Below are 50,529 nucleotides of genomic sequence, written 5' to 3'. Positions count from 1 at the left end.
CGGGGTGGAGCAGCCCGGTAGCTCGTCAGGCTCATAACCTGAAGGTCGTAGGTTCAAATCCTGCCCCCGCAACCAAATCAAAAGCCCCGATGGTCAAAACCACGGGGCTTTTCTCCGTTCAGGGCGACGCCGAGAGCGGAAGGCGGCGCCTAACCAGCGAGCCTCACCCGATCATTGCGAGTGTAAGCGAAGCAACCCAGGGGTTTCGCGCGATGCCCCGGGGTTGCCTTGCAGCTCACCCTCCTCGCATTCACGGGCGCTGAAGCGATCTGCTCGATCGGAAGGCCGCCAGTCCAGCGCTCGGAGCAGGCGCCGCAAGAGCCGCCCCGCGAGGATACGCGCACGGGCGTGCCTCCTGCGATGACCGCATAGCATCGCACTTGACCTGTCTAAGACGACCGGTCATATTCGACGCATGCCAAGACTGAGCCTCAAAGAGAAGATCGTCGTCTCCGCCGTAGAAACCCTGCATCGCAAGGGGTTCAACGGCTGCAGCGTGCAGGACATCACCGAGGCGGCGGGGGTGCCGAAGGGCTCCTTCTACAACCATTTCCAGAGCAAGGAGGATCTCGCCGTCGCGGCGCTGGAGCGCTACTGGCACAAGGTGCAAGCTTCGCTGCTCATGCTTGGCGATCAGGACGGGCCTGGCATGGAGCGCCTTGCGCGGTATTTTCGTCATCTCAACGACCTCACGCGTCAGAACGCCTATGAGACCGGCTGCCTGGTGGGCAACATGGCGGCGGAGATGTCCGATCAGAGTGCTTCGATTCGCGAGCGCCTTGCAGGTCTCCTGGCCGATTGGAGCGGCGCCATCGAAGCCTGCGTTCAGGCAGCGCAGGCTGACGGCTCGATGCGGCGCGACATCGATTCGAGGTCGATCGCCGCGTGCCTCCTCAATGCGTGGGAGGGAGCGATCATGCGGGCGAAGGTCGACAGAAGCCATAGGCCGTTGGAGGATTTCGACAGGGTCGTGCTCGCCAGCCTCAGGGCGTGAGGCAACGGCCAGCGGCTCCAATCTCGATTAAAGTGTAAGATGACCAGTCATTTTAACCACAGGCGGGACGAAGAGTCCAGCTGTCCGCGCGGGCTCGCGGCCAACCATCCGTTACAGCCCGATCTGCGCATCCACGAGATGCGGAAGCCTTGAAATCGACGTCCACTGAAGGAACACAGCCATGCGCGCAATGAGAGCAGATGCTTTTCGCGGCTATCACGACCTGAAGCTCGCGGAGATTCCCGGGCCGAGCCTGTCGGCGGGCCGGCTTCTGGTGCGGGTGACCGCGGCCGGCGTCACGCCGCTCGACCATACCATCCTCAGCGGGCATTTCCCGCCGGCGAAGGCGCCTCTCGTGCTCGGAAATGAGGGGGCAGGCATCGTCGAAGGCGGCGACGCCGATTTCCCCGATGGAACGCGCGTCGCGTTCTGCGGCGCCTTCGGCGTCTCCGAGAATGGCAGCTATTCCGAATACGTCGCGGCGCCCAAGGACGTGCTTTACCGCGTGCCTGATATGATCGACGACGTTGCCGCCGCCGGTCTCCCGGTTGCCTACCTGACCGCCTATCTCGCGCTCAAGAATGCCGGTTTCACAGCGGGGAAGAGCGTCCTTGCGCCGGCCATTGGCGGCTCGGTCGGCAATGCCGCGACGCAGCTTGCTCGGGCGCTCGGCGCCAGGCACGCCATCTCCTCGACCACCAGCCATGTGAAAGCCGAAGCAGCGACAGCGCTCGGCTTCTCCGAGGTCATCGACCTGTCGGCAGAGGGCCTGGCTGACGGCGTCAATCGGATCACGGCCGGCTATGGCGCCGACATCGTGATCGACGGTATCGGCGGCAGGATATTGAGCGAGGCGCTGAGGATTCTGGCGCGGGGCGGCTCGCTCACGACGCTCGGCTATTCCGGCGGCCGTGAGACGACGATCAATGTGACCGACCTGATCTGGAAGGCCGCGAGCATCAAGAGCTTCATCCTCTCGACCGAAAGCACCGCTGCGCGGAGCGCAGCCTGGTCGGTGATCGCCGAGTTGCTTGCCGCCGGCAAGATCAAGCCGATCGTCGCCAGGACGTTCGCGCTCGAGGAGGCAGCCGAGGCGATGCGGCATCTCATCGAGGACCGCCCATTCGGGCGGGTCGTCCTGACGATCTGACGGACTTCTCCGCGGACTCAGATGCGAGCCGCGGCGAGCTCCAGCTTGGAACCAGCTTCCTCCTGGACGAGATCGCTCGGCGTCGTCGAGCGCAGGATCAGGTCGGGCTCGATCACGATGCCCTGCTGGGCGTTGCGCCCGGCGATCCGGTCGAGCAGCATCCGCATCGCCATCTCGCCGAGATCCTGCTTGGCGATCCGCAAGGTCGTCAGCGGCGGAGTGACGAGGGAGGCGGCCGGAATGTCGTCGCAGCCGACGATCGCGACCTGGTCGGGTACGGAAATGCCGGCCGTTTCGAACGGCTTCATCAGCCCGAGCGCGATCAGGTCATTATAGCAGATCACCGCGTCGATCTCGCCTGCGCGCGGCACCAGCTTGCCGGCGAGCTCGATTCCGCCCTGAAGGTCGGGCGTGCAGGACAGGTCGTGGACGAGCGCGAGTCCGTGGCGCGACAGGACCGCCTCGACGCCCTCGCGCCGTTTGCGGCCGCCATGCGAATAGGCCGGGCCGGCGGCGAAGACGAAGCGTCGGCGGCCCTGCGCGATCAGGCTGGAGACGGCGGCCTCGACGCCGGCGCGGTAATCGACCTCGATCGTTCCGGCATAGCGCTTGGCGACGCTGCGGTTGATCAGCACGACGGCGCGATGCGGTGCGATCGCGCGCAGCAGGCGCTCCTCGTCGAGGCGGGCGCTGCAGATGATGACGCCGTCGACGCGCCGGTCGAGCAAGGTGCCGAGCACCTCCTCCTCGCGCTCGGGATCCTCGACCACGTTGCAGGAGAGCAAGGTGTAGCCGGCCGGCCGGGCGACGAGCTCGGCGCCGCGGATAATCTCGGGGAAGAACGGGTTGACGATATCGGGAACGACGATGCCGACCGTGTTCGAGCGATCGCTCTTCAAGCTTTGGGCGAACGCGTTCGGGCGATAGTTCAGCGCCTGCGCGGCCTCGAGCACGCGCTGGCGCGTCTCCTCTCCCGCGCCTCCGCGGCCGTTGAGCACGCGCGAGACCGTCATCGGCGAGACGCCGGCGGCGGCGGCGACGTCGGTGACGGTGGGGGAGCGCAGAGGCGGCTTTGCATCCATGAAGCCACTATTTCACGATAACGATATCCTTTGCCAGAGGAATTATATCGACCGAAAGGAGAGGCTCCGCTCCCACATGAGCGAAATAGTTGCTGCTTCCGCACATACTATGCCGCCTAGCGGAGATCGAGATATATGTCGCGCACCCGCTTGACGATGAAAGAACGATAACGATAACGTAGCTTCATAGCGCCCGGTCCGACCAGAAGGCGCAGTGGAGGAAGCGATGGGATTTTTTCACGGGCGCGCTCTGCGTGGCGCTGCGGTCTCTCTGATCTTTGCCTGGGCGGGTGCGGCTGGTGCTGCTAGCTACAAGGAGGCGCCGGCGCTGGCCGAGCTGGTCAAGGCCGGCAAGCTGCCGCCGGTCGAACAGCGCCTGCCGGAAAAGCCGATGGTGCTGCAGCCGGTCGAGAAGGCCGGCAAATATGGCGGCACCTGGCGCCAGGCCCTGATGGGCGGCAGCGATTCCCTGATCGAACGCTCGGTCGGCTATACCCGTCTGGTGCGCTGGAACGCGGCCTGGACCGAGGTCGTGCCGGATGTGGCCGAGACTGTCGACATCAAGCCTGACGGCACCGAATACGTCTTCCACCTGCGCAAGGGCACGCGCTGGTCCGACGGCGCCCCGTTCAACGCCGACGACATCATGTTCTGGTACCAGGACGTGCTGATGAACAAGGAGCTGACGCCGTCGGTGCCGCGCTGGCTGCGCAGCGGCAACGACCCCGTCATCGTCGAGAAGATCGACGACGTCACCGTGAAATTCCGCTTCACCGGCCCGAACGGCATGTTGCTCGAGAACATGGCGACGACCTTCGGCTCCGACATGCTGGCGGCCGCGCCGGCGCATTACCTCAAGCAGTTCCACAAGAAGTACAATGCCGAGGGCATCGACAAGCTCGTCGCGGATGCCAAGGCGGCGAACTGGTCGGCGCTTTTCCTGAACAAGACCAGCTTCCCCGGCCGCTGGCGCGATACCGGCCGGCCCGTGCTCGATCCGTGGCGGCTGACCGTGCCCTATGGCGGCACCACGCAGGTCGTGCTGGAGCGCAACCCCTACCATTTCAAGGTCGATCCGAACGGGCAGCAGCTGCCCTACATGGACCGCGTCACCTTCGACATCATGGGCGATACGCAGGCGATCGTGCTCAAGGCGATCAATGGCGAGCTCGACATGCAGAACCAGCGCCTCAACGGGCTGGAGACCCGCATCGTGCTGGCGCAGAACCGCGAGCGCAGCGGCTATCGCCTGTTCAAGGCGCAGCCGGCCTGGTCGAACGCCATGTGCATCGCGCTGAACCAGACCAGCAAGAACCCGGTGCTGCGCGAGGTCTTCCGCAAGAAGGAGTTCCGCGTCGGCCTGTCGCTCGCGATCAACCGCGAGGAGCTCAACGACCTGATCTATGCCGGCCAGTCGCAGCCCTATCAGGCGGCGCCGCGGCCCGGCACCGCGCTCTACGACGAGCAGATGGCGACGCAGTACACCAAGTACGATCCCAAGGCCGCCAACGAGATGCTCGACAAGACGGGCTACACCAAGCGCGACGGGCAGAACTTCCGGCTCGGGCCGGACGGCAAGCGCATCTCCTTTGCGATCGATGCCGCGACGTCACGGCGCTATCAGATCGACGCGCTCGAGCTGGTCCGCAAGTACTGGGCGGCTGTCGGCATCGAGATGCAGGTGCGCGCGGTCGAGGAATCCTTCGCCTTCGCCCGGATGCTCGCCAACGAGCAGGACGGCCTGGTCTGGATCGGCGGCGGCGGCTACGACTTCCTCGGCCTGCTCGATCCGAAATGGTACTTCCCCTACGAGAACCAGGCGGCCTTTGCCTCGGCCTGGGGCATCTACTTCCAGAACCCGAACGACCCGAATGCCGAGGAGCCGTCAGAGGCCGCCAAGCAGCAGCAGGCGCTCTACGTCCAGATGCAGAAGACGCCGGGTACGGCCGGCCAGTTCGAGGTGATGAAGAAGATCCTCGCGATCACCCGCGACCAGTTCTACGTGATCGGCACCAACATGGAAGCCGATAATTACGGGGTCGTGAAGAACAACATGCGCAACGTGCCCGAGATCATGCCGGATACGTTCTTCTACATGACGCCCGGGCCGACCAATCCGGAGCAGTATTTCTACGAGTGAGTTCGGCCAACGCCGATTGATCCCGGAGCGGCTGTCAGCGGCTCCGGGACCGCCCTCCCGATCTGGTTGCACTGGAGGCTGCCATGCTTCGCTACGTGCTGAGGCGACTCGTCTATACGCTCGCGACGCTGGCGGCGGTGTCGGTCGTCGCCTTCCTGGTCATCCAGTTGCCGCCGGGCGACTTCTTGACCTCGTTCAGCGCAAAATTCGCCGAGCAGGGCGGCTCGCTCGACAATGATGCGCTGAGCGCGCTGAAGCTGCGCTACGGGCTCGACCAGCCCTGGTACGTGCAATACTGGCTCTGGATCTCCGGCATCCTGTTCCGCGGCGATTTCGGCGAGTCCTTCGAGTGGAACAAGCCGGTCTCCGAGCTGATGTGGGACCGGTTCGGGCTGACCGTGCTGCTCTCCGGCATCACGCTAATCGTGACCTGGATCGTCGCCCTGCCGATCGGCATCTACAGCGCGGTCCGGCGCTATTCCTGGCTCGACTATGTCGTGACCTTCCTCGGCTTTTTGGGCCTGGCCGTGCCGAGCTTCCTGCTGGCGCTGGCCCTGATGTACGTGTTCTCGCGCTATTTCGGCATGAGCGTCAGCGGGCTGTTCTCGCCGGCCTATGTCAACGCCGCGTGGAGCTGGGCCAAGGTCGGCGACCTCGCCATGCATCTCTGGCTGCCGGTCTTCGTGCTGGCGACGCATGGCACGGCAGCGCTGATCCGGGTGATGCGCGCCAACCTGATCGACGAGCTCTACAAGCCCTATGTCCAGACGGCCCGCGCCAACGGGCTCGGCGAGATGGAGCTGCTGTTCAAGTACCCGGTTCGCGTCGCGCTGAACCCGTTCATCTCGACCATCGGCTGGGTGCTGCCCAACCTCGTCTCGGGCGCGATCGTCACCTCCGTCGTGATGAGCCTGCCGACCGCCGGGCCGCTGCTGCTCTCCGCCCTGCTGGCGCAGGACATGTACCTCGCCGGCAGCTTCATCCTGATGCTGAGCGCGCTCACCGTGATCGGCACCCTGATCTCCGACATCCTGCTCGCGTGGCTCGATCCGCGCGTGCGCTACGCGTGAGGAGGTGGCCATGACCGATATCGCCGCTCCAATCGCTCCGCCGGCCACGGCTCCTGCCGGCCGCAAGCTCGCCGAGACCGGGCAATGGGCGCTGATCTTCCGGCGCTTTCGCCGGCATCGCCTCGCCTATTTCAGCGCCTTCGTCGTCGTCGGCATTTATGTCGTCGCGCTGTTCGCCGAGTTCGTCGCGCCGTTCTCGGCCGACACCTACAATGCCCGCTACACCTACGGGCCGCCGCAGGCGCTGCACTTCTTCGGCCGCGATGCCGGCGGCGAGCTGCGCTTCATGTATGTCAACGGCTACAAGATGAGCTTCGACCCGGTCGCGTTGAAGCGGACCTTCGTGGTCGACGAGAAATCGGTCAATCCGGTCGTCTTCTTCGCCAAGGGCGAGCCTTATAACCTGTTTGGCCTGATCCCCTGGGACCGGCACCTGATCGGCCCGGCCGACCCTTCGCAGCCCATGTACCTTTGGGGTGCCGACCGGCTCGGCCGGGACGTGCTGTCGCGGACGATCCATGGCGCGCGCATCTCGATGTCGATCGGCCTCGTCGGCGTCGCCATCAGCCTGTTCCTCGGCCTGCTGCTCGGCGGCATGTCGGGCTATTACGGCGGCTGGATCGACGAGGTCGTGCAGCGCAGCATCGACTTCCTCAAGTCGATCCCGACGATTCCACTCTGGATGGGGCTGGCCGCGGCTGTTCCGGCCAGCATGGACCCGCTGCTGGTCTATCTCTGGATCACCGTAATCCTCTCGCTGGTCGGCTGGACCGACCTGGCGCGGGTGGTGCGCGGGCGCTTCCTCTCGCTCAGGACCGAGGATTTCGTCCTGGCGGCGCGGCTCGACGGCTGCAGCAAGCAGCGCGTGATCTGGCGGCACATGGTGCCCTCCTTCACCAGCCACATCATCGCCTCGGTGACGCTGGCGATCCCCAGCATGATCCTGGCCGAGACGGCGCTCTCCTTCCTCGGCATCGGGCTGAAGGATCCGGTGGTGAGCTGGGGCGTGCTGCTCAAGGACGCGCAGAGCATCCTGGCGCTGACGACCGCGCCCTGGCTGCTGGCGCCCGGCGCCGCCGTCGTCGTCGCCGTGCTCGCCCTCAACTTCCTCGGCGATGGAATTCGCGATGCGGCCGATCCCTATGCTTGAGCGTGCGCCAGACTTTTCGATGAACGTGGCAGCGCCGCCAGAAGCGCTGGTCACGGTGCAGGACCTCAAGGTCCAGATCGGCACCGATGACGGCGTCGTGCGCGCCGTCGACGGCGTCACCTTCGACGTGCCGCGTGGGCGCACGCTCTGCCTCGTCGGCGAATCCGGCTCGGGCAAGAGCATCACCGGCCGGGCCCTGATGAACCTGCTGCCGCCGAGCGGGCGGATCGCCGGCGGCCGCATCACCTATTCCGGCCGCAGCGGTGAGGCGATCGACATCGGCGCACTCGACCCGCGCGGCAAGCAGATCCGCAGCCTGCGCGGCAAGGAGATCTCGCTGATCTCGCAGGAGCCGATGGCGGCGCTCTCGCCGGTCCATACGATCGGCCAGCAGATCGTGCCGGTGGTCCGCCGGCATCTTGGGCTCTCCAAGCGCGAGGCCGAGGCGCGGGCGGTCGAGATGCTCGGCCGCGTCGGCATCCCCAGGCCGGCGGAGCGGCTGGGCAATTATCCGTTCGAGTTCTCCGGCGGCATGCGCCAGCGCGTCTGCATCGCGCTTGCGCTCTCCTGCCAGCCGCGCCTGCTGATCGCCGACGAGCCGACGACGGCGCTCGACGTCACCACGCAAGCGAACATCATCGACCTGCTGCAGGAATTGCAGCGCGAGGACGGGCTCTCCATCCTGTTCATCACCCATGATCTCGGCGTCGTCGCCGAGATCGCCGACGATGTCGCGGTGATGTATCTCGGCAAGATCGTCGAGCGCGGCACAGTGGACGAGATCTTCGCCGATCCGCGCCATCCCTATACGCAGGCACTGCTGAAATCGGTGCCGCGGCTGGGTGCCGGGCGGAATACGCGGCTTGCCGCCATTCGCGGCATGGTGCCCTCGCCCTTCGACCGGCCGACGGGCTGTGATTTCCACCCGCGCTGCGACCTCGCGATCAAGGGCCTCTGCGAGAGCGAGGACCCGGGCACGACCATGCTCGGGCCGCGGCGCGACGTGCGCTGCGTGCTCCAACGCAACGGAGGTGCCGGCCATGCATGAGCGCGCGCAACTCTCCCCCGATGTCCTCATGGACGTGCGCGGGCTGACCAAGGTCTTCCAGCCGCGCAAGACGCTGTTCCAGCGCAGGGCCTCGAACCCGATCCGCGCCGTCGACGATGTCTCCTTCGAGATCAGGACTGGCGAGACGCTCGGCCTCGTCGGCGAATCCGGCTGCGGCAAGTCGACCGTGACGCGGCTGCTGCTCGGCATCCACCAGCCGAGCGCCGGCACGATGCGCTACCGCAAGAAAGATGGCGGCAGCGTCGACCTCGATCAACTCTCCGAGAATGAGCGGCTGGCCTATTGCACCGATCTGCGCATCGTCTTCCAGGACCCGCAATCCTCGCTGAACCCGCGCCTGCAAGTCCGCGACATCGTCGGCGAGGTGCTGAAGGTCAACAAGCTGGTGCCGCCGAAGGAGATCGACGGCGTGGTGCGCGACCTGCTCGCCAAGGTCGGCCTGCGGCCGGAATATGCCCGGCGCTATCCACATGCCTTCTCCGGCGGCGAACGCCAGCGCGTCGGCATCGCCCGCGCGCTCGCGACGCATCCGCGCCTCGTCGTGCTCGACGAGGCCGTTTCGGCGCTCGACGTCAGTGTCAGGGCGCAGACGCTCAACCTGTTGCGCGACCTGCAGGAGGAGTTCGGCCTCACCTATCTCTTCGTCAGCCACGACCTCAGCGTGATCGAGTACATCTGCGACCGCGTCGTGGTGATGTATGTCGGCCAGGTCGTCGAGGTCGCGAGCTCGGACGAGCTCTTCGCCAGGCCATTGCACCCCTATACCGAGGCGCTGCTCTCGGCCTTGCCGATCCCCGATCCGGCGCAGCGCCGGCAGGGGCGGCGCATCCGCCTGCCCGGCGAGGTCGCCGACCCCGCCAACCGCCCGGCCGGCTGCGCCTTCCATCCGCGCTGCCGCTTCGCCACCGATGCCTGCCGCACCACGCCGCCGCCTTTGCGCGACCTCGGCGGCCGCAGCATCGCCTGTCACCACGCCGAGGCGCTCGACCTCAAGGGCGTCGAATCCATCCAGACCGGACAGCCAACTCATGCCTAAGCACGTTCGCGCCAGCGATAACGCCAACAGGGCGATCGTCACCGACGATCCCGCCCTGCCGCATGTCTATTTCAACCTGCTGAAGCTCGGGCCGGGCGAGGCGCTGGAGCAGACCCTGCCGACGTATGAGAGCGTCTATGTCGTGCTCTCCGGCACGGCCGACATCATCGTCGATGGCGAGCGCTTCGGCGAGGTCGGCAAGCGGCGCGACATCTGGTCGGGTGAGGCGGATTCGGTCTATGCGCCTGTGGGCAGCAAGGTTCGGCTGGAGAATGCGACCGGGCCGGTGGAGATCGCGGTCGCCGGCGGGCTGTGTGAGGATGACGGGCTGAAGGCCTTCCGGATCCTGCCGGGCGAAGTTTCGATGGTCGATGTCGGCTCGCCGGAGACGCATAGCCGGCGTCGTATCTTCCATATCCTCGGTCAGAACGGCGAAGGCCGGGCCGGCAACCTGCTGGTCAGCGAGCTCTATGCCGATCCCGGCTGCTGGTCGGGCTATCCGCCGCACAAGCACGATGCCGACCGCGACGGCGAGACGGCGCATGACGAGCTCTACCACTACCGCTACGACCCAGGCACGGGCTTCGGCGCCCAGATCATCTATGCCGACGGCAAGGCCGAGTGCTTCATGGTGCAGGATCGCGACACGATCCTGGTGGACAGGGGCTACCACCCGACCGTCACCTCGCCCGGCCACCGCTGCTACATCTTCACGATCCTGGTCGGGAAGACCCAGCGCGGCCTGGTCCAGCATTTCGACGACCGCCACGCCCATCTGATGGCCGCCATCCCCGGAATCCAGTCGATGCGCGACAAGTTCAAATGAGTGCGCGTCCCGCGAGCCTCATCCTGCGAAGCCGTACGGCAGAGCCTCACCGTCATTGCGAGGAGGCGCAGCCGACGAAGCAATCCAGGGGGGCTCGCGCAATCCCCCTGGATTGCTTCGCTGCGCTCGCAATGACGGAGCAGGGTATCCCGTCAGTCTCATAAATTAGCCGGCAATACGAATTCGTCCGCCTCTCTGCGAAGGACCTGTCATGCCCGATACGACCCGCATCCGCGTCGACCTCACCGCGCCCACGCAAGCCTTCCGGCGCTTCTGGCGCAGCACCGGCTTCTCTCCCGGCGAATTGCTGCTGGAGCCGGAAATGGCGCAGACGTTGGCCTATGTCGGCGGCGTGCCCAATCGCGGCATCGAGTACATGCGCGTGCACTACATGCTCGACCTCGTCACGGCGACCGAGTTCGGCAAATACGACTTCTCGCGGCTCGATGCGGCGCTCGACATCATGCTGGAGCACCGCATCCGCCCCTTCCTCGAGCTGATGGGCAACCCGTCCTACATCTACACCGACTTCAACGACGTGAAGCAGGCGCATCACTGGCGCGACTTCATCACCGAGCTGGCGCAGCGCTACCAGGCCCGCTATGGCGCTGAGGAACTCCGGCAATGGTATTTCGAGACCTGGAACGAGCCGGACATCTGGTGGAGGCTCGGCGGCGAGACCGGCTTCAACAACTACTATGACGCCTGCTCGGAAGCGCTGAAGGCGGTCGATCCCCAGCTCAAGCTCGGTGGCCCCGGCGTCGCCCGGCGCATCCCGCCGATCTTCAAATCCTTCCTCGCCCATTGCGACACCGGCACGAACCTGTTCACCGGCGAAAAGGGCGTCAGGCTCGACTTCATCTCGGTCCACGAGAAGGGCGCCAAGAAGCACGCCGAGGACCTGACGCCGAACAGCCTCTCGATCATCCGGCACGAGATGATGGCGGTCGACTATGTCCGCGAGCATCACCCGCGCTTCGCCGGCCTGCCCTTCATCAACAACGAGTGCGACCCGCAGATCGGCTGGCACCTCTACCATACCTGGCACGCCATGCCATATTTCGCCGGACTGGCCGCCAAGATCATCGACCAGCACCAGCGCCTGATGGTCGATGCGGAGGACGTCGACTACGACATCCTCAGCAACGACAACGGCTTCGTCGGCCACTGGGGCCACCGCACCCACCTGACCTATTTCGGCAAGCGCCCGGTGAAGGCGGCGCAGGCGGAGCACAAGACCGATATCGGTGCGCTCGATGCCCGCCGGGCCGCCCCGGAGCCCTTCGAGCTGGTCAAGAAGCCGGCGCTCAGCGTGATGGAGCTGTTCGGCTTGCTGAGCGAGCAGCGGATCAGGCTCGACGACCAGGGGCTCGATCCCGATCGCGTTGGGCTCGGCGCCATCGCCACGGTGCTCGGCGGCAGCGATGAGAGGTCCGGCGCGAGCGTGCTGCTCTATAACAGCGTCGACCGCATCTGGCAGTCGGGCGAGGGCAAGGTCGAGCTCGACTTCGCCGGATTGCAGCCGGGTGCCTATGCGCTGGCAACCTTCAAGATCGCGCATGGCAAGGGCGACCCCTTCACCATCTGGGAGGATCTCGGCGCGCCCGACCTGCCAGACGCGGCCGAGCTGGAGGCGATGCGGCTGGCGCAGGAGCCGGCGCTTTCAGTCGAGCACCTCCAGATCGGCGGGGCGCAGGCGAGCCATACGGCCTCAATCGACATGCCGCTGCCTTCGGTCGCGCTCGTCGCGCTGATCAGGCGTGAGGGCGAGGCGCCGGAGGCGCCGTCCAAGCTGAAGGCGCGGCGTTTCGGCGGGCTCAATGGTCGCGGCAACATCGTGCTGTTCTGGGAGCCGGCGGCGCATGGCGGCGTGCAGCTCTTCGATGTGCTGTGGAGCGCGAACGGGTCGGGCGCGTGGGAGGTCATCAACCCCGTCGGGCTCTTGTCGAGCGTCTACCTGCATCCGGCCGGCGGCCATTTCAAGGTCAGGGCGCGCGATCTGTTCGGGCGGGTTAGCGCGGAGAGCGCCGCGATCGAGGCCTGATTTCGAGCATCGTATCCGAGGCTTTCAAAGGCCTGAATCCGACATTGCGATCTTCCGCTGCCGCTTGGGAAGCGGGAACCACGACGCGTTCTTCCCTTCTCCCGTGTGGGAGAAGGTGCCCCGGCAGGGGCGGATGAGGGCCGGACAGAACTCCAGCTTGCACCGTCGGGCCCTCACCTGCCCTCTCCCACGCGGGAGAGGGGTTCCCCGCGCTTTACCTCATCTCGCTAGGCCGCAACGCACGCTCGCCTCCTTGTCGAAGGGCGCGGGCGCGACGCCGCTCGCCCATGTCCCATCGGTGTCCCTTTTGGATATGGACAAGGCAACCATATTGTGAAACTCTCATTCACGAGCTGGATACGGCGCGGCCTCACCGCCGCGCCTGTCCGCACCGAGCCGCAAAAGCGGCCGGACAAGAACGACAATGGGAGGAACGAGATGCGATTGAAGGCTTTGGCGACCGCGTTGTTCGGCCTCTTCGTCACCAGCGCCCAGGCGCAGACGAAGATCGAGCTGGATTTCCCAACCTGGCAGGCCGAAGAGCCCGGCCCGGCCGAATTCTGGACCGAGGCCGTGAAGGCCTTCGAGGCGGCCCATCCGGGCGTCACCATCAAGAAGTACCAGGTGCCGTTCCGCGAATATGTCGACAAGCTCACGGTGCGCTTCTCCGGCGGCACGCCGCCGGACATCGTGCATCTGCCGCTGCGCAACTTCCCATCCTTCGCGGCGCAGGGCTGGCTCAGGCCGATCGACGACCTGCTCGCCAAGACCGACATCAAGCAGACCTACAGCCCGATGTCGGCGGAGCTCGACTGGGACGGCAAGACCCAGGGCGTGATGCTGATGGGCTACGGCATGCTGCTCTTCTATAACGAGGCGCTGCTGAAGGAAGCCGGCGCCGCGGTGCCGAAGACCCCGGACGAGCTGCTCGCCGCGATCAAGGCGACGACCAAGCCGGACAAGGGCATCTTCGGCTGGGGCGCGGTCACGGCCGAGCATCCGAACATCTTCGTCGACTGGTCGAGCTGGGTCACCGGCATGGGCGCCTCGCTGTTCAACAAGGACGGCTACAACTTCACGGCGCCCGAGGTGCTGAAGGCGATGGAAGGGTTCCGCACCGCGGTGAAGCAGGCGCCGAAGGGCACCTCGTCGGAGGCGATGCGCCAGCTCTTCCTCGACGGCAAGATCGCGATGTTCCGCGAGGGCTCGTTCTTCGCCAGCCAGCTCAAGACGGCGCCGGCGGAGATCCGCCCGAGCCTGAAGGCGGCGATGATGCCCTTCCCGGTGGTGCCCGGCGGCACCAGCAACTCGATCCACATCCCGGCCAAGCTTGATCCGCAGCGCACGCAGCTGGTCTGGGACTTCATCCAGATGATCTCGCAGCCGGAGTGGCAGGCGAAGTACACCCAGGACCTCAAGGTGCCGGCGCCGCGCAAGGGCTCGTTCACGCCGGAGATGGCTGCCGCCGACCCGTTACTGGCGATCTCGGCCAAGGCCTCGGAAGTCGCGGTCAACATCTTCCCGGCAACGCCGGCGGTGCGGCTGAACTATAACCAGATCGCCAAGATCGTCGGCGAGAGCGGCATCCGCCTGGTCAATTCCGACCGCTCGACCGAGTCGGTCCTGAAGGACCTGCAGGATCAGCTAAATCGGCGCGTGCCGCTGAAATAGCGCCGGTTCTCCCGCGCCCAGACCGTTCCCCGCACCGGGCGCGGGACCCCTCCTGTCCCTTGCAGCCACAGCTTCTGGTAGCCCGCCATGGATAATGATCGCGGCTTCGCTCTCGCTTTGCTCGCGCCCGCGCTGATCTGCGTGCTCGGCCTCGTCGGCTGGCCGATGGTGCAGATCGTCACGTTCAGCCTCGTCGAGGGCAAGGGCCTCAACGTGCTCGAGACGGCCGGGCGGATCTGGGGCCTGGGCAACTACGTCTCGGTGCTGACCGATAGCGAGACCTGGGAGAGCGTGCTGACGACGCTGCTCTATGTCGTCGGCTCGGTCGCCCCCGCCTTCGTGCTGGGCATGCTGGTGGCGCTGCTGCTCAACCAGCAATTCCCCCTGCGCCGGGCCTTGCGCTGCCTCGCGCTGCTGCCCTGGGCGGCGCCGGGCGTGCTGGTCAGCATCATCTTCCTCTGGCTGTTCGATCCGTCCTACGGCGTGGTCAACTACCTGCTGCGCGTCACCGGCATCAGCAACGCCGATATCGGCTGGTTCACCAACGAGGACACGGCGCTGATCGCGGTGCTGATCCCCTCGATCTGGAAGAGCTTTCCGTTCTTCGCACTCACCATCCTCGGCGCCCTGCAGACGATCCCCGAGGATCTCTACGAGGCCGCCGATATCGACGGCGCCAATAAGCTGCAGAGCTTCTTCCACGTCACCTGGCCGGGCGTACGCGGCCCGGCCATCCTCGCGATCGTCCTCAACTCGCTCTGGGCGCTGCGCGAGTTCGACATCATCTTCGCCACCACAGGCGGAGGGCCGTTCCGAGCCACCGAGACGCTCGGCATCCGCGCCTATACCGAGGCGTTCTCCTTCTTCGAGCTCGGCCGCGCCTCGACGCTCGGCGTGCTCACCATCGCCATGGCGCTGTTCTTCGTGCTGATCGCCCGGCGGCCGCTGCAGAAGGAGTTCTTCTGATGCAAGGCATCATCTCCGGCCGCGAGTTGCGCGTCCTGCTCGCCACGATCGTCGTCGTCGGGCTCATCCTGTTCCCGATCTACTGGATGGTGGTCACGGCGCATCTGCCGACCACGCTGGTGCTGTCGCGGACGCCACCCTTGCTGCCGCCGCTCAACGAGATGTCGTTCGACGCCTTCGGTCGGGCGCTGCTGCGCCGGCCCTTCCTGGTCTGGATGGGCAACACGCTGATCGTCGCAATCGGTTCGACCGTGCTCAGCCTGGTGATCGCCACGCTCGCCGGCTACAGCCTGTCGCGCTACCGCTCGAAGATGCAGGAATATTCCGGCCTGGCGCTGCTGGTCAGCAAGATGCTGCCCGGCAGCCTGATCGTGATCCCGTTCTTCATCATGGCGAGCCGGGCCGGAATGATCGACAGCCGCTTCGCGCTGATCCTGGCCAACACCTCCGTCGGCGTGCCCTTCGCGACCTGGATGATGAAGGGCTATTTCGACGCGATCCCGCGCGAGATCGACGCGGCCGCGACGATTGATGGCTGCTCACGGCTGCAGGCGCTCTGGTACGTGGTGATGCCGATCGCGCGGCCGGGGCTGACTGCGGCGGCGATCTATCTCTTCATCGTTGCCTGGGCCGATTTCGTCTTCGCCCGCACGCTGATCAACTCGCCTGACCTGTGGACGCTGACCACGGGGCTCGCCTCCTTCGTCGGCGAGCACGGCGTCGACTGGCCCGGCCTGATGGCGGCGGGGACGCTGTCCATGGTGCCGATCTTCATCCTCTTCGTCCTGCTCGAACCCTATCTCGTCAGCGGCATGGCCGCCGGCGCGGTGAAGTAGCGGCGGGAGCACTCATTCCATGCTGATCCCAGGAGTTCGATCGTGAAGGTTCTCGTTACCGGCGGCGCCGGCCGCGTCGGCAGCCGCGTCATCGCCACGCTGATCGCTCGCGGCGATCAGGTCGTCAGTCTCGACCTGCGCGAGAATGCGCAAGCGGGCGTGAGCAACGTGCTGGGCGCCTTCGACGACGCCACGGCCGTCGAGCGCGCCATGGAGGGCGTCGACGCCGTGCTGCATCTGGGCGCGCTGATGTCCTGGGTCGCGGCCGACACGCCAAAGATGTTCGCGGCCAACGTCACCGGCACGCATCTGCTGCTGCTGGCGGCCAAGGCGAAGGGCGTCAGGAAGTTCGTCTTCGCCTCGAGCGGCGAGGTCTATCCGGAGACCAGGCCGGCCTATATGCCGCTCGACGAGAGCCACCCGACGAAGCCGACCTCGCCCTATGGCCTGACCAAGCTGCTCGGCGAGGACATGGTGCAGTTCTTCGCCCGCGCCTACGGCATGGCGACGGTGATCCTGCGCTTCAGCCATACGCAGGACGCGACCGAGCTGCTCGATCCCAACAGCTTCTTCTCCGGCCCGCGCTTCTTCCTCGGCCCGCGCATCCGCCAGCAGGAGGCATTCGGCAACAGGGCGGTGGTCGAGGCGCTGAAGCCCTATGACGACGGCAGCGAGAAGCACCTGATCAGCAAGGGTCAGGACGGCGCGCTGTTTCGCATGCCGATCACCGATACGCGCGACATCGCTGCGGGCGTCGTCGCGGCACTCGATAGCGAGCGCGCCATCGGCCAGGTGATGAATCTGGGGACGGAGGAGGCGATCAGGATCGACGAGGCCGTCGCGATCCTGCAACGCCATACCAAGCTGCCCGCCGTCGAGGTCACCTTGCCGATCCCCGCAGTGAACTACCAGACCTCACGGGCCAGGGCGATCGAGATCCTCGGCATCCGCCCGCAATGGACCTTCGAGCGCATGGTCGCGGACGCGATTGCGCAGCGGAAATGAAGTGGAACCTCTATCCATATCCTGGATAGATGATTGATAGAGTGAGGCGCGCGTGAGGCGGCTTGATATGGTCGAGGCCAATGAGCGAGGCGACGAGGGTGCGCGCGAGATCCCGGGCGCGCAGGCGCTGCGGCGCGGGCTCTCGCTGCTCGACATCGTCGCCGACAAGCCCGGCCTGCGCTTCACCGAGCTTGCCGACCGCTCCGGCCTGACCCGGGCGACCGCGCACCGCATGCTCTCGACGCTGGCCGAGGCCGGGCTGCTGCGCGTCGACGAGCGCGACCAGAGCTATCATCTCGGCTTCCGCCTGTTCGAGATGGCGCACCGGGTCTGGGACCAGTTCGACCTGAGGAGCGCGGCCGAGCCGGAGCTGGAGCGCCTGCGCGACCTTGCCGGCGAGACGGTGCGGCTCGCCATCCTCGACGAGGACGAGATCCTCTATGTCGACCAGCGCGAGGCGGCGCAGACGATCCGGCTCGGCAATGGCGTCGGCGCCCGGGCCTCGAGCTATGCCAGCGGTGCCGGCAAGGCGATCCTGGCCCATCTCGACCCGCTGATCCGCGAGCAGATCCTCAACCGGCTCAAGCTGCAGCGCTTCACCCCGAACAGCATCACCGACCGCGCCGCGCTCGCCCAGCATCTCGACCTGACCAAGGCGCGCGGCTACTCGGTCTCGCTGGAGGAGCAGCAGAACGGCGTCAGCTCGGTCGCCGCCGCGATCCTCGACCATCGCGCCCATGCGATCGGCGCCATCGCCGTGATCGGCCCGTCCTACCGGCTCGGGCTCGACCGGCTGCACGCGCTCGGCCGCGACGTGATGGAGGCCGCCAGGCGCGTCTCCGGCAATGCCGGGCAGGTCGCGATGTCGATCAGCATCAACCCGCGCCCGCTCGGGCCGGACCGGGAGGACGTCGTCTCGGTGGTGCCGAGCACGGCCTTCCTCGGCGAGGGGCCGACCTGGCTGCCCAACGAGCGCAAGCTCGCCTTCGTCGACATCCTGGCGCCGGCGATCATCATGTCCGACCCGGCCGACGGCTCCTTCCAGGTCCACCCGATGCCGGAGCTGGTCAGCGCCGTGGTGCCGCGCCGGCGCGGCGGCTTCCTGGCGGCGATGCAGACGGGGCTGAAGGCGGTCGATCTCGACAGCGGTAAGGTCACCGCGATCGCCTCGCCCGAGGCCGGCAAGCCGGGCAATCGCTTCAACGACGGCAAATGCGACAGGCGCGGCCGGTTCTGGGCCGGCACGCTCGCCATCGACACGACGCGCGGCCATGGCGGCCTCTACAGGCTCGATCCGGACGGGCGCTGCTCGCTGATGGACCAGGGCTTCCACGTCTCGAACGGCCTCGGCTGGAGCCCCGACGATCGCCGGTTCTACTTCACCGACTCAGGCTCCAGGCGGATCTATCTCTACGATTTCGACGTCGAGCGCGGTGAGATCGCCAACCGGCGCGTCTTCGTCGAGCTGGCCGAGGGCGTCGGCATCCCCGACGGGCTTGCGGTCGATACAGAAGGCTTCGTCTGGTCGGCGCATTGGGACGGCTGGTGCATCACCCGCTACGACCCCGACGGCAAGGTCGACCGCGTCATCAACCTGCCGGTGCCGCGGCCGACGAGCTGCGCCTTCGGCGGCCCCGATTTTTCGACGCTCTACGTCACCAGCGCCCGCATCCGGCTCTCCGCGCACCAGCTGGCCGAGGCGCCGCTCTCGGGCAGCGTCTTCGCCGTGCAGACCGGCGCGCGCGGCCTGCCCGAAACTCCCTTCGCAGGCTGAGCATGATCGACGGCGCCAGCTATCCAGACCTTGCCGGCATGCCGGTCCTGATCACCGGCGGCGGCTCCGGCATCGGCGCCAGCGTGGCGCTGCATTTCGCCGCGCAGGGATCGAAGGTCGCGATTGTCGACCTCAATGCCGAGGCACTGGCGAAGACGCGCGCGGAGATCCAGGCCGAGACCGGCATGAGCATCGAGGCCGAGACGGTCGACCTGCGCGACATCGCGGCGCTGAACGCGGCGATCGAAAGCCTCGCAGCCCGCACCGGCGCGTTCCGCGCCCTGATCAACAATGCCGGCGACGACACGCGCCACCCGCTGGACAAGGTCACGCCGGACTATTGGGACGATCGCTTCGCGGTGAACCTGCGCCATCAGTTCTTCGCGGCGCAGGCGGTCGCGCCGGGAATGGCCGCAGCCGGTGGCGGCGCCGTCGTCAATCTCGGCTCGATCTCGTGGATGACGGGGTCGCCGGGGATGATCGCCTATACCACGGCGAAATCCGCGATCATGGGCCTGACCAAGTCGCTGGCGCGCGAACTCGGCGCCATGGCCATCCGCGTCAACTCGATCGCCCCAGGCATGATCTGGACGGAGAAGCAGATCGCCCGCGTGCGGGCCGAGGACCCGGCCAAGTTCGAGCGCTATCTCGAGCGGCAATGCCTGAAAGAACATCTCGAACCGGCCGATATCGCCCGGCTGGCGCTCTGGCTTGCCTCGAACGAGGCACGCCACTGCGCCGGGCAGACCTTCGTCGTCGATGGCGGCGTGGTCTGAGGCTGATAGCAAAGAGGACATGACATGACCAAGCTCTCAGGCGTTTTCCCGGTCCTGCCCACGCCCTTCACCCCGGAAGGGGCGATCGATCCTGTGACGCTCGCCACGCTCGTCGGCTTCGCGATCGAGGCCGGGGCCGATGGCGTCGTCTATCCCGGCATGGCGAGCGAGGTCGAGACGCTCTCGCCCGAGGAGCGCCTTGCCATGGTGCAGGCGCTGGGCGCCGCGCTGGGCGGCCGCCTGCCCTTCATCGTCGGCGCCAGCGATGCCGATCCGGCCCGCGCCGCCGCCCGCGCCGAGGAGGGGCGTGCTGTCGGGGCGAAAGCCGCAATGATCATGGCGCCTGCCGGCAATGGCGCGGATGTCGCCAAGCACGTCGCGTTCTACCGGGCGGTGGCGGCGGCGACTTCGCTGCCGATCATGCTGCAGAACGCGCCGCAGCCGATGGGTGCGGGCCTGAAGCCGGAGGCCGTGGGCGAGATCGTGCGGGCCGTGCCGCAGGTCCGCTTCGTCAAGGAGGAGACCTTGCCGTGCGGCCAGCACGTCACGGCGATCCTGGCCGCGGTCGGCGACAGGCTCGACGGCGTCTTCGGCGGCGCGGGCGCGCGCTACATCATGGACGAGCTCGCGCGCGGCGCAGCCGGGACCATGCCGGCGACGGAGATGACCGACCTTCACGTCGCGCTGGTCCGAGCCTTCCTCGGCGGTGATCCCATAGAGGCGCGACGGCTCTACTCGCGCAGCCTGCCGCTGCTGCTGTTCCAGGCGATCTTCCGGGTCAGGCTGACCAAGGCGGTGCTCTCGGCGCGCGGCCTGCTCGACTCGACCTTCGCGCGTGCGGCCGGGCCGGTCTTCGACGCCGATGACGCCGCCGAGCTTGCCGCGCTCGTTGCGGAAGCCGCGGATCTCTTCACCCTCCACCCCATCCGTTTCGACAGGGTCCGCCATGCCGCCGCTTGATGCGATCGCCAAGGTCGAAAGCTTCATCATCTCGATCCCGCGCGACGTGCCTTATCTCGGGCCGCTGCGCGAGGGCGAGCGCATCAACGAGAAGGGCTATGTGATCCGCAAGGGCAACCGCTCGATCTACCCGACGAGCGACATGTCCGTGCTGGTCAAGGTCACCTCGGAGAGCGGCAAGGTCGGCTGGGGCGAGACCTATGGCATCGTCGCGCCGCAGGCGGTGATCTCGATCATCGACGAGGTGCTCGGCCCGGTCCTGATCGGGCGCGACCCCGGCGATCCCGTCGTGCTGCACGAGGACCTCTACGACCTGATGCGGGTGCGCGGCTTCTTCGGCGGCTACTATGTCGACAGCCTCGCCGGCATCGACATCGCAATCTGGGACCTTTACGGCAAATGCCTGAACCGCCCGCTCTCGAGCCTGCTCGGCGGCACCAGGCATCAGACGATTCCCGCCTATGTCTCCGGCCTGCCCAAGGCGACGCTGAGGGAGCGCTGCGACCTCGCGGTCGAATGGATCGGCAAGGGCTACAAGGCGATCAAGTTCGCCGCCGCGATGTCGGATGACGGCATCGTCAAGGAGATGGCGGCCCTGCGCGAGGCCGTCGGGCCCGAGATCGACCTGATGGTCGACCTGCACTGGAAGTTCACCTCCGGCGAGGCGATCCGCCTGATCCGGCGGCTGGAGGCCCATAACCTCTATTTCGCCGAGGCGCCCTGCGAGCCCGAGGATATCGAGGGCCAGGAGATCGTGGCGCGCGGCATCGGCACGCCGCTGGCGCTCGGCGAGGAATGGCGCACGACCTACGAGTACCGCCCGCGCTTCGAGCGGCGCTGCATGAGCATCATCCAGCCCGAGATGGGCCATACCGGCGTGACCGAGTTCCTGCATATAGGCCGGATGGCGCACGCCTTCCATGTCGATACGATTCCGCATGCCTCGATCGGCATCGGCATCTTCATGGCGGCGAGCCTGCAGGCGACGGCGGCGCTGAAGCGCGTGCCCTATCACGAGTACCAGCACTCGATCTTCGACAAGAACCTGCGCTACGTCACCGGCGACATGGGCTGCGCAAACGGCGCCTACACCCTGCCGAGCGGGCCGGGGCTGGGCGTCGAGCCGCATCCGGACGTGTTCAACTACATCCGCAAGGCCTGAGCATGAACCAGCGCCGCTTCCGGGGCGTCTACCCCATCCTCTACGCCTTCTTCGACCGCGAGGGCCGGCTCGACCACGCCGCGATGCGGGCGCAGGTCGAGCACTGCATCGCGCAAGGCGCGCACGGCATCGCCGTGCTCGGCCTCGTCACCGAGGTGCACCGGATGGGCACCGCCGAGCGGCAGGAGGTGGTCGAGCTGGTCGGTGCGGCGATTGCCGGCCGCGTGCCCTATGCGGTGACGATCGCGGAGCAGGACCCGGCGGCGCAGATCGCCTTCGCCAAGATGGCGGCGGGCAATGGCGCCGATTGGGTCATCCTGCAGCCGCCGCCCGGCAAGGGCCATTCGGAAGCCGACCTGCAGCGCCATTTCGGCGCCATTGCCGATGGGCTTTCGATGCCGGTGGCGATCCAGAACAACCCGGTCAACCTCGACAGCTACCTGTCGCCGGAGGGGCTGACGGAGCTGGTCCGGCGCCATGCCAACGTCACCCTGCTCAAGGCGGAGGGAGCCTCGGTCGATATCGCGCGCGTGCTGGAGGCGCTCAGTGGCGAGGTCGATGCCTTCGGCGGCCATGGCGGGCTCGAATTCATCGCGCTGATCCGCAGCGGCGGTGCCGGGCTGATTCCGGCTCCGGACTGCCTGGCGATCCAGGTCGCGCTCTACGAGGCGCTCGCCTCCGGCGATGCGGCCGCGCTCAGGCTGGCGGAGGAGCTGCACAAGGAGATCCTGCCGCTCGTCGTGTTCATGACGCGCTCGGTGCCGAACATCATCACCTATGGCAAGCGGGTCATGGCCAAGCGGCTGGGGTTGGGGGAGGTTTTCGACCGGGCGCGGGCCGCCGCTCCGACATCCTTCGGCCTGGCCGAGATGGAGCGGGTCTTCGCCGACGTCCTCAGGGCCGAGGCGGAGCTGCTGCCCGCCTTGAACGCCGCGTTGCGGCGCCTGGCCAGGGCCGGCTGAGCGCCATCCCGGCGCGAGCGCCCTGCTTTAGAACGTCCGTGGCGAGTGCTCGGCCAGCATGGCGAGCGGCGGCGTGTTCGGGAACGAGCGCAGGTCGGAGGAGGGCGCGAGGCCGCTTTGCGAGGCGATCGACCGCGCGATCTTCTGGGCGATCTCGTCCTCGGGAATGATCTCGTGGTTCTGGCTGTAGGGCGTGTCGATCGTGCCCGACCATAGGATCGCCTGGGTGCGCCCGTCCGAGAGCTGCCAGAGCGTGCGGACATTGCCGTCGCTGATCCGGGTGCTGGCGACCACGACATAGATGCGCCTCGAGACGGGCTCGCGGGCCAGCGTGCTCGCGATCAGGTCCTGATCCTTCTGGTCCGGCCGGGGCGCGACCACGGTCAGGCCCTCGAAGCGCGCGACCGCCGCCGGCAGGGCGCGCGAGAGCGTGCGGCTGAGCGCGAGCGTCGGCTCGTCGTTCGAGAGCGGGTTGACATGGGCGACGATGGCGATCGGCGTCTGGGCCACGACGCTGGCCGGCATCATCCGGCTCACGGCGAAGATGCCGACCGCGAGGATCGCCAGGGCGACGGCGAACAGCCCGATCGGCCAGGCGCGTCGGGCCTGCGTCTTCGGCGGGTATGCCACAGGCTCCGGCTTGGGGCTGACCTTGGCGCGCGCAGCGGGCCTGGCCTGCTCGGCGACCGCCGCCGCCGTGGCAGGCGGTTCAGCATAAAGCAGCGCGCGGATCGAGCCGGGATCGTCGACGATCTCGAAGACCGGCTCATAGGCGCCCTTGGGCAGGCTGATCCTGATCCGCTCGGCCTGGCCGCTGCCGGCATAGTATTCGGCCAGTGCCTGGCGCAGGCGTCCGGCCTCGATGCGCACGACGGGGTCGAGCATGCCGTCGAAATCGGCGCCGCGGCCGAAGACGTCGACGGCGATCGTATAGGCCTTGATCCGGTCGCCGCGACCGGCCAGCGATTCCTCCACGACGAAGCGTAAGAAATTCCTGTTCCTCTGCGAGGCACGAAACAAAGGCTGTGCAAGTAGATTTTCAAGAGCCTTCAGTTTGTCTTCAGTGCTCAGCGAGGAAGTTTCCGCTGTCATTTTTCCCCCTTGGGTCTCTATTTCATCAAATTGGCTTAGATTACTATGGAAAACTTATAGAATATGGCTACGCGCTAAGAGCGTTTTCGGCGCACGGGCCGATAGGTAAACCGAGCTTGGTTTGGCGGCGTTGGTTGCTGAGCGTATAAATCGAGTGGTCTCGCTAGAACCCGTTTCCAGCAACGTTCAATCTAATTCCATTTGGAACCAATCGGCATGCTCTGCCGCGCGCTATGCCAGCGCTCAAATACCCTGCCCGGCAGGGTTTCGCTCAAGCCGTGCCAGGTTTCGCTTCAACCGATCGATCAATCGGGCGCAAGCGCAGCTTCCGCGAGTGACGTCGTCGAAGAGGGAATGGATCATTCGAACTGCCCCGATGCTGGCTGAAGTTCCTCAGCGAACGGTAACAGCACGTAGCAATCCCCTCCGACTGTCGAGGCTATTACAGGTTCGGTATCATGCCGTAACAGTATCAGGCGTAGCGGGTTGCTGGGAAAGGCGAGCGCTTGAGATTGACGTAGCGAGATGCCCGAGGCAAGATTCGGCATCGAGTGCGCCATTGCATACCACATACAAGATACAATGACGCATCGTCGGGCCGATATCGGCAAATTCCGACGCGATTCGACATTCAATACATAGCTGCAGCCGTGCCGGCGCGGACGCGCAGTCTGCCCGGCCGGCCAGGCGGTCTCCGGCTGTAACAATCGGCCAAATGTTACGGGATGACGATGCTACGTCGGCCAAATCGGTCAAGAGCGACCCGCTATCGCGGCTGATACGTAAACATGCCGCGAAACTTGACGGGGCTTTCGCGCAAAAGCCGTAGCGGGAACGTCTTGGCGCCCCGTTCGGAGGGGCGATGGAAGGCCCTTCGGCCTCCATGTGGCTTGGATGCGTTACCGGCGTGAAATCGCCGCGATGCGCAGTTTCGGGGAGCTCCGGGCCGCGGAACTGATCCGGCTAGCGGATTTCGAGGCCGGAATTCAGGCGCCGGAACTCGGTCGGCGCACAGCCGGTCTCGCGCTTGAAGAATTTGATGAAGTTGCTGGGCTCATCGAAGCCGATCTGGTGGGCGATGGCCGAGACGGTCTGCGTCGTGTGGATCAGCAGGCGCTTGGCCTCCAGGACGATCCGCTGCGAGAGGAAGGATTTTGGCGAGACGCCTGCCGAGCTCAGGATCGATCGGGTCAGGGTCTTCTCGGAATAGCCGAGAATCCGCGCGTACTCGCCGATCTTGTGCAGCTTGCGAAAATCCTTCTCGACCGCCTGCCGGAACCGGTTGAAGCGGTTGAGGTGGCAGGGCGAATGCTCGGCCGTGTCGTCGGCGCAGCTATGGGCGATCGCGAGCCGGGCGATCAGCGTATAGAGCTGGTTGCGCAGCAGGAAGCTCTTGTGGGACGAGGTGATGTCGAGCTGGTCGTCGAAGGACATCTGCTCGGCGCAGGAGACGCAGGCATTGTGCTCGTGCAGCTCAAGCGGCAGCAGGCTGGGCAGCTCGTTCAGCGCCGCGGTCGTCCTGATATCCTCCAGCGTCGCGCTTTCCTTGCCTGGCAGCAGGGTTTCGGCGCGAAAGGCGATCAGCCAGCCCTCCCATTGCGCCGCCGCATTGAAAGACTGGATCTGTCCGGGGCGCAGGACCGCCCATGACCCGGTTTCACAGGTCAGGGGAACGGAATCGATTTGATGGACGAACGTCCCGTCTGCAACGCCAATGAGCGCATACGAGTCGTTTTCTTCAATGAAGAGTGAGTGATACTCTATGTCAGTCTGATTTGTTCTCAGTACTGTTATAGCTTTTTTACCATATATAACGCCTTTATTGGCGATATCATGTGACTGATATTCAGATATGGCTCGATGTAGCATTTATATTGTCCGTTTTCTGCCACAAATTATCCGAAAATTACATTGTATCGCGATGAGGCTTGAGACACCCTGTTGGGGAAGTTGCTTTCCCTTAGCGTTTAGCGAAACGAGTGCGCCGTGATGTTGCATTTGTGCTTGGTTGCCGCCGTCTCAGGCCTCTCACTTGGTGCTTACGTTGCGAACGTTTGGGCGCTTGTGAGTGCAGTTATTCTAGTCTTCTTCTTAGGGTCGGCATTCGATCTGATTTTTACCGGTCAGTTCGACAACGCTTCGATGACGAGGTGGGTTGCCGTCGTCCTGGCTATGCAACTTGGCTATTTAATTGGAGCGATGGCTCGTCATCTTGTTGAAGACAGGGGGTATATCTTTGAAGAAGAGGAGCGTTGAGCCCGATATTGGGCCGGCTCTTTGCTGCTTCATCTATCCCGATACAGTCCCCGGCGAAGGCCGATTCGTTGTCTCAGTTGACGCAACGTATCTGGCTGCTTGGCCTAGGGATGAGGCTGTAACGGTATCAGGGTCTTTTCGACCGGCAGTTACAACCGTAACGATTGCCGGCGGGGGTTCTTGTCGCCGGTCGCATCCACGAGGCGAAGCCGCGGAATCCAGGCCTCTCGACGGCTTTCGAGGCGGTGTGCGGCATGCCAGGGCTCAATACCGCGCCGCTCCGTCGCGGGGCGCCGTGCTTTGAAGGCACTGGATCCGCAGTTTCAGGGCTGGTGTCCGAAACTTACCGTGAACTGTCCGATTTCGACCTCGCTACGGATCGGACGCCTTCGGATAAGGCTGGGAACGATCGCGTTGACGTGCCGATAGCGGATGCGGCGGGCGCGCCGGAGAGCCCTCTTCTCTTGGCGGCGGCGCCGCGCCGCTCCGCTGACGGGCTAACCCAAATCAGGCCTGATGGCCTGAAGCTTTCTGACGATCACGAAGCCAGCTCTTCGAAAGGACAAAGGCAAGATGGGACATTCCGGCGTAGACGCGCTGTCGTCGTATTACGACGAGGCGCCGTATGAATCGCATCCGTTTCCGCAGACGACGCCGGAGCACCTGCAGGCCGTGGGTCAGCTGTTCGGGCTGGAGGCGCCTGCCATCGAGACGGCGCGGGTGCTGGAGCTGGGCGCGGCCGCCGGCGGCAACCTGATCCCCTTCGCGATGCGCTATCCCAAGGCCAAGGTCGTCGGCGTCGATCTCTCGAAGGTTCAGGTCGAGGACGGCAAGGCCGCGATCGCCAAGGCCGGGATCGGCAATATCGAGCTCCAGCACATGGACCTCAGCAAGATCAAGCGCTCCTTCGGCAAGTTCGACTACATCATCTGCCACGGCGTCTACAGTTGGGTGCCCGAGGAGGTCCAGCAGGCGATCCTGCGCATCGCCAGCGAGAACCTGGCCGAGGACGGCCTCGCCTATGTCAGCTACAACACCTACCCCGGTTGGAAGTCGCGCGAGATCGCCCGCGACGCGATGATGCTGCGCGGCGGTCCGCGCCAACAGGCCGAGCGCCTGCCCTACGCGCGCGGCATGCTCGACTTCCTCGACGCCACCGCCCAGCCGGGCTCCGTGCTCAAGGCGGCCCTAGACGAGGTCAGGCCGATCATCGTCTCCGCCAACGCCTCCTACCTGCAGCATGAGTTCCTCGAGCCGTTCAACGCGCCCTGCTACTTCCGCGAGTTCATCGCCAGGTCGGAGGCCGCCGGCCTGACCTATGTCGCCGAGGCCGAGCCCTTCACCATGTTCGTGCACAACTACGGCGAGAAGGTCAGCGAGCCCTTGCTGAAGGAGATGGGCTCGAGCCAGGTCGACATCGAGCAATATCTCGACTTCGTCTCGAACCGGACCTTCCGCCAGACCATCCTGACCCACCAGGGCCGGAGCGGCGAGATCCGCCGCAAGCTCGATGGCGAGCGCCTGGCCAAGCTGCACTTCGCCGGCGTCTTCATGGGTGACGGCCCGGTCACGCTCGACGCGACGCCGCAGGACTTCCGCATGCTGCGCAACGGTGTCGCCCGCCTGGTCGCGCCGCTGCCCAAGGCGCTCGCGAGCGCGCTCGACGCGGTCTACCCGGCGATGCTCTCGCTCGACGAGCTGCTCGGGCAGGTCGCCGGCAGGCTCGGTGTCCAGCCTGCCGCGATCCGGGAGGCGGCCGTCGCCTTCCTCGAGGACCTGCTGATCAAGGGCTACCTGCGCATCCGCCAGCTGGCGCCGGGCGTGGCGGCGCGGCTGCCCGAGCGGCCGAGCGTGCCGGCCGCGATCCGCGCCGGGCTCGTCCCGCCGGCGGGGGCCGGGACAGTGCTCGCCTGCAACCTGCTGCATGAGCTCGCGCCGCTCGACATCGTCGAGGTCAGCGTCGCCAGGCAGCTCGACGGCACCCGCGACCAGGAAGCGGTCGTGGCCGGGCTTGTCGACGACGCCAAGGCCGGCCTGCTGACCTTCCTGCGCGATGGCACGGCCTTGACCGAGCCCGACGCGATCGCGGCCGCCGCCCGCGCCCAGGTCCCGCTCGTCCTCGCCAACCTGCGGAGAAAAGGGTTCATCGCGGCGGACGGCAAGGGCAAAGCCCGGCCCGAGCCGACGGCGAAGGCCGCGAACGCGGCTGAGTCCAAGCCGGCCTGAGCTGCCAACGCCCGGCCACTCGACACCCGCGGCGGCCAACAGGCCGCCGCTGCTCTACAGGGCGTCCAGGCCGGCCTTGCGCAGCCCGTCGGCGACATGCTCGGCGAAATCGTCCTGCAGGCGCCGGTTCCGGAAGTCCATGCGCATCCCCGCCCCATAGTTGGGCCGCAGGTTCAGCAGGTTCTTGACCGCATCCACGGCCTGCTCCTGGCGGCCGAGCTGGCCGTTGATGGCGGCGACCAGCACCCAGTAGTAGTAGAAGTTCGGCATGTTGATCGTGCTGATCGCCGTCAGCGCCGCGTCGTAATCCTTGCGGCGGTAGTGATCCATGATGAGGGTCATCTGGTCCATCGGGACCGGCGCGGGGCGCAGGCCGATCGCGCCCTTGAGGATCGGCACGGCCTCGTCATAGCGCCCGGCCGCGAAAAGCCTGTTCGCGAACACGACCTGCAGCCCGGGATCGCCCGGGTTGATCGCGATTGCGCGCTTGCCCGCGGCTTCGAAGCGCGCGATGTCGCCGGCCTGATAGGCGACGACCGACGTCACCAGATGCATCAGCGAGGAATAGGGCGCGAGCACGCCGGCACGGGCCGCCGCGGCCTGCGCCTTGTCGAGCGCGGCCTTCGCCACGTCGGGCTGGGTGCTGCGCGAGCGGCTCTCATCGGCGTAGACATAGGCGAGCAGGGCCCAGGCGTCGACGTAGTCGGGGATCTGGGCAACGGTCTTCTCGAGGCAGGCCATCGCTTCCGCGCGCAGCGCGTCGGTCAGGTTGCTGCTGAAGGTCCGGGCGCGCGTGACGCAGGCATAGCCCGGCGGCGGGGGGATCTGCAGCGCCTTGCGCTCGAAGGACATGATGACGCCGCGCCGGTCGGCAATGGTGCCGGCGATCTTTGCCGCGATCTCGTCCTCGGCCGAGTTCGTCGTGTTCCGCGCAAAGGGCGTATCGGTGGAGCCCGACCACAGGATGGCCTGGTTGCGCGCGTCCGAAAGCTCCCAGAAGGCGCGGGCACCGTTGGCTTCCGCCCTGACGCTGGCGGTGACCAGATAGACGCGCCGGGACGGGGCTTCGCGGCCGATCGTGCTGGCGATCAAGTCCTGGTCGCGCTGATCCGGCCGGCCGGCGATGACGCTCAGGCCTTCGAAGCGCGAGATGGCGGCGGGCAGCGCGACCGTAAGCGAATGACCCAGGGCCATTGTCGGGGGATCGTGGGACAGGGGCTGGGTCTGGGCGACCAGGACGATCGCCGCTTGCCCCTCGCCCTCCTCCGGCGCCTTCTTCAGCATCGCGAAGCCGGTCGCGACGGTGGCGATCAGCCCGATGGCCAGCACTGCGAGTTGCCAGCGGCGCCGGGTTCGCGGGCCCACGGCGCGCGCATGGCCGAGGGTTCCGGTCAGCGCCGGCGCGAGCGGGTCCGGCGACGCAACGCCTGCCTCGGCTTCGTCGGGCACGTCCGGGACGGATACCGAACCGGGCGCGTCCGAGAGTTCGAAGAGCGGCTCATAGCCGCCGCGCGGCAGGCTGATCCGGACTGGGTCGGAACGACCGGGCTCGGCGTAGTAGCTGGCCAGCGCCTGGCGCAGCCGCCCGGCCTCGATGCGCACGACGGGATCGAGCATGCCGTCGAAATTCACGCCGCGGCTGAAGACGTCGACCGCGATCGTGTAGGCCTTGAGCCGGTCGCCGCGCCCGGCCAGGGATTCCTCCACGACGAAGCGCAGGAACTTCTTGTTGCGCGGCGAGGCGCGAAAGCCGGGCTGCGCGAGCAGATGCTCAAGCGCGGCCTGCTTGGCCTTGCTGTCGATGATGCGTTGGCTTGGGGTCATGTTCCCTCAATGCAACCATTGGGGCGACGTCCTAAGTGTTCGCGATGGAGCAGTGCCGCGTCAAGTTCATTAAGGCGAAGATGTTGGGTAATACGCCGAAAGATAGCGATCATTGTCGAATAAGGGCTTCAGCCAATCCGCGCGAAAATGCGATGTTTCTGGTCTGCGCGGCGTGATGTCCAAGAGGAAAGGGCTTCTGCGAGCAGCGCTTCGCATCGGCATCCGGGTTCATCCCTTGCGGAAACGGGCTATTTTATCTGCAGCCCCGCCTTGCGCAGCCCATTCGCGAGCCGGTCGATCAGGTCGTCCTCGAAACGCCGGTTGCGGAAATCGACCCGCATGCCGGCGCCGTAGTTCGGCCGCAGCCTCAGCAGGTTGGCGACGGCGTCCCTGGCCGGCTGCGGGTTGCCGAGCTCGCCCTGGGTCGCCGCCAGCAGCAGCCAGTAGAGGTAGAAATTGGGGAGCTGGATCTTTTCCAGCGCCGCGAGCGCCGCGCCGTAGTCCTGCCTGCGGTAGAGATCGACGATGATGAAGATCTGGTCCATGGCGACCGGGGTCGCGCGTCGACCGATCGCCTGCCGGAGGCCGTCGATCGCCTCGTCATAGCGGCCGAGGAGGAAGAGGCGGTTGTAGAACACGACCTGCCGGCCGGGGTTCTCGGGGTTCATCTCCATTGCCCGCTTTCCGGCGGCTTCGAAGCGCTGCATGTCGCCGGACTGGAAGGCGACGACCGAGACGGTCTCCTGCGTCAGCGAGGAATAAGGCGCGAGGGCCTCCGCCTTGGCGGCTGCAGCCTCTGCCTTGGCGAGCGCTGCCTTCGCCACCTCCGGCTCGGCGCTGCGGCTGCGGTTCTCGTCCGCGTAGATATAGCCGAGGAGCGCCCACGCCTCGGCATTGTCGGGATCCTGCGCGACGGTCCCCTCGAGGCAGGCGGTCATCTCGCCGCGCAGCGAATCGGTGAGGACCGTGGCGAAGCCGCGCGCCAGCGTCACGCAGGCATAGCCGGGCGCCGGCGGCGTCGGGATCGCCTTCCACTCGAAGGCCGAGATCACGCCCCGGCGCGAGGCGATGGCGTTGGCGATGGTCTGGGCGATGTCGTCTTCCGGCGCCACGCCGGCATTGCGCGTGAAGGGTGAATCCGTCGTGCCGGACCACAGGATCGCTTCGTTGCGGCCGTCGGTGAGCCGCCAGAACGCCCGCGCACTCCGGGAATCGGCCTTGACGCTGGCCGTGACCATGTAGACGCGCCGCGAGGGCGGCTCCCGGGCGAATATGCCGGCGATCAGGTCCCTATCCGATTGATCGGGCCTCGCGGCGATCACGGTCAGGCCTTCGAAGCGCGAGATGGCGGCCGGCAGCGAGCGCGACAGCGTGCGGCTGAGCGCGGTCGTCGGCGAGTCGTCGGAGAGGGCCTGGACTTGGGCGACGAGAACGAGCGGCGGCTGGGCCTCGACCTGGTCGCGCGTCCGGTCCAGGGCGAACAGGCCAAGTGCGAGCAGCGCCAGGAAGGCGGCGGCAAGACCCGCCAGCCACCAGGGCCGTCGCGGCAGCTCCGCCGTGATGCGCGAGAGCGGATCTCGCCTGACGGCTTTGGCCTGGACCGGCGGAGCAGGTTCGGCCGGCGTCTCGGCGGGCTCGCGGGCGGTCGCGATCGGCGCGGCTGCGCCCGCAGCCGGCGGAGCCATGCCGATGGCTTCGAAGGCCGGTGCGTAGCCGCCACGCGGCAGGCCGATCCGCACCCGGTCCAGGTGCCCCTCGCCGATGTAATAGTTGGCGAGGGCCTGGCGCAGGCGCCCGGCCTCGATGCGTACGACGGGGTCGAGCATGCCGTCGAAATCGGCGCGGCGGCCGAAGACGTCGACGGCGATCGTATAGGCCTTGATCCGGTCGCTGCGCCCGGCCAGCGTCTCCTCGACGACGAAGCGCAGGAAGTCCCGGTTCCGCGGCGAGGCACGGAAGCCCGGCTGGGACAGCAGATGCTCGAGCGCGGCCCGTTTTGCGTCATCGTCGAGGGGGGCGGGATCGGCCATCATGCTCACTCAATGCAATGCTTGGAGTAGCATGTCAAAGTAGTCACCATGCTTCCCCGCCATGTCAAGGTTCATCATTCGGCATGGCAAGCGCCGCAGCAGCAATCATGCAGGCTATCTATCAATAATATGCCGTTGCTTTCGTAACGAAATCTGAGCATCGGCTGGCGGAGAGGCATTGGGTCAGCGACAGAGGCGAGGATTCAAAAGACTTGTTTCCCGCTCTACGAGACGCTTATCTCTGCGGAAACGGTGCTATTTTATCTGCATCCCTGCCTTGCGCAGGCCTTCCGCGAGATGCTCGATGAAATCGGGCTGGAAGCGTCGATTGCGGAAGTCGCTGCGCATGGCGGCGCTGTAGTCGGGCCGCAGCTTCAGCAGTTGCGCGACGGCCTCCGAAGCCGCCTGGCTCTCGCCGAGCTCGCCCTGAATGGCGGCCAGCAGCAGCCAGTAGATGTAGAAGTTGGGCATGCTGATGCCTTTGACCATCGCGAGCGCGGCGGGATAGTCACTCCTCCGATAGAGATCGAGGATGAGCGTCAGCTGATCGGTCGCGACCGGCCGGGCCCGGAGGGGAATGGCTTCCCGCAGAAGCGCGATCGATTCATCGTATTTCCCGGCGAAGAAGAGCCGGTTGGCGAAGATGATCTTGCTGCCCGGATTGCCTGGGTTGATCGCCATCGCCTTCCTGCCCGCGGCTTCGAAGCGGGGTATGTCACCAGCCTGGAAGGCGACGACCGAGGCGGTCTCCTGCGTCAGCGCGGCATAGGGAGCGAGGGCTTCCGCTTTGGCGGCCGCGCTCTCGGCCTTGGCGAGCGCGGCCTTCGCCGCCTCCGGCTCGGCGCCGCGAACGCGGTTCTCGTCGGCATGGACGTAGCCGAGCAGGGCCCAGGCATCGGCATCGCCGGGATTCTGGGCCACCGTCCGCTCCAGGCAGAAGGTCAACTCCTTGCGCAGCGAATCCGTGAGCGTGGTGCTGTAGCTGCGCGCCCGCGCCACGCAGGCATAGCCGGGCGGAGGCGGGACCGGGATCGCCTTCCAGGCGAAGGAGGAGAGAAGCCCTTGCCGCGATGCGATGGCGTTGGCGATCGTCTGCGCGATATCGTCCTCCGGCGAGGCCTCCGTGTTGCGCGCGAAGGACGTGGCTGCCGTCCCCGACCAGAGGATGGACTGGTTCCGGCCGTCGGTGAGCTGCCAGCGCGCCAGCGCGCCCTGGCTGTCGGCCCCGATGCTGGCGAGGACGACATAGATGCGCCGGGAGGGCGGCTCGCGGGCGGTGAGGCTGCCGATCAGGTCCTGGTCGGTCTGGTCGGGCCGCGCCGCGACCACGGTCAGGCCATCGAAGCGGCTGATGGCCGCTGGCAGGGATTGCGAGAGCGTGCGGGCCAGGGCGATGGCCGAGCTATTGTCGGAGAGGGGCTGAACCTGCGCGGTCGCAACGAGCGGCGGCAGGATATCGCGGCCATCCGGCATCTTGCGCATCGCGGCGAAGCCGACCAGCGCCAGCACGGCGAGGGTCGACAGCCCGACCGCCTTCCAATGGCGCGGCCATTTCGTCGGCGGATGCTTTTGCGCGATGCCGCTGGCCGTGGCGGGGCGAGCCTCGTCGACCACGTCCGGGGCCTCCGTCTCGGCGGGGATGGCGGGCTGTTCGGCCTCGGCCGGCACCGTGGCGCCGCCGACGCGTTCGAAGACCGGCATATAGCCGCCGCGCGGCAGGCTGATGCGGATGGGGTCGGCCCGCCCGTCCTCGACATAGTAGCTGGTCAGCGCCTGGCGCAGCCGCCCGGCCTCGATGCGCACGACCGGATCGAGCATGCCGTCGAAATTGGTGCCGCGGCCGAAGACCTCGACGGCGACCGTATAGGCCTTGATCCGGCTGCTGCGACCGGCCAGCGACTCCTCGACGACAAAGCGGAGGAAGTTCTTGTTCCGCTGCGAGACGCGAAAACCCGGATGCGCGAGCAGGCGCTCGAGCGCTTCGGCCTTGGTCTGGTTGTCCATGGCGGGTTCGTTTGGCGGCATGCCGTCAATGTTGTCCTAGATCACGTCGCACTTGGATGGGACCATCCAAGTGCGAAAAACGGGATCTTGGCCAACAGCTAGAGCATGGCTTACGCGAAAAGCCGGTGCCCATTTTCTGGCGCCATACTCTTGGCCGGCGGAAAACCGTGCAGCAGGCGACCGCGCCGCCGGTTCGGTTGCGCGCTCATCCTTCGAAAGCGGCATTATGCGATTGCCAGCCCGGCCTTGCGGAGGCCGTCCGCGACATGTTCGATCGTATCCTCCCTGAAGCGCCGGATGCGGAAATCCGCCTGCATGATGGCGCCGTAGTTCGGGCGGAGTTCGAGCAGCCGCTTGAGAGCGTCCTCGGCCGCCTGCCGGTTGCCCAGTTGGCCATGGGCCGCGGCGACGATGATCCAATAGGTATAGTAACGCGACATGTTGGCCTTCGCGGCGAGCGCCAGTGCTTCTCTATACTCTCGCCGCAGGTAGAAATGATGGATGATCGCCATCGAGTCGGTCGGCATCGGCGTCGGCCGGCTGTCTATGACCTGATGCAGCATGGACATCGACTCGTCGTAGCGGCCGAGGAAGAACAGCCTGTTCGCGAAGTGGACCTGAAGATTCGGGTCGCTCGGGTTGATCTCGATCGCGCGCCTGCCCGCCGCCTCGAAGCGTCCGAGGTTGCCGTTCTGGAAGGCGACGGTCGAGATCGCCTGCTGGGTCATGGCCGAATAGGGCGCAAGCGCCTCGGCGCGGGCGGCTGCGACCTCGGCCCGCGCGAGGGCTGCCCGCGAGGCCTCCGGGTCGCCGACATTGACGCGGCTCTCGTCGACCTGGACATAGGCGAGCATGGCCCAGGCCTCGGCATGCTCGGGGCTTTGGGCGACGGTCACCTCGAGGCAGCGCACGAGCTGCTTGCGCTGCTCGTTCGTCGGGTTGGTGATGTAGTCGCGGGCGCAGGTCACGCAGGGATAGCCGGGCGGAAGCGGAGAGGGGATCGCGCGCAGCTCGAAGGACGAGATCGCCGCGCCGGACGAGGCGATGCCGCGTGCGATCATCTGGGCGATTTCGTCCTCCGGCGAGGTCGAGGTGTTGCGGGCGAAGGGGGCATCCGTCGTGCCCGACCAGAGAATCGACTGGGTCCGGCCATCGGTCAGCTGCCAGAGCGCCCGCGCGCCGCGCTCGTCGACCTTGACGCTCGCGACGACGAGATAGATGCGCCGGGATTGCGGCTCGCGCGACAGCGTGCTGGCGATCAAGTCCCGGTCCTGCTGATCGGGCCGCGCCGCGACGACCGTCAGGCCTTCGAAGCGGGCGATGGCCGCCGGCAGCGATTGCGAGAGCGTCCGGCTCAGCGCGACCGTCGGGGCATCGGCCGACAGGGCATGGACGCGGGCGGCCAGCACCAGTGGCGATCGCGTCGTGCCGCGCGCCGCCCGCGGCGAGATGGCGCCGGCGACCCGGCGTGCCAGCGCAGCCGGGGCAGACAAGCCCACCTCCCACCAGCGCTGCGGTGCTTGCGGCGGGAGGGGCGCCGGGGCCGGGTAGGCCGGTTCGGGCGGCTGATCGGACCAGGTCTGCGGCGTCTGGGCGCCGCGATGCGGGTCCTCCACGCCGCCGGGCGCCGTAGGCTCCGCCCGATAATGCGGGGCGGCGTCCTGATCTCCGATGACGACGAATGTCGGCTCATAGCCGCCGCGCGGCAGGCTGATGTGGATCCGCTCCGACTGGCCGTGCTCGGCATAGTAGTTGGTCAGCGCCTGGCGCAGGCGCCCGGCCTCGATGCGCACGACGGGGTCGAGCATGCCATCGAAATCGGCGCCGCGGCCGAAGACGTCGACGGCGATCGTATAGGCCTTGATCCGGTCGCCGCGACCGGCCAGCGACTCCTCCACGACGAAGCGTAAGAAGTTCTTGTTCCGCTGCGAGACGCGGAATCCGGGGTGAGCAAGCAGATTTTCGAGTGCCGCCCGCTTGGAATCGGTGTCGAGGGCAGGTTTGGCCGCTGTCATGCTCCCCCGCAACGCAATCACTGCGCCGTCACTCTTAAGTAGAGGCTATGTTATGGTTCGCTATGTCAATACTGAATTGCGCGCAGACTACGCTCTTTCGGTATCAATCAGTGGCATTGTAAATAATTGATGCCACGGCTTCGCTGAACGGAAGCTGAATATCTGCTGATGATTAAGTCAAGCTGCCCATACGTCATGAATTGCGAGCCTATCCTTCACTCGGCGCGGGTCCAAGCTCGCCAGGGTTGAAACAGGCGCTTACTCAACCGGCATGCCCGCCTTGCGCAACCCGTCCGCAACCTGGTCGATGAAGGCTTCCGGGATGCCGCGATTGCGGAAATCGGCGCGCATGACCGCGCCGTAATTGGTGCGGATGGCGTTCAGCCGCTTCAACGCGTCGGCGGCCCCTTCCGTGTTGCCGGTCTGGCCGTGGATCGCGGCGATCACCAGCCAGTAGGCGAAATAGCCGGGCATCTTGGCCTTGTCGGCCAGCGCGAGCGCCCCGGCATAGTCGCCCCGGCGGTAGAGGTCGTAGATGATGTTGACGTTGTCGGTCGCTACTGGGGCGGGCCTGCTCGCGATGGCCTGCTTCAGCACCGCCATGGATTCATCGTAGCGCCCGAGGAGGAACAGCCTGTTGCCGAGGATGACCTGCAGGTTGGGGTCGCTGGGGTTGATTGCGATCGCCCTGCGGCCCGCCGTCTCGAAGCGAGCGAGATCGCGCTTCTGATAGGCGGTGGTGGAGATGGCCTGCTGGGTCAGGGCGGAGAACGGCGCCAGCGCCTCGGCGCGGGCGGCGGCCGCCTCCGCCTTGGCGAGCGCGGCTTTCGAGACCTCCGGCACGTCGATCCGGACCCGGCTCTCGTCGACGTAGATATAGGCGAGCATCGCCCAGGCTTCGGCATATTCCGGCGTCTGCGCGACGGTGGTCTCGAGGCATTCGGCCAGGAGCTTGCGCTGCGCGTCGGTCAGGTTGGCGATGTACTGGCGCGAGCGGGTCACGCAGGCATAGCCGGGCGGGATCGGGTCGGGGATCGCGCGCAGTTCGAAGGAGGAGATCGCGGCGCCCTGCGAGGCGAGGGCGCGGGCGATCTTCTGGGCCGTCTCGTCCTCGACCGCACCGGTGGTGTTCTGCGCGAAGGAGGTGTCCATCGTCGCCGACCAGAGCAGCGCCTGGGTGCGGCCGTCCATGAGCTGCCAGAGCGCGCGGGCGCCGCCGCCATCGACCTTGACGCTGGTCGTGACCAGGTAGATGCGCCGCGAGGCCAGCTCGCGCTGGAGCGTGTTGGTGATCAGGTCCTGATCGGGCTGGTCGGGCCTTGCCGCGACCACGGTCAATCCTTCGAAGCGGGCGATGGCCGCGGGCAGCGATTGCGCGAGCGTGCGCGAGAGCGCCGTAGTCTGGGCGTCGCCGGTGAGCGCCTGCGGCCGCGCGATCATCACGATCGGCGACTGGAAGGCGTCTTCATCGGGGATGATCCGCTTCGCGACGACAGTGCCGAGGGTGGCAAGCCCGAGCAGGGCGAGCCCGGCCAGGGCGGCGATCCGCCATGAGCCGGCCGCCTTTGCCAGGAACCTGGGCGGCCGGGCGGGCGCCGGCGCGCCGCGGGCGATCGTGGCTGCGCGCATGGCGCTCTGGGGAAACGCCCACGAGACCGCGGCGGGCTCGGGCAGAGCCGGAGGGGGCGGAGCGGGCGCTTCGACATCGCGCGACGGGCATTCAGGTTCGCCGACGAGCTCGAAGGCGGGCGTGTAGCCGCCGCGGGGCAGGCCGATCCGGATCCGCTCCGATTGCCCCTCCTCGGCATAATATTTGGCGAGCGCCTGGCGCAGGCGCCCGGCCTCGATGCGCACGACGGGGTCGAGCATGCCGTCGAAATCGGCGCCGCGGCCAAAGACGTCGACGGCGATCGTATAGGCCTTGATCCGGTCGCTGCGGCCCGCGAGCGATTCCTCCACGACGAAGCGCAGGAAGCTCCTGTTGCGCTGCGAGACGCGAAAAGCCGAATCGGCGAGCAGGCGCTCGAGCGCCGCCAGCTTGGCGTCTTTATCGAGTGGATCGGGTTTCGCGGTCATGCTCATTCCAAAATCATCGGCAAGCGACTTTAAAAAGGTCACGGCCCCGCTCTCATTGTCGGCGACGGCGGGTCAGCAATCAAATCGAATTGATGTAATCGACGGGTTGTGAAGATCGGAGCTCAGGTTCAATCCCGAGGCAGGTTCAATCCTGAGGAAAGAATCTCAATATGTCCTGCAGCATCTCTTCGCACATGTCAGAATACTCCGTCTGAAGTTCTTGTGCCGAATCGCCCGATTGGGAAAGCCAGAATTCGAACGCTAGGCAGGCATGGTCATAAAGCTCCAAGGTTTCGCGGAAGTCCGGGCACATCGCCACAAAGGCGGTCATCGGCTTGGCGAGATTGTCCCGCCTCTGCCCGATGCGATGGATCCCGCGCTGCCAATCAGGCCTTTGCAAGGTCTGGGCCGTCTTTCGCATGGGCTCTGATTCCGCTGAAGCATTCGACGTCGATAGCGACAAACACATAGGAATATTATCCAGGGCGCTTCATTGGAACGCGAACACCAGCAACGTCGAACGATGGGTAACGATACGTAGCCTACGGCGTTTAACTGTCGAGCCCAGCATACGCTGCCGGCCGCCTTGTTACTGTAACATCCGGCTCTGTTCACGTAACAATTGGTCGGGCGATGGGCCGGAAATGGCCTGCTATTGGGCTGTTCCCCGAGATTTCGGGCCGATTCCGGCTGTTGCCGCCAGGCCGGCCGGAGCGAGCCGGGGCGGCGGCGTTCACGAGATCGAGAGGTAATGGCGGGTCGCCGCGCGGTCCCGGCGGCGGCACGGCAGTCCGGGCTGCGAGCCTCGGGGATTTGGTTACCGTAACGTCAGCTTGCCCGGTCATTGCGAGCGCGGCGAAGCAAGCCGGCGGGCCTCGCTCCACGTCCCTGGGCTGCCTCGCTTCGCTCCCTATGACGGGGCGATTCGTGCACTCGTCACCCCCTAGCCCGTGTCGATATGAATCACACCGCGTGCACGCGGGGCGAGCAGTCCGCGGTTGAACTTCGCGCCTGACTCAATCCGATGCCATCTGCGGTTGATATGGCCGAATATGGCAGGTTTCTGACACTTAAACATAATTAACGTCTTGGTGTGCCAGATCCGCAATTGAGACAAGAACAGTTTTATAGTAATGATATCAATCTGTGTTGTAAGAGCGTGACACCCGCCGCAGAAGCCGTATTCGGCGCAGGAATGTCCCAGACATACATCCGTGTGTCCCTTTTCTACCTCGTTCTCCGCCACGATTTCTCCCAGAGTCCGGCATCCGTCTGAGTCGGACTCTGTCCGAATTCCGTCGGTATGGGGGTTGTTGCCTAACCAAACGTAAGCCGAAGGCGGCTTCCAGGCGGTGGCGACGATCCAGAAGAGGCCCGCCTGCCCCGAGAGGGGGTGGACGGGTCAGGGACGGTCCCGGAGTGGAACGATGTCGTCGATGCTGAATGGCCTGGAAGTGCAGTCGGATTCGAGCGCCCAGCCCAATCTCTATCAGGAAGCCCTGCTCGCCCATGGCGGCCGCCGGAGCTCCATGAGCAAGTCGCAGCGGCGACGGCTCGCCGCCATCTTCCGCATCGCCTTCCGCATTCTCGGCATGGGCGAGAGGCGACGGATCGGCACGCTCGGACGAGGCGCCGCGGTCGCAGCCGCGCTCGCAGCCATGGGCATCTTCGTGCCGACCGTGGCGATGGCGCAGTATGCTACGGGTGGCGGGACTTCGACGGGGAGTGGTTCAACCGCTATTGGGTCTGGCAGCGGAGTCGCCACGGCAAAATCGGTAACGGGCACCGGGGCCATAGCATTCGGGTCGGGCGCGTCTTCGACCGGGACGTCCATTGGCGGCGGCGCCGATACGATCGCCATTGGTTACGGCACGACTGCCTTCAGCACGACGGGCGCTGGAAACGCGGTTGCGATGGGCGGGGGCGCCAACGCTTCCGGCCAGGATGTTATTGCGATCGGTGGGCAGGCCGTTGCTACGGGCTCGGGTACCGTCTCCGTCGGCAATAACTACAATGTCGCCGGGACCAACAACGGCGCCTTCGGTAATGCGGCCGCGTCTGCGGGCAGTGTGAATATTGCCTCTGGGGTAAGCGGCGCGTTCATTTTCGGCAACAATAACAACACCTCATCGAGCAACACCTTCATTCTAGGCAACAATGTCACGATCGGCACCGGCTTGGCTGGCGCCGTCGTGCTCGGCGACAGCTCGGCCGCCGTGCTTCCGACCGGCACTGCCTATGCGACCGGCACGGCGGCTCCGGCCTCGGCGGTTTCCGTCGGCTCGGGCGCCGCTCAGCGCCGCATCGCCAACGTCTCGGCCGGCTCGGCCGCGACCGACGCGGTCAATGTCAGCCAGCTCAACCAGATCGCCCAGAACACCGCGACCTCGCTCGGCGGCGGCGCGGCCTACAACGTGGCGACGGGCGCCTATACCGCGCCGACCTTCACCACCTACAACGCGGCCGGCGGCACGACGAGCGTCGGCAACGTCGCGGCTGCGATCGACAACATCAACGCGAAGGGCATCAAGTACTTCCACGCCAATTCGGTGCTGGCGGATTCGACCGCAACGGGGACCGACAGCATCGCGGTCGGCCCGGTGGCGGTTGCCTCCGGCACCAACGCCATCGCCATGGGCAATGGCGCCGTCGCCGCGACCACGGGCGATATCTATGTGGGCGCTGGTGCGGGCGCGAACGGGGGCACCTCGGCCACCAACCAGAACAATATCGGCATCGGCGCAGGCGTCGGCACGTTTGTCGTCGGCGACTCGAACACCGCCATCGGCAACCAGCTCACCGGCCAACGCGTCACAGGCAAAGGCAACACCGCCCTTGGCTCCAACTCCGGCGACAATGTCACCGGCGGCAACAACACCTCCATCGGCTCCAACTCGGGCGAAAACGTCACCGGCAGCGCCAATATCGCGATCGGCGGCGGCGGCGTCGGCAGCACTGTCACCGGCACCGGCAACATCGCTTTCGGCCGCGCCGCAGGTTCGAATGTCACGGCTTCCGGCGCCGTCGGCGCGACCGAGATCGGCGCCGTGGCAATCGGCGCGCGCGCCGGGCAGAACATCGTGGGCCTCAACACCATCGCCATCGGCACCCAGGCCGGGCAGGGCGTCACTGCCGACAACACCATCGCGGTCGGCTATAACGCGCTGGCCTCGACCAGCAGCGCGGTTGCCATCGGCAACGCCGCGGTCGCCAAGGGCGGCAAGTCGGTCTCGATCGGCGCCGGCAACGTCGCGAATGGCGACGGCTCGGTCGCCATCGGCGATCCCAACACGGCCGGCACGGCCTCCGTCGCCATGGGCCGCGACAACAACGCCAATGCCAGCAATGGCCTGGCCGGCGCGCTCGCGATGGGCGACACCAACGCCGCCGCTGGCGTCGGCGCGGCCGCGCTCGGCTCGACGAACACGGCGACCGGCCTCGGCGCCGTCGCGCTCGGCTCCAGCAACACGGCCACCGGCCAGGGCGCGGTGGCGATCGGCAACCAGTCCGTCGCGGCTTTCCAGGGCACGGTCGCCATCGGCGACAGCGCAAAGACGACCAACCAGGACGCCGTCGCGATCGGCACGCGCGCCCAGGCGTTCGCCACGAGCGCGGCGGTTGGCGTCGATTCCCAGGCCACCGGCCAGACCTCTGTCGCCTTTGGTAAGTTGGCGGTGGCCTCGGGCGGGAACTCCACGGCGCTGGGTGCCCATTCGACGGCCGGCGGCACTGGCGCGATCAGCATTGGCTCCTTCAGCGTTGCGAACAAGGATTATGCGATCTCGCAGGGCTGGAATTCTTCGGCCAGCGGATTGCAGGCCGTGGCCATCGGCCGCAACGCGAATGCGGGCGCCGACAATACGGTGGCGATCGGCGGCGGCGACTCGCTGAACGGTGCGCGGGCGCTGGCGGCAAACGCGGTTGCGTTCGGTATCAATTCCGTCGCCAACAATGCTAACTCCGTCGCGCTCGGCGCGGGTTCGGTGACGGCGGCTGCGGTTGGCACGGCCAGCACGACGATCAACGGCGCCACCTACAACTTCGCCGGAACGCTGCCGACGAGCACGGTCTCGGTCGGCACCGGCCTGGCCGGCGGCGAGCGCACCATCACCAATGTCGCGGCCGGCCGGATCAGCCTGACCTCGACCGACGCGATCAACGGCTCGCAGCTCTACCAGACCAACAAGGCGATCGAGAACGCAACGACGCATTATTACAGCGTCAATGACGGCGGCACGAAGGGCGGCAACTACAACAACAACGGCGCGGCGGGCCCCAATTCGCTCGCCGCCGGCGTCGGCGCGAGCGCGTCGGAAGATTTCTCGACCGCGGTCGGCTACAATGCCAAGGCGCTGGGCTTCGGTGCTACGAGCATCGGCCCCTCCGCCACAGCCGGCGGCGACTATTCGATCGCCATGGGCCAGAACGCCTCCGCCTCGATCGAGCACAGCATCGCGATCGGCAGCAACACCAACGCGGCGCTGAACAACACGGTCGCCATCGGCAGCGGCTCGACCGCAGGCAGCGGTGCGCAGGCGACGCTCACTGGCGCCGTCGCCATCGGCTCCGGCGCCTCCGCCATCGGCACCAACTCCGTCGCGCTCGGCGCGGGGTCGTTGACGGGCAATGGGATCGGCATCGGCGGCCCGTACTCGCTGAACGGCGGCACGATCGCCGCCACCACTGCGTCCGCAGTGGTCTCGGTCGGCGCTGTCGGCACGGAGCGCCGCATTACCAACGTCGCGGCCGGCGCCCTGACCGCCGCCTCGACCGAGGCGGTCAACGGCTCGCAGCTCTTCGCAGTCGGCTCCTCGCTGAATAACCTCGGCACCACTGTCGCCAGCACCTTCGGCCCCGGCGTCACCTATAATTCCTCGACCGGTGCGGTCGGCGGCAAGTTCACCTATGCCGGCGTCAGCAGCTACACCTCGGTCCAGCAGGTCTTCGACCAGATCAACACCAAGGTCAGCGCGATCGACTTCCCGATCCGCTCCAGCGGGAAGCAGCCTTACACCACAAATGCCGGCGGATTGAGCTCTAATCTCGCGGTCGGCTCGAATGCCATCGCCAATAACCAGGGCAACACCGCGGTCGGTGAGGATTCGGCTGCGCAAGGCTTCCGAGCCAACGCCTTCGGCTGGGGCGCCAAGGGCAAGGGGACGGATTCGTCGGCCTTCGGCACGAATGCGAACGCGCATGGAAATACCGACATCGCCATCGGCAATTTCTCGGAATCGGCCGGCCAGAGTTCGGCCGCGGTCGGCGGCAATGCCAAGGCCTTGCAATGGGGGTCGACCGCCGTAGGTGGCTTCTCTACGGCTAACGCCAAATATGCGACCGCTCTTGGCTATCTGTCGTCCGTCGCCGTCGAGAACGGCACGGCGGTCGGCAACGCGGCGACTGTGACGGGTGTGAACGGCGTCGCGGTCGGCGGCAATTCCAGCGCGAGCGGCGGCGCGGCGGTCTCGGTTGGCAAGGACGCATTGGCGGCAGGACTGAACTCGGTGGCCATGGGCGCCCAGGCGAGCGCCGCCGGCGAGCAAGGCACGTCGGTCGGTTGGCAGGCAGGCAGCGGGGCGAGCGGCAACGGGCTCTCCGCCTTCGGAGCCGGCGCTGGCCGGGCTTCCACGGGTGACGGCAACACCGCCATCGGCCAAGGGGCCGGCGATAGCGTCAACGGCAACTCCAACACCTCTGTGGGTTCGTTCGCCGGCCAGGGCGCTCAGGGCAACTTCAACGCATTCTTCGGTGGCGATTCCGGCATCGGCGCCAACGGCAGCAAGAATGTCGGCGTCGGCATCGGTGCGGGCGCACTCGTCACCGGGGACAGCAACGTTTCGATCGGCTGGGGTGCAGGCAATCCCAATGGCACGAACGGCCCGGTCAACAACGCCATCTCCATTGGCACCAACTCGAACGCCTCGACCGACGGCGCCGTCGCCATCGGCCAGAATGCCAACGCGCTTGGCGGCAAGGCGGTCTCGATCGGTGTCGGCAACACCGCCATCGGCGACGGTGCGGTCGCGATCGGCGATCCGAACATCTCGAACGGCACCGGCGCGGTCACGTCGGGCGCCAACAACGTCGCGGCCGGGAAGGCCGACGGCTCCATGTCGGCCAATGGCGCGGTCGCGATCGGCAACACCAACGTGGCTCTCGGCCAGGGCTCGGTCGCTCTCGGCAACAACTCGAGCGCCGGCACGTCGGGTTCGGTCGCGATCGGCAACGCCTCCACGGTGATGGGCACCGGCGGCACCGGCGGCGCCAACGGCATCGCAATCGGTGGCGGCACGGTCAATGTCGGCGGCACCGGCGCCACCGTGATCGCGCTCGGCGCCTTCTCCGTCGCCGGCACGTCCGGCTCGTCCAGCAAGGGCGAGATCGCGATCGGTGGCTTCTCGACCGCGACAAACGGCGGCACCGCGATCGGCGAGTCGGCCAATGCCAGCGTCGCCGGCGGCGTCGCGCTGGGTAGAGGCTCGGTCGAAGGTACCGTCAACACCGGCACCTACGTGATCGCGGGCAGCGCCACGCCAGCGGCCGGCATCACCGGCATCACCAGCGTCGTCTCGGTCGGCACGGCCGGCGCCGAGCGCCAGATCACCAATGTCGCGGCCGGCACGCTCTCGGCCTTCTCGACCGACGCGATCAACGGCTCGCAGCTCTTCGCCACCAACGAACTGGTCACCAAAAGCGCGACGCATTACTACAGCGTCAAGTCGGCTCAGACCGGCGCTGGCTCGAACTACGCCAATGACGGCGCGCAAGGCGCCGATTCGCTTGCGGCGGGCGTGAATGCCGTGGCCGCGGGCGATAGGAGCTCATCGGTCGGCTACGGCAATACGATCGCTGCCATTGCGCAGGACGCCTCGGCCTTCGGCTCCAGCAACGCGGTCGGCGCTTCGGGTTCCACCGCTCTCGGCGTGGGCAACAACGTGGCGGCCACCGCCTCGGTGGCGGTCGGCAACGGCAACACGTTTGGTCCCGGTGTCGGCAACGCCAACCTTCTCGCTCTTGGCTCGAATAATACCATGGGCGGGACCAATAATAACATCGTATACGCCGTCGGCGCCGGCAACAACGTTACTGGCAGCAACAACTCCAGCACCATGCTGATCGGCCAGAACAGCCTCAGCGGCAACCAGAACTCGAGCAACCTGCTAAGCGGGTTCAATGAGATCAGCGGAAACCAGAACACCCTTCAGTTTCTAGTCGGCGATAACAACAGGGTCACAGGGGGCGGCAACCAGCGCGTCGCGGTCTCCGGCTTCGGCAACGAGGTTCAGGGCGGCAACAACACAGTCGCTGTGTCCGGCGAAGGCAACCGCATCGCGGCGCTGAGCTACAGCACCGTCACGGGCGTCGACAACGTCATCGCCAATACCAGCTATGGCTATGTGACCGGCTACCAGAACAATGTGACGCCGACGGGCTCGGCGACCGGCGTAGTGCTGGTGGGCGGCGACAACCAGATCGGCGCCACCAACACCTCGTACACCCAGGCCTACGGCTTCGGCAACAGGTTCAATACGGTGCAGGGCAGCAACCTGCAGCAGATCGGCCGCGACAACTTGATCGGCAGCATCGGCACGATCACCAACGTCCAGCAGTTCGGTACCAAGAACTATGTCGACGGCGACGGCACCAACAATGTCCAGAACATCGGCAACGGCAACTTCATCAGCAGCACCGGCGCTGGCACGGGCCCCTCGTTCGTCCAGAATCTGGGCTACAACAACCGCGTCGAGGGCGCCAACAACCAGAGCATCCAGCTGATCGGCCGCGACAACGCGATCGGCGGCGACAACAACAGCCTGCTGAGTATCTCCGGCGCCAGCAACAAGCTGACCAGCGGCACCAACACGAAGGTGAGCGTCGAAGGCTTCGGCAACGAGCTCGGGGCCGGCAACAGCCAGCTCAGCGTGGTGGGCGCGAACAACAAGATCTACGACAACAACTCCAACAGCTTCATCGGCGGCATCGGCAACACGGTCCAGAACAACACCGCCGGCAACATCCTGATCGCTCAGGATTCGACCATCGGCACCGGGGTGACCAACGCGATCGGCCTCGGCAACAAGGTCGATGTCCACGACAGCAACGCCGTCGCCATCGGCAACAGCGCCAAGGCCGTGTTCGCCGACTCGGTGGCGCTTGGCTCGTTCTCGAGCTCGGTCACGGCGAAGGGCGTGACCGGCTATGCGCCGCCGACGGCCAGCGCCGCGGACATCCTGGCGATCAACGCCACGACGAGCACGCTCGCGGCGGTCGCGGTCGGCGATGCCAGCAACAACTACTTCCGCCAGATCACCGGCGTCGCGGCCGGCACGGCCGACAGCGATGCGGTCAATGTCAGCCAGCTCAAGGCCGGCGTGGCGGCGGCGACGACGCACTACTACAGCGTCAACGACGGCGGCACGATCGGCGGCAACTACAACAATGACGGTGCCAAGGGGCTGAACTCCGTCGCAAGCGGCGTCAACGCGGCGGCCTATGGCAACGGCTCCGTCGCTCAGGGCTTCGGCGCCACGGCGGGGACCAACGGTACGGCCACCTTCGCCAACGACGTCGCTGTCGGGACCGGGGCAACGGCTGGGGGAGGGACGGATTTTCAGGGCGTCCATCGTGGCACGATCGCTATCGGCTCGGCTTCTAACGTTACGGCCTCGGGCGGCATCGCCATTGGCGCGAATGCCGTCGTGACCAATCAGAACTACTTCGGCGGTGGCGTGGCCATCGGTGCCAACGCCCAGTCTAATTCGTGGGCCACGGTGGCGGTCGGCCTCAATGCCGGCGTCGGCTATACCGGCGGCGGTTTCGACACGCTGATCGGAGCCAATGCGGCCTACCAGGCAACCAACGTCAATCCCAACAGCTACTCGGGCGCTACCATCGTCGGCATGAACGCGGCCACTAATGCGACGCTGGGCTACCGCGATGTGTTCATGGGCTATCAAGCCGGCCAGAATTCCAAGGTTGGAGCCAATCAGGGCGGGGTTCAGGGCAACAACGTCGGTATCGGTGGAAACGCCTTCGGCGATAGCACCGGCAACTGGAACGTCGCCGTGGGTGGCTACACCCCGGGCGCCAACTCGACTGGTTCCAACAACACGGCGCTTGGCGGCTTCCAGACCGGCATAAAGGTGAACGGTAGCTCCAACGTCGCCCTAGGCTCCGAGGCGGGTCAGAGTGTGACCGGCAGCAACAACATCGCCATCGGCTCGGCCACCGGCGCCGGCTTCCCGATCACTAATTCCGGTGCCGGAGGCAATACGACGGGCTCCAACAACATCGCTCTTGGCGCTTATGCCGGGCGGAACATCACTGCCGATTATGCGATCTCGATGGGCTACAACGCCCAGGCCAGCAAGACCGGCGCCATCGCGCTCGGTAAGAACTCCGCCTCCAGCGGCGTGAACGCCATCGCCATCGGCACGGGCTCGATCGCGACCGGTTCGGTCGCGATGGGGCCGGGCGCCAAGGCGGGCGGCGGCGGCGCGGCGTTCGGCGACAATGCCGATGCCGGCGGCACCTTCCTCAGCGCCAACACCACCAACACGCTCGGCACGGCGCTCGGCAACGGCGCGGTGGTCACCAATGCCGGCGCGGTCGCGCTCGGCGCAGGTTCGGTGACGGCCGCTGCGAATGCGACCGCGAGCGGTGCGATCAATGGCGTGACCTACAACTACGCCGGCACCCTGCCGACGAGCGTGGTCTCGGTCGGCGGCGTGGGCACGGAGCGCCAGATCACCAACGTCGCGGCCGGCCAAGTCACCTCGACCTCGACCGATGCGATCAACGGCTCGCAGCTCTTCGCCACCAACAGCGCCATCGAGGCGACCACCGGCAAGCTGACGCACTATTACAGCGTCAATGACGGCGGCACGATCCAGGCCAACCACGAGAATGACGGCGCCATCGGCTTGAACTCGCTGGCCGCCGGCACCAATGCCCAGGCGCTGGGCGCCAGCGGTGTTGCGATGGGCGACGGCGCGCGGGCCGTCGCGCATGACACGGTCGCGATCGGCACCAACGCCGTCGCCGACTTCAGCAACTCCAGCAAGTGGGGCGGCATCGCGCTCGGCAAGAACGCCTACAGCTTCAGCAACAATGCCGGCGGCAACATTGCGATCGGCTCCGACTCGGTCAGCACCGGCCAGTTCGGCCCCAGCATGGCCGTCGGTGTCGGCGCCTCGGCCACCGGCGACGGCGGCAACACCGCCATCGGCTACCTCGCCAATTCGAAGGGCGGGAACTCGTTGGCGGCCGGCGCAAACGCCTTGGCGGGCGGGGCCTACTCCACGGCGGTCGGTGGCGCGGACACGCAGGCAACCGGCTACAACTCGGCAGCCTTCGGTACCGGCAACAAGGCGACGGGCGACGTCTCGGCGGCGATCGGCGCCGGCGGCGCGAACGCTACGGGCAATTACTCGCTGGTCTTCGGCAACAACGCGATCACGTCGGGCGACTATGCGGTCGGCGTGGGCACGGCCAACACCATCAGCGGGACGAAGGCGATCGGTATCGGCTACGACAACCTCGTCTCCGGCGCGAACTCGATCGCGGTTGGCACGGGGCACAAGATTTCCGGCGCGAATTCGGGCGCCTTCGGCGATCCGAACATCATCTCCGGTTCGGGCTCCTACGCGTTCGGCAACAACAACAACATTGCCTCGAACAACGCCTTCGTCGTCGGCAACACCGTGACGATCGCTGCCGGCCTCGACGGCGCGGTGGTGCTCGGCAATGCCTCGACGGTGGCGGCTTCCGTCGCGACCCCGGACGGCATGATCAACGGCACCAAGTATACTTATGCCGGCGGTGCGCCGGCAGCGGGTGGCGTGGTCTCGGTCGGCGCCTTCGGCGCCGAGCGCCAGATCCAGAACGTCGCGGCCGGCCAGGTCACCTCGACCTCGACCGACGCGATCAACGGCTCGCAGCTCTTCGCCACCAACAGCGCCATCGAAACATTCGCGGGCAAGCTGACGCATTACTACAGCGTCAACGCGACCGATCAGACCGCCGGCTCGAACTACCTCAACGACGGCGCGACCGGCGCCGATGCGATGGCCGCAGGCGTCGGCACCAAGGCCTCGGGCGCAGTCTCGACGGCGGTCGGCGCGCGGGCCCTGTCGACTGGCCGCTACAGCACGGCGGTCGGCGGCGGCATCCAGGCGGCGGCGCAGGCCAATAACGACTACGCGGTCGCACTCGGCAACGGCACCCAGGCCAATGGCTTCGGCGCTGCCGCGCTCGGCGGCGGCGACGACGGGGTCAACTACACGACCCTCGCCAACGGCAAGTACAGCCTGGCGATGGTCGGCGGCACGTCCACGACCGATCAGAGCATCGCCATCGGCAAGGGCTCGGTCGCGGCGGCCAGCGTCGGCGACGTGGCTCTGGGCGCGGGCTCGGTGACGGCTGCTGCCAACCCGACTTCGAGTGCGACGATCGTGTTCCCGGGCGGTTCGGTGGTGCTGACCGGCTTCGCCGGCACGCTGCCGACGAGCGTGGTCTCGGTCGGCGCCTTCGGTGCCGAGCGGCAGATCACCAATGTCGCGGCCGGCCGGATCACGACCGACTCCACCGACGCGATCAACGGCTCGCAGCTCTACGCCCTGGGTGCGGCACTCGACAGCACCAACGGCAAGCTGACGCATTACTACAGCGTCAAGGCCTCCGATAAGGGCGCCGGCTCGAACTACGACAACGACGGCGCGACGGGCTCCAACTCGCTGGCGGCGGGCGAATCCGCGTCGGCCTCGGCCCAGAGCGCGACGGCGGTCGGCTACCAGGCCGCTGCGAGCGGCATCGGGTCGTCGGCCTTCGGCGTCCTGGCCAATGCCAGCGGCCTCCAGTCGACCGCGCTCGGCAACGGCGCGGCGGCGAGCGGCACCAACAGCATCGCGGCCGGCTTCCAATCAGTCGCGAGCGCGCCGTCCGCGGCGGCCTTCGGCTCGGGGGCGAAGGCGACCGGCGAGAACTCGCTGGCGGCCGGCTACAATGCCCAGGCCAGCAGCGCTTCCGCCACGGCGCTGGGCACCTCGTCGAACGCCAGCGCCGTCCAGTCGACCGCGGTCGGCGCCGGCGCCACGGCGACGGACACCAACGCGACCGCGACCGGTTTTGCTGCCGTTGCCAGCAACAAGAGCGCCACGGCGACGGGCTCCGGCAGCAAGGCCACGGGCGAGAACAGCACCGCGACTGGCGCGGGCAGCACGGCGTCTGGCAACGGCAGCACGGCGGTCGGTTTCGGCGCCACGGCGAGCAATGCCGGCGACGTGGCCCTGGGCTCGGGCTCGGTCACCGCCGGGCCGAACCCGACCTCGGGCG

General features: G+C 66.6%; 30 protein-coding genes. 21 read left to right on the top strand and 9 right to left on the bottom strand.

Going from position 1 to position 50,529, the window contains the following annotated elements; all coding sequences use genetic code 11:
- Positions 1 to 415 precede the first annotated feature (415 nt).
- On the top strand, positions 416 to 994 hold the full coding sequence (locus DWF00_RS04430) for a TetR/AcrR family transcriptional regulator (protein WP_114832590.1): 579 nt from the start codon (positions 416 to 418) through the stop codon (positions 992 to 994).
- A gap of 181 nt (positions 995 to 1,175) precedes the next feature.
- Complete coding sequence (locus DWF00_RS04425; protein ID WP_245973747.1) at positions 1,176 to 2,144, top strand: quinone oxidoreductase family protein; 969 nt, start codon at positions 1,176 to 1,178, stop codon at positions 2,142 to 2,144.
- Between the two features lie 17 nt (positions 2,145 to 2,161).
- Here DWF00_RS04425 and DWF00_RS04420 read toward each other — a convergent pair whose 3' ends face one another.
- Positions 2,162 to 3,226, bottom strand: coding sequence for a LacI family DNA-binding transcriptional regulator (locus DWF00_RS04420; RefSeq protein ID WP_114832592.1), 1,065 nt, complete (start codon positions 3,224 to 3,226; stop codon positions 2,162 to 2,164).
- 226 nt (positions 3,227 to 3,452) lie between these two features.
- On the opposite strand from DWF00_RS04420, the gene DWF00_RS04415 reads away from it, so the two are divergent.
- The 16 genes from DWF00_RS04415 to DWF00_RS04340 all read left to right on the top strand — a co-directional run bounded on the left by DWF00_RS04415 (position 3,453) and on the right by DWF00_RS04340 (position 22,673).
- Positions 3,453 to 5,366 carry an ABC transporter substrate-binding protein gene (locus tag DWF00_RS04415; protein WP_114832594.1) on the top strand — a complete coding sequence of 638 codons (1,914 nt, stop codon included), beginning with the start codon at positions 3,453 to 3,455 and terminating at the stop codon, positions 5,364 to 5,366.
- 83 nt (positions 5,367 to 5,449) lie between these two features.
- Complete coding sequence (locus DWF00_RS04410) at positions 5,450 to 6,436, top strand: ABC transporter permease (RefSeq protein ID WP_114832596.1); 987 nt, start codon at positions 5,450 to 5,452, stop codon at positions 6,434 to 6,436.
- A 10-nt stretch (positions 6,437 to 6,446) separates the two neighbouring features.
- Positions 6,447 to 7,586, top strand: coding sequence for an ABC transporter permease (locus DWF00_RS04405; RefSeq protein WP_114832598.1), 1,140 nt, complete (start codon positions 6,447 to 6,449; stop codon positions 7,584 to 7,586).
- A 19-nt stretch (positions 7,587 to 7,605) separates the two neighbouring features.
- Positions 7,606 to 8,634: an ABC transporter ATP-binding protein gene (locus tag DWF00_RS04400; protein WP_245973746.1), complete on the top strand. Its 1,029-nt coding sequence runs from the start codon at positions 7,606 to 7,608 to the stop codon at positions 8,632 to 8,634.
- Entirely contained in the window at positions 8,627 to 9,691 is a 1,065-nt protein-coding gene (locus DWF00_RS04395; RefSeq protein ID WP_245973745.1) for an ABC transporter ATP-binding protein, read from the top strand. Before DWF00_RS04400 ends, DWF00_RS04395 begins: the two co-directional genes overlap by 8 nt.
- Entirely contained in the window at positions 9,684 to 10,517 is an 834-nt protein-coding gene (locus tag DWF00_RS04390) for a 5-deoxy-glucuronate isomerase (protein WP_114832603.1), read from the top strand. Before DWF00_RS04395 ends, DWF00_RS04390 begins: the two co-directional genes overlap by 8 nt.
- A 211-nt stretch (positions 10,518 to 10,728) precedes the next feature.
- Entirely contained in the window at positions 10,729 to 12,561 is a 1,833-nt protein-coding gene (locus DWF00_RS04385; protein WP_114832604.1) for a GH39 family glycosyl hydrolase, read from the top strand.
- Between the two features lie 333 nt (positions 12,562 to 12,894).
- Positions 12,895 to 14,232, top strand: coding sequence for an ABC transporter substrate-binding protein (locus DWF00_RS04380; RefSeq protein ID WP_114832606.1), 1,338 nt, complete (start codon positions 12,895 to 12,897; stop codon positions 14,230 to 14,232).
- A gap of 87 nt (positions 14,233 to 14,319) precedes the next feature.
- Positions 14,320 to 15,198: a carbohydrate ABC transporter permease gene (locus DWF00_RS04375; RefSeq protein ID WP_114832608.1), complete on the top strand. Its 879-nt coding sequence runs from the start codon at positions 14,320 to 14,322 to the stop codon at positions 15,196 to 15,198.
- On the top strand, positions 15,198 to 16,034 hold the full coding sequence (locus DWF00_RS04370; RefSeq protein ID WP_114832610.1) for a carbohydrate ABC transporter permease: 837 nt from the start codon (positions 15,198 to 15,200) through the stop codon (positions 16,032 to 16,034). The genes DWF00_RS04375 and DWF00_RS04370 overlap by 1 nt, the downstream gene beginning before the upstream one ends.
- A gap of 42 nt (positions 16,035 to 16,076) precedes the next feature.
- Positions 16,077 to 17,039 (top strand): NAD-dependent epimerase/dehydratase family protein, encoded by a 963-nt coding sequence (locus DWF00_RS04365; protein WP_114832612.1) that lies wholly within the window; start codon positions 16,077 to 16,079, stop codon positions 17,037 to 17,039.
- Between the two features lie 52 nt (positions 17,040 to 17,091).
- Positions 17,092 to 18,813 carry an SMP-30/gluconolactonase/LRE family protein gene (locus tag DWF00_RS04360; RefSeq protein WP_245973744.1) on the top strand — a complete coding sequence of 574 codons (1,722 nt, stop codon included), beginning with the start codon at positions 17,092 to 17,094 and terminating at the stop codon, positions 18,811 to 18,813.
- A 2-nt stretch (positions 18,814 to 18,815) separates the two neighbouring features.
- Positions 18,816 to 19,589: an SDR family NAD(P)-dependent oxidoreductase gene (locus tag DWF00_RS04355; protein WP_114832615.1), complete on the top strand. Its 774-nt coding sequence runs from the start codon at positions 18,816 to 18,818 to the stop codon at positions 19,587 to 19,589.
- A 24-nt stretch (positions 19,590 to 19,613) separates the two neighbouring features.
- Positions 19,614 to 20,549: a dihydrodipicolinate synthase family protein gene (locus tag DWF00_RS04350; RefSeq protein ID WP_114832617.1), complete on the top strand. Its 936-nt coding sequence runs from the start codon at positions 19,614 to 19,616 to the stop codon at positions 20,547 to 20,549.
- Positions 20,536 to 21,711: a mandelate racemase/muconate lactonizing enzyme family protein gene (locus DWF00_RS04345; RefSeq protein ID WP_114832618.1), complete on the top strand. Its 1,176-nt coding sequence runs from the start codon at positions 20,536 to 20,538 to the stop codon at positions 21,709 to 21,711. The genes DWF00_RS04350 and DWF00_RS04345 overlap by 14 nt, the downstream gene beginning before the upstream one ends.
- Before the next feature lie 2 nt (positions 21,712 to 21,713).
- Positions 21,714 to 22,673, top strand: a complete 960-nt coding sequence (locus DWF00_RS04340) for a dihydrodipicolinate synthase family protein (protein ID WP_114832620.1) — start codon at positions 21,714 to 21,716, stop codon at positions 22,671 to 22,673.
- Positions 22,674 to 22,700: 27 nt separating this feature from the next.
- Here DWF00_RS04340 and DWF00_RS04335 read toward each other — a convergent pair whose 3' ends face one another.
- A complete protein-coding gene (locus DWF00_RS04335; protein WP_114832622.1) occupies positions 22,701 to 23,648 on the bottom strand; it encodes a hypothetical protein in 948 nt (315 codons plus the stop codon).
- A gap of 1,080 nt (positions 23,649 to 24,728) precedes the next feature.
- A complete protein-coding gene (locus tag DWF00_RS28980) occupies positions 24,729 to 25,634 on the bottom strand; it encodes a helix-turn-helix domain-containing protein (protein WP_147283841.1) in 906 nt (301 codons plus the stop codon).
- A gap of 117 nt (positions 25,635 to 25,751) precedes the next feature.
- On the opposite strand from DWF00_RS28980, the gene DWF00_RS04325 reads away from it, so the two are divergent.
- Positions 25,752 to 26,021 (top strand): hypothetical protein, encoded by a 270-nt coding sequence (locus DWF00_RS04325; protein WP_147283842.1) that lies wholly within the window; start codon positions 25,752 to 25,754, stop codon positions 26,019 to 26,021.
- 573 nt (positions 26,022 to 26,594) lie between these two features.
- The gene (locus tag DWF00_RS04320; protein ID WP_114832627.1) at positions 26,595 to 28,247 is read left to right on the top strand and encodes a methyltransferase regulatory domain-containing protein; all 1,653 of its coding nucleotides are present in this window, start codon (positions 26,595 to 26,597) and stop codon (positions 28,245 to 28,247) included.
- 54 nt (positions 28,248 to 28,301) lie between these two features.
- Here the strand turns inward: DWF00_RS04320 and DWF00_RS04315 are convergent, their stop codons facing one another.
- The 6 genes from DWF00_RS04315 to DWF00_RS04290 all read right to left on the bottom strand — a co-directional run bounded on the left by DWF00_RS04315 (position 28,302) and on the right by DWF00_RS04290 (position 38,617).
- The gene (locus DWF00_RS04315) at positions 28,302 to 30,071 is read right to left on the bottom strand and encodes a hypothetical protein (RefSeq protein ID WP_114832628.1); all 1,770 of its coding nucleotides are present in this window, start codon (positions 30,069 to 30,071) and stop codon (positions 28,302 to 28,304) included.
- Between the two features lie 248 nt (positions 30,072 to 30,319).
- Positions 30,320 to 32,104, bottom strand: a complete 1,785-nt coding sequence (locus tag DWF00_RS04310; protein WP_114832630.1) for a hypothetical protein — start codon at positions 32,102 to 32,104, stop codon at positions 30,320 to 30,322.
- Between the two features lie 252 nt (positions 32,105 to 32,356).
- Complete coding sequence (locus DWF00_RS04305) at positions 32,357 to 34,126, bottom strand: tetratricopeptide repeat protein (protein ID WP_210208762.1); 1,770 nt, start codon at positions 34,124 to 34,126, stop codon at positions 32,357 to 32,359.
- 203 nt (positions 34,127 to 34,329) lie between these two features.
- Positions 34,330 to 36,120 (bottom strand): tetratricopeptide repeat protein, encoded by a 1,791-nt coding sequence (locus DWF00_RS04300; protein WP_114832633.1) that lies wholly within the window; start codon positions 36,118 to 36,120, stop codon positions 34,330 to 34,332.
- A 258-nt stretch (positions 36,121 to 36,378) separates the two neighbouring features.
- Positions 36,379 to 38,196 carry a hypothetical protein gene (locus tag DWF00_RS04295; RefSeq protein ID WP_147283843.1) on the bottom strand — a complete coding sequence of 606 codons (1,818 nt, stop codon included), beginning with the start codon at positions 38,194 to 38,196 and terminating at the stop codon, positions 36,379 to 36,381.
- 145 nt (positions 38,197 to 38,341) lie between these two features.
- Complete coding sequence (locus tag DWF00_RS04290) at positions 38,342 to 38,617, bottom strand: hypothetical protein (RefSeq protein ID WP_114832636.1); 276 nt, start codon at positions 38,615 to 38,617, stop codon at positions 38,342 to 38,344.
- Between the two features lie 1,006 nt (positions 38,618 to 39,623).
- On the opposite strand from DWF00_RS04290, the gene DWF00_RS29315 reads away from it, so the two are divergent.
- Positions 39,624 to 50,529 (top strand): hypothetical protein (locus DWF00_RS29315; RefSeq protein WP_181832909.1); only part of this gene is annotated, 10,906 nt, incomplete at its 3' end.

It is taken from the genome of Allobosea caraganae, assembly GCF_003351345.1.
GTDB lineage: Bacteria > Pseudomonadota > Alphaproteobacteria > Rhizobiales > Beijerinckiaceae > Allobosea > Allobosea caraganae.
This window is presented reverse-complemented; position numbering and strand designations above follow the sequence as displayed.

Excerpts from the sequence above, each read along its gene's own strand:
- DWF00_RS04430 (WP_114832590.1), top strand. The coding sequence starts at position 416 with ATGCCAAGACTGAGCCTCAAAGAGAAGATCGTCGTCTCCGCCGTAGAA.
- DWF00_RS04425 (WP_245973747.1), top strand. The coding sequence starts at position 1,176 with ATGCGCGCAATGAGAGCAGATGCTTTTCGCGGCTATCACGACCTGAAG.
- DWF00_RS04420 (WP_114832592.1), bottom strand. The coding sequence starts at position 3,226 with ATGGATGCAAAGCCGCCTCTGCGCTCCCCCACCGTCACCGACGTCGCC.
- DWF00_RS04415 (WP_114832594.1), top strand. The coding sequence starts at position 3,453 with ATGGGATTTTTTCACGGGCGCGCTCTGCGTGGCGCTGCGGTCTCTCTG.
- DWF00_RS04410 (WP_114832596.1), top strand. The coding sequence starts at position 5,450 with ATGCTTCGCTACGTGCTGAGGCGACTCGTCTATACGCTCGCGACGCTG.
- DWF00_RS04405 (WP_114832598.1), top strand. The coding sequence starts at position 6,447 with ATGACCGATATCGCCGCTCCAATCGCTCCGCCGGCCACGGCTCCTGCC.
- DWF00_RS04400 (WP_245973746.1), top strand. The coding sequence starts at position 7,606 with ATGAACGTGGCAGCGCCGCCAGAAGCGCTGGTCACGGTGCAGGACCTC.
- DWF00_RS04395 (WP_245973745.1), top strand. The coding sequence starts at position 8,627 with ATGCATGAGCGCGCGCAACTCTCCCCCGATGTCCTCATGGACGTGCGC.
- DWF00_RS04390 (WP_114832603.1), top strand. The coding sequence starts at position 9,684 with ATGCCTAAGCACGTTCGCGCCAGCGATAACGCCAACAGGGCGATCGTC.
- DWF00_RS04385 (WP_114832604.1), top strand. The coding sequence starts at position 10,729 with ATGCCCGATACGACCCGCATCCGCGTCGACCTCACCGCGCCCACGCAA.
- DWF00_RS04375 (WP_114832608.1), top strand. The coding sequence starts at position 14,320 with ATGGATAATGATCGCGGCTTCGCTCTCGCTTTGCTCGCGCCCGCGCTG.
- DWF00_RS04370 (WP_114832610.1), top strand. The coding sequence starts at position 15,198 with ATGCAAGGCATCATCTCCGGCCGCGAGTTGCGCGTCCTGCTCGCCACG.
- DWF00_RS04355 (WP_114832615.1), top strand. The coding sequence starts at position 18,816 with ATGATCGACGGCGCCAGCTATCCAGACCTTGCCGGCATGCCGGTCCTG.
- DWF00_RS04350 (WP_114832617.1), top strand. The coding sequence starts at position 19,614 with ATGACCAAGCTCTCAGGCGTTTTCCCGGTCCTGCCCACGCCCTTCACC.
- DWF00_RS04345 (WP_114832618.1), top strand. The coding sequence starts at position 20,536 with ATGCCGCCGCTTGATGCGATCGCCAAGGTCGAAAGCTTCATCATCTCG.
- DWF00_RS04340 (WP_114832620.1), top strand. The coding sequence starts at position 21,714 with ATGAACCAGCGCCGCTTCCGGGGCGTCTACCCCATCCTCTACGCCTTC.
- DWF00_RS28980 (WP_147283841.1), bottom strand. The coding sequence starts at position 25,634 with ATGCTACATCGAGCCATATCTGAATATCAGTCACATGATATCGCCAAT.
- DWF00_RS04320 (WP_114832627.1), top strand. The coding sequence starts at position 26,595 with ATGGGACATTCCGGCGTAGACGCGCTGTCGTCGTATTACGACGAGGCG.
- DWF00_RS04315 (WP_114832628.1), bottom strand. The coding sequence starts at position 30,071 with ATGACCCCAAGCCAACGCATCATCGACAGCAAGGCCAAGCAGGCCGCG.
- DWF00_RS04310 (WP_114832630.1), bottom strand. The coding sequence starts at position 32,104 with ATGATGGCCGATCCCGCCCCCCTCGACGATGACGCAAAACGGGCCGCG.
- DWF00_RS04305 (WP_210208762.1), bottom strand. The coding sequence starts at position 34,126 with ATGCCGCCAAACGAACCCGCCATGGACAACCAGACCAAGGCCGAAGCG.
- DWF00_RS04300 (WP_114832633.1), bottom strand. The coding sequence starts at position 36,120 with ATGACAGCGGCCAAACCTGCCCTCGACACCGATTCCAAGCGGGCGGCA.
- DWF00_RS04295 (WP_147283843.1), bottom strand. The coding sequence starts at position 38,196 with ATGACCGCGAAACCCGATCCACTCGATAAAGACGCCAAGCTGGCGGCG.
- DWF00_RS04290 (WP_114832636.1), bottom strand. The coding sequence starts at position 38,617 with ATGCGAAAGACGGCCCAGACCTTGCAAAGGCCTGATTGGCAGCGCGGG.